55 protein-coding genes and 3 tRNA genes (1 of these 58 only partly in view) are annotated in these 55,187 nt (G+C 74.3%); 30 read left to right on the forward strand and 28 right to left on the reverse strand.

Annotated features, from left to right (window positions below):
• The 6 genes in view from ACFVS0_RS00235 to ACFVS0_RS00260 are tightly spaced (at most 44 nt apart) and all read right to left on the reverse strand, a layout consistent with a single transcriptional unit that may run on beyond the window.
• Positions 1-19, reverse strand: the beginning of a protein-coding gene (locus ACFVS0_RS00235; protein WP_430550065.1) for a FecCD family ABC transporter permease. The gene continues 1,028 nt to the left of window position 1, outside the view; 19 of the gene's 1,047 nt are visible here — the first part of the coding sequence; the start codon lies at positions 17-19; its stop codon lies beyond the left edge, outside the window.
• Positions 16-594 carry a DedA family protein gene (locus ACFVS0_RS00240; protein ID WP_430563617.1) on the reverse strand — a complete coding sequence of 193 codons (579 nt, stop codon included), beginning with the start codon at positions 592-594 and terminating at the stop codon, positions 16-18. The genes ACFVS0_RS00235 and ACFVS0_RS00240 overlap by 4 nt, the downstream gene beginning before the upstream one ends.
• 33 nt (positions 595-627) lie before the next feature.
• Positions 628-1,020: a Fur family transcriptional regulator gene (locus tag ACFVS0_RS00245; protein ID WP_430550378.1), complete on the reverse strand. Its 393-nt coding sequence runs from the start codon at positions 1,018-1,020 to the stop codon at positions 628-630.
• Between the two features lie 44 nt (positions 1,021-1,064).
• A complete protein-coding gene (locus ACFVS0_RS00250) occupies positions 1,065-1,988 on the reverse strand; it encodes a metal ABC transporter permease (RefSeq protein ID WP_430587123.1) in 924 nt (307 codons plus the stop codon).
• A gap of 14 nt (positions 1,989-2,002) precedes the next feature.
• On the reverse strand, positions 2,003-2,878 hold the full coding sequence (locus ACFVS0_RS00255; RefSeq protein ID WP_430563618.1) for a metal ABC transporter ATP-binding protein: 876 nt from the start codon (positions 2,876-2,878) through the stop codon (positions 2,003-2,005).
• Positions 2,875-3,864: a metal ABC transporter solute-binding protein, Zn/Mn family gene (locus ACFVS0_RS00260; RefSeq protein WP_430563619.1), complete on the reverse strand. Its 990-nt coding sequence runs from the start codon at positions 3,862-3,864 to the stop codon at positions 2,875-2,877. Before ACFVS0_RS00260 ends, ACFVS0_RS00255 begins: the two co-directional genes overlap by 4 nt.
• Positions 3,865-4,012: 148 nt before the next feature.
• On the opposite strand from ACFVS0_RS00260, the gene ACFVS0_RS00265 reads away from it, so the two are divergent.
• The 3 genes from ACFVS0_RS00265 (at position 4,013) to ACFVS0_RS00275 (ending at position 6,885) form a co-directional block, all read left to right on the forward strand.
• Positions 4,013-4,966 carry an alpha/beta hydrolase gene (locus tag ACFVS0_RS00265; protein WP_430550061.1) on the forward strand — a complete coding sequence of 318 codons (954 nt, stop codon included), beginning with the start codon at positions 4,013-4,015 and terminating at the stop codon, positions 4,964-4,966.
• 22 nt (positions 4,967-4,988) lie between these two features.
• On the forward strand, positions 4,989-5,339 hold the full coding sequence (locus ACFVS0_RS00270) for a YciI family protein (protein WP_430563620.1): 351 nt from the start codon (positions 4,989-4,991) through the stop codon (positions 5,337-5,339).
• Between the two features lie 154 nt (positions 5,340-5,493).
• Positions 5,494-6,885, forward strand: a complete 1,392-nt coding sequence (locus ACFVS0_RS00275; protein ID WP_430550059.1) for a glycine--tRNA ligase — start codon at positions 5,494-5,496, stop codon at positions 6,883-6,885.
• A gap of 85 nt (positions 6,886-6,970) precedes the next feature.
• Here the strand turns inward: ACFVS0_RS00275 and ACFVS0_RS00280 are convergent, their stop codons facing one another.
• Together ACFVS0_RS00280 and ACFVS0_RS00285 are read right to left on the reverse strand one after the other, a co-directional pair.
• On the reverse strand, positions 6,971-7,120 hold the full coding sequence (locus tag ACFVS0_RS00280; protein WP_429764160.1) for a hypothetical protein: 150 nt from the start codon (positions 7,118-7,120) through the stop codon (positions 6,971-6,973).
• A 105-nt stretch (positions 7,121-7,225) separates the two neighbouring features.
• A complete protein-coding gene (locus tag ACFVS0_RS00285) occupies positions 7,226-8,176 on the reverse strand; it encodes a LysR substrate-binding domain-containing protein (protein WP_430563621.1) in 951 nt (316 codons plus the stop codon).
• Positions 8,177-8,293: 117 nt separating this feature from the next.
• Here ACFVS0_RS00285 and ACFVS0_RS00290 point away from each other — a divergent pair, with 117 nt between their 5' ends.
• The 8 genes from ACFVS0_RS00290 to dusB all read left to right on the forward strand — a co-directional run bounded on the left by ACFVS0_RS00290 (position 8,294) and on the right by dusB (position 17,512).
• Positions 8,294-9,484: an NAD(P)/FAD-dependent oxidoreductase gene (locus tag ACFVS0_RS00290; protein WP_430586839.1), complete on the forward strand. Its 1,191-nt coding sequence runs from the start codon at positions 8,294-8,296 to the stop codon at positions 9,482-9,484.
• Between the two features lie 17 nt (positions 9,485-9,501).
• Positions 9,502-10,869, forward strand: coding sequence for a 2-oxoadipate dioxygenase/decarboxylase family protein (locus ACFVS0_RS00295; protein ID WP_430586840.1), 1,368 nt, complete (start codon positions 9,502-9,504; stop codon positions 10,867-10,869).
• The gene (locus ACFVS0_RS00300) at positions 10,866-12,422 is read left to right on the forward strand and encodes an aldehyde dehydrogenase family protein (RefSeq protein ID WP_430550055.1); all 1,557 of its coding nucleotides are present in this window, start codon (positions 10,866-10,868) and stop codon (positions 12,420-12,422) included. Before ACFVS0_RS00295 ends, ACFVS0_RS00300 begins: the two co-directional genes overlap by 4 nt.
• A 94-nt stretch (positions 12,423-12,516) precedes the next feature.
• Complete coding sequence (locus tag ACFVS0_RS00305) at positions 12,517-13,494, forward strand: ABC transporter ATP-binding protein (RefSeq protein WP_430586841.1); 978 nt, start codon at positions 12,517-12,519, stop codon at positions 13,492-13,494.
• Positions 13,491-14,300, forward strand: a complete 810-nt coding sequence (locus ACFVS0_RS00310; RefSeq protein WP_430586842.1) for an ABC transporter permease — start codon at positions 13,491-13,493, stop codon at positions 14,298-14,300. The genes ACFVS0_RS00305 and ACFVS0_RS00310 overlap by 4 nt, the downstream gene beginning before the upstream one ends.
• A gap of 56 nt (positions 14,301-14,356) precedes the next feature.
• A complete protein-coding gene (locus ACFVS0_RS00315) occupies positions 14,357-15,595 on the forward strand; it encodes a sensor histidine kinase (protein WP_430586843.1) in 1,239 nt (412 codons plus the stop codon).
• Positions 15,592-16,197: a response regulator transcription factor gene (locus tag ACFVS0_RS00320; protein ID WP_430550051.1), complete on the forward strand. Its 606-nt coding sequence runs from the start codon at positions 15,592-15,594 to the stop codon at positions 16,195-16,197. The genes ACFVS0_RS00315 and ACFVS0_RS00320 overlap by 4 nt, the downstream gene beginning before the upstream one ends.
• Positions 16,198-16,273: 76 nt before the next feature.
• A complete protein-coding gene (dusB, locus tag ACFVS0_RS00325) occupies positions 16,274-17,512 on the forward strand; it encodes a tRNA dihydrouridine synthase DusB (protein ID WP_430550050.1) in 1,239 nt (412 codons plus the stop codon).
• Positions 17,513-17,633: 121 nt separating this feature from the next.
• On the opposite strand, the gene ACFVS0_RS00330 is transcribed toward dusB, so the two are convergent.
• Together ACFVS0_RS00330 and ACFVS0_RS00335 are read right to left on the reverse strand one after the other, a co-directional pair.
• Positions 17,634-19,448: a glycoside hydrolase family 13 protein gene (locus ACFVS0_RS00330; protein ID WP_430586844.1), complete on the reverse strand. Its 1,815-nt coding sequence runs from the start codon at positions 19,446-19,448 to the stop codon at positions 17,634-17,636.
• A 119-nt stretch (positions 19,449-19,567) separates the two neighbouring features.
• On the reverse strand, positions 19,568-20,590 hold the full coding sequence (locus ACFVS0_RS00335) for a LacI family DNA-binding transcriptional regulator (protein ID WP_430586845.1): 1,023 nt from the start codon (positions 20,588-20,590) through the stop codon (positions 19,568-19,570).
• Positions 20,591-20,812: 222 nt separating this feature from the next.
• Between ACFVS0_RS00335 and ACFVS0_RS00340 the strand changes: the two genes are divergently transcribed.
• The 7 genes from ACFVS0_RS00340 to ACFVS0_RS00370 all read left to right on the forward strand — a co-directional run bounded on the left by ACFVS0_RS00340 (position 20,813) and on the right by ACFVS0_RS00370 (position 29,428).
• Positions 20,813-22,048, forward strand: coding sequence for an extracellular solute-binding protein (locus ACFVS0_RS00340; RefSeq protein ID WP_430564872.1), 1,236 nt, complete (start codon positions 20,813-20,815; stop codon positions 22,046-22,048).
• Positions 22,048-23,625 carry an ABC transporter permease subunit gene (locus ACFVS0_RS00345; RefSeq protein WP_430586846.1) on the forward strand — a complete coding sequence of 526 codons (1,578 nt, stop codon included), beginning with the start codon at positions 22,048-22,050 and terminating at the stop codon, positions 23,623-23,625. Before ACFVS0_RS00340 ends, ACFVS0_RS00345 begins: the two co-directional genes overlap by 1 nt.
• The gene (locus tag ACFVS0_RS00350; protein WP_430550045.1) at positions 23,625-24,554 is read left to right on the forward strand and encodes a sugar ABC transporter permease; all 930 of its coding nucleotides are present in this window, start codon (positions 23,625-23,627) and stop codon (positions 24,552-24,554) included. Before ACFVS0_RS00345 ends, ACFVS0_RS00350 begins: the two co-directional genes overlap by 1 nt.
• A gap of 104 nt (positions 24,555-24,658) precedes the next feature.
• Positions 24,659-25,297, forward strand: coding sequence for a hypothetical protein (locus tag ACFVS0_RS00355; RefSeq protein ID WP_430586847.1), 639 nt, complete (start codon positions 24,659-24,661; stop codon positions 25,295-25,297).
• A gap of 52 nt (positions 25,298-25,349) precedes the next feature.
• Complete coding sequence (locus ACFVS0_RS00360) at positions 25,350-27,275, forward strand: glycoside hydrolase family 13 protein (RefSeq protein ID WP_430586848.1); 1,926 nt, start codon at positions 25,350-25,352, stop codon at positions 27,273-27,275.
• A gap of 25 nt (positions 27,276-27,300) precedes the next feature.
• Positions 27,301-28,059, forward strand: coding sequence for a metallophosphoesterase family protein (locus ACFVS0_RS00365; protein ID WP_430585632.1), 759 nt, complete (start codon positions 27,301-27,303; stop codon positions 28,057-28,059).
• Between the two features lie 76 nt (positions 28,060-28,135).
• Complete coding sequence (locus ACFVS0_RS00370) at positions 28,136-29,428, forward strand: deoxyguanosinetriphosphate triphosphohydrolase (protein WP_430585643.1); 1,293 nt, start codon at positions 28,136-28,138, stop codon at positions 29,426-29,428.
• An 18-nt stretch (positions 29,429-29,446) separates the two neighbouring features.
• Here the strand turns inward: ACFVS0_RS00370 and ACFVS0_RS00375 are convergent, their stop codons facing one another.
• Positions 29,447-29,905, reverse strand: a complete 459-nt coding sequence (locus tag ACFVS0_RS00375) for a VOC family protein (RefSeq protein ID WP_430586849.1) — start codon at positions 29,903-29,905, stop codon at positions 29,447-29,449.
• Between the two features lie 92 nt (positions 29,906-29,997).
• Between ACFVS0_RS00375 and ACFVS0_RS00380 the strand changes: the two genes are divergently transcribed.
• Positions 29,998-30,966, forward strand: coding sequence for a helix-turn-helix domain-containing protein (locus ACFVS0_RS00380; RefSeq protein ID WP_430586850.1), 969 nt, complete (start codon positions 29,998-30,000; stop codon positions 30,964-30,966).
• A gap of 10 nt (positions 30,967-30,976) precedes the next feature.
• Positions 30,977-32,920 carry a DNA primase gene (dnaG, locus tag ACFVS0_RS00385; protein WP_430586851.1) on the forward strand — a complete coding sequence of 648 codons (1,944 nt, stop codon included), beginning with the start codon at positions 30,977-30,979 and terminating at the stop codon, positions 32,918-32,920.
• 16 nt (positions 32,921-32,936) lie between these two features.
• Here the strand turns inward: dnaG and ACFVS0_RS00390 are convergent, their stop codons facing one another.
• The 3 genes from ACFVS0_RS00390 to ACFVS0_RS00400 all read right to left on the reverse strand — a co-directional run bounded on the left by ACFVS0_RS00390 (position 32,937) and on the right by ACFVS0_RS00400 (position 35,112).
• Positions 32,937-33,473, reverse strand: a complete 537-nt coding sequence (locus tag ACFVS0_RS00390) for a GNAT family N-acetyltransferase (protein ID WP_430550038.1) — start codon at positions 33,471-33,473, stop codon at positions 32,937-32,939.
• Between the two features lie 47 nt (positions 33,474-33,520).
• Positions 33,521-34,288, reverse strand: a complete 768-nt coding sequence (locus tag ACFVS0_RS00395; RefSeq protein WP_430586852.1) for an alpha/beta hydrolase — start codon at positions 34,286-34,288, stop codon at positions 33,521-33,523.
• 188 nt (positions 34,289-34,476) lie between these two features.
• Positions 34,477-35,112 (reverse strand): TetR/AcrR family transcriptional regulator, encoded by a 636-nt coding sequence (locus tag ACFVS0_RS00400; RefSeq protein ID WP_430550036.1) that lies wholly within the window; start codon positions 35,110-35,112, stop codon positions 34,477-34,479.
• Positions 35,113-35,181: 69 nt separating this feature from the next.
• Between ACFVS0_RS00400 and ACFVS0_RS00405 the strand changes: the two genes are divergently transcribed.
• Positions 35,182-36,366 (forward strand): FAD-dependent monooxygenase, encoded by a 1,185-nt coding sequence (locus tag ACFVS0_RS00405; RefSeq protein ID WP_430586853.1) that lies wholly within the window; start codon positions 35,182-35,184, stop codon positions 36,364-36,366.
• A gap of 4 nt (positions 36,367-36,370) precedes the next feature.
• Here the strand turns inward: ACFVS0_RS00405 and ACFVS0_RS00410 are convergent, their stop codons facing one another.
• Positions 36,371-37,753: an MDR family MFS transporter gene (locus tag ACFVS0_RS00410; RefSeq protein ID WP_430586854.1), complete on the reverse strand. Its 1,383-nt coding sequence runs from the start codon at positions 37,751-37,753 to the stop codon at positions 36,371-36,373.
• A gap of 188 nt (positions 37,754-37,941) precedes the next feature.
• Here ACFVS0_RS00410 and ACFVS0_RS00415 point away from each other — a divergent pair, with 188 nt between their 5' ends.
• Entirely contained in the window at positions 37,942-38,898 is a 957-nt protein-coding gene (locus tag ACFVS0_RS00415; RefSeq protein WP_430586855.1) for a nucleoside hydrolase, read from the forward strand.
• 55 nt (positions 38,899-38,953) lie between these two features.
• Here the strand turns inward: ACFVS0_RS00415 and ACFVS0_RS00420 are convergent.
• The 6 genes from ACFVS0_RS00420 to ACFVS0_RS00445 form a co-directional block, all read right to left on the reverse strand.
• Positions 38,954-39,026 (reverse strand) — tRNA-Asn (locus ACFVS0_RS00420).
• Positions 39,027-39,078: 52 nt separating this feature from the next.
• On the reverse strand, positions 39,079-39,591 hold the full coding sequence (locus ACFVS0_RS00425; protein WP_430550032.1) for a hypothetical protein: 513 nt from the start codon (positions 39,589-39,591) through the stop codon (positions 39,079-39,081).
• A gap of 61 nt (positions 39,592-39,652) precedes the next feature.
• Positions 39,653-40,066, reverse strand: a complete 414-nt coding sequence (locus ACFVS0_RS00430) for a PLD nuclease N-terminal domain-containing protein (RefSeq protein ID WP_430550031.1) — start codon at positions 40,064-40,066, stop codon at positions 39,653-39,655.
• 51 nt (positions 40,067-40,117) lie between these two features.
• The gene (locus ACFVS0_RS00435) at positions 40,118-40,579 is read right to left on the reverse strand and encodes an ATP-binding protein (RefSeq protein WP_430550030.1); all 462 of its coding nucleotides are present in this window, start codon (positions 40,577-40,579) and stop codon (positions 40,118-40,120) included.
• Between the two features lie 63 nt (positions 40,580-40,642).
• A complete protein-coding gene (locus ACFVS0_RS00440) occupies positions 40,643-40,975 on the reverse strand; it encodes an STAS domain-containing protein (protein ID WP_430564858.1) in 333 nt (110 codons plus the stop codon).
• 108 nt (positions 40,976-41,083) lie between these two features.
• Positions 41,084-41,157: transfer RNA gene (locus tag ACFVS0_RS00445), tRNA-Ile, on the reverse strand.
• 67 nt (positions 41,158-41,224) lie between these two features.
• Here ACFVS0_RS00445 and ACFVS0_RS00450 point away from each other — a divergent pair.
• Positions 41,225-41,602: a DUF488 domain-containing protein gene (locus tag ACFVS0_RS00450; RefSeq protein ID WP_430564857.1), complete on the forward strand. Its 378-nt coding sequence runs from the start codon at positions 41,225-41,227 to the stop codon at positions 41,600-41,602.
• Here the strand turns inward: ACFVS0_RS00450 and ACFVS0_RS00455 are convergent.
• Complete coding sequence (locus ACFVS0_RS00455) at positions 41,566-42,747, reverse strand: acyltransferase family protein (RefSeq protein ID WP_430550027.1); 1,182 nt, start codon at positions 42,745-42,747, stop codon at positions 41,566-41,568. The two genes, ACFVS0_RS00450 and ACFVS0_RS00455, sit on opposite strands and share 37 nt — an antisense overlap.
• 81 nt (positions 42,748-42,828) lie before the next feature.
• Between ACFVS0_RS00455 and def the strand changes: the two genes are divergently transcribed.
• Together def and ACFVS0_RS00465 are read left to right on the forward strand one after the other, a co-directional pair.
• Positions 42,829-43,314 (forward strand): peptide deformylase, encoded by a 486-nt coding sequence (gene def, locus ACFVS0_RS00460; protein WP_430564856.1) that lies wholly within the window; start codon positions 42,829-42,831, stop codon positions 43,312-43,314.
• 171 nt (positions 43,315-43,485) lie between these two features.
• Positions 43,486-43,986, forward strand: coding sequence for a DUF3145 domain-containing protein (locus tag ACFVS0_RS00465; RefSeq protein WP_429732474.1), 501 nt, complete (start codon positions 43,486-43,488; stop codon positions 43,984-43,986).
• Between the two features lie 103 nt (positions 43,987-44,089).
• Here the strand turns inward: ACFVS0_RS00465 and ACFVS0_RS00470 are convergent, their stop codons facing one another.
• The 5 genes from ACFVS0_RS00470 to ACFVS0_RS00490 form a co-directional block, all read right to left on the reverse strand.
• The gene (locus ACFVS0_RS00470) at positions 44,090-45,343 is read right to left on the reverse strand and encodes a beta-ketoacyl-[acyl-carrier-protein] synthase family protein (RefSeq protein ID WP_430550025.1); all 1,254 of its coding nucleotides are present in this window, start codon (positions 45,341-45,343) and stop codon (positions 44,090-44,092) included.
• Between the two features lie 103 nt (positions 45,344-45,446).
• Complete coding sequence (locus ACFVS0_RS00475) at positions 45,447-45,698, reverse strand: acyl carrier protein (RefSeq protein WP_079574895.1); 252 nt, start codon at positions 45,696-45,698, stop codon at positions 45,447-45,449.
• Positions 45,699-45,849: 151 nt separating this feature from the next.
• Positions 45,850-46,875 carry a beta-ketoacyl-ACP synthase III gene (locus ACFVS0_RS00480; protein WP_430586856.1) on the reverse strand — a complete coding sequence of 342 codons (1,026 nt, stop codon included), beginning with the start codon at positions 46,873-46,875 and terminating at the stop codon, positions 45,850-45,852.
• On the reverse strand, positions 46,872-47,852 hold the full coding sequence (locus ACFVS0_RS00485; RefSeq protein ID WP_430565096.1) for an ACP S-malonyltransferase: 981 nt from the start codon (positions 47,850-47,852) through the stop codon (positions 46,872-46,874). The genes ACFVS0_RS00480 and ACFVS0_RS00485 overlap by 4 nt, the downstream gene beginning before the upstream one ends.
• A gap of 125 nt (positions 47,853-47,977) precedes the next feature.
• On the reverse strand, positions 47,978-49,210 hold the full coding sequence (locus tag ACFVS0_RS00490) for a PucR family transcriptional regulator (protein WP_430550022.1): 1,233 nt from the start codon (positions 49,208-49,210) through the stop codon (positions 47,978-47,980).
• A 99-nt stretch (positions 49,211-49,309) separates the two neighbouring features.
• On the opposite strand from ACFVS0_RS00490, the gene ACFVS0_RS00495 reads away from it, so the two are divergent.
• On the forward strand, positions 49,310-49,984 hold the full coding sequence (locus ACFVS0_RS00495; protein ID WP_430550021.1) for a hypothetical protein: 675 nt from the start codon (positions 49,310-49,312) through the stop codon (positions 49,982-49,984).
• A 95-nt stretch (positions 49,985-50,079) separates the two neighbouring features.
• Here the strand turns inward: ACFVS0_RS00495 and aceE are convergent, their stop codons facing one another.
• Positions 50,080-52,827, reverse strand: coding sequence for a pyruvate dehydrogenase (acetyl-transferring), homodimeric type (gene aceE / locus ACFVS0_RS00500; protein ID WP_430585737.1), 2,748 nt, complete (start codon positions 52,825-52,827; stop codon positions 50,080-50,082).
• Between the two features lie 381 nt (positions 52,828-53,208).
• On the opposite strand from aceE, the gene ACFVS0_RS00505 reads away from it, so the two are divergent.
• The 4 genes from ACFVS0_RS00505 (at position 53,209) to ACFVS0_RS00520 (ending at position 55,186) form a co-directional block, all read left to right on the forward strand.
• The gene (locus ACFVS0_RS00505; protein ID WP_429764203.1) at positions 53,209-53,619 is read left to right on the forward strand and encodes a DUF3052 domain-containing protein; all 411 of its coding nucleotides are present in this window, start codon (positions 53,209-53,211) and stop codon (positions 53,617-53,619) included.
• Positions 53,620-53,634: 15 nt separating this feature from the next.
• Entirely contained in the window at positions 53,635-54,111 is a 477-nt protein-coding gene (locus tag ACFVS0_RS00510) for a peroxiredoxin (protein WP_430563630.1), read from the forward strand.
• Positions 54,112-54,179: 68 nt separating this feature from the next.
• Positions 54,180-54,256: transfer RNA gene (locus tag ACFVS0_RS00515), tRNA-Val, on the forward strand.
• Between the two features lie 546 nt (positions 54,257-54,802).
• Positions 54,803-55,186 (forward strand): Chromate resistance protein ChrB, encoded by a 384-nt coding sequence (locus tag ACFVS0_RS00520; protein ID WP_430587124.1) that lies wholly within the window; start codon positions 54,803-54,805, stop codon positions 55,184-55,186.
• Position 55,187 lies beyond the last annotated feature (1 nt).

The following is a 55,187-nucleotide window of genomic DNA, read 5'->3' on the forward strand; positions in this document are numbered from 1 at the left end:
CGGCGGTGGTCGTGCTCACGACGCGTCCTCGGCCGCGGGGGCGGCCGTCGGGTCGGCGGGGCGTCCGGCGGGGTGTTCCGCGGGCGTCCGACGGGTCAGCCGGTAGGCCACCCAGGAGACCAGGGCCACCGCCCCGAGGCCGACCGCGACGAGGGTGACGGGATGGCGCAGGCCGACGGCGATCGCCGCGTTGACGGCGGCGGTGCCGACCGTCGTCCAGATGCCGGCCCACACGGCGCAGCCGGCGAGCAGCGCCGCGAGGTAGCGGCCGAAGGGCATCCGCAGGTAGCCCGCGGCGAGGTTGACGAGGGTCTGCACCCCGACGGTGAAGAACGACAGGGTCACCGCGGGCGGGCCCCAGCGGTTCACGCGCTCGATCACGGCCGCCGCGCCCGGGCGGGCCAGCGTGTCGGCGACCCGGCCGCGGGACGTGCCGCGGGCCACGCCGCGCCCCGCCCAGTAGGTGGCCTGCGCGCGCACCAGCACGATCCCGAACGCGGCCGCGTAGACGACCCAGAACGGCACACCGGCGATCGTGAAGACGCCGGTGGGTTCCTCGGCGGCCGCGGCGAGCGCGGGCGTGGTCAGGTGCACGGGAACATTGTGCCCGACTGAGGTATGCCTGCCCTAATTCGACCGGTCGTCCGCCGACCGGCACGCGGCGCAGGTGCCCCACAGCTCCACGGTGTGCTCGATGTCGGCGAAGCCGTGCGCGGCACCGACCGACGCGGACCACTGCTCGACCGTCGGGCCGTCGATCTCGACCGTGCTCCCGCAGGTCCGGCACACCAGGTGGTGATGGTGCTCTCGCCGGGCGCAGCGGCGGTAGAGGCTCTCGCCGTCCTCGCTGCGCAGCACGTCGACGTCGCCGCCGTCGGCCAGCGCCTGGAGCGTCCGGTACACGGTGGCGAGGCCGACCGCGTCCCCGCGGGAGCGCAGCAGCTCGTGCAGCTGCTGGGCGCTGCGGAACTCGTCGGTGTCGCCGAGGGCGTCCGCCACGGCCGCCCGTTGCCGCGTCATTCGCGGCGGTGCGGCGGTCCGGGCGGTGCGGGACGTGGTGTCGTTCACGGCGTGCACTCCTCCTGAGGTGCGCCCCGGCCGGCGCCGGCCGGGGAGACGGCGACGTCGTCGGGGATGTCGGGATGCGGGTCGCGGGGCGCGCGCCGGCGGGCGAGCAGCGGGTGCAGCGCGGCGACCACGGCGTAGACGGCGATCGCGAGGACCACGATGAGCGCGCCGGGCGAGACGTTGTGCCAGTAGGTGATGGACAGTCCCGTGACGCACACGGTGACGCCCACGACCGACGCGACGAGCATCGTGCGCCGGAACGACCGGGTGACGAGCTGGCCGATCGCCACCGGCACGATCATGAGCGCCGAGACGAGGAGCAGCCCGACGACACGCATCGCGACCGTCACCGTCAGCGCGGCGAGCACCGCCACGGCCATGTTCAGCGCCCAGACGGGCAGCCCCGAGGAGACGGCGAACTCCTCGTCGTGGCTCACGGAGAACAGCGCGGCGCGCAGCCCCAGGCCGATGAGCAGGATGAGGCCGCACAGGGCCACGGTGACCCAGACGTCGGAGAGCGTCACCGAGGAGATGGAGCCGAACAGGTAGGCCATGAGGCTGCCGGACGAGCCGCCGGCCAGCCCGATGAGCAGCACGCCGCCCGCGATGCCGCCGTAGAACAGGATGGCGAGCGCCAGGTCGCCCGACGTGCGGCCGCGGCGGCGCACGACCTCGATGAGGACCGAGCCGGCGACGGCGGCGACCACCGCGCCGGGGACGGCGAGGACGTCGTCGGGCACGAGGCCCATCGCCGCGCCCACGAGCCAGCCGAGCGCGACGCCGGTGAGCGCGACGTGCCCGATGCCGTCGCCCAGCAGGGCGAGGCGCTTCTGCACCAGGTACGTGCCGACGACGGGCGCGCTCAGGCCGACCAGCAGGGCGGCGACGAGCGCTCGCTGCATGAACGGGTCGGTGACCATCTCCCACAGGCCGCTCACGGTGCCACCTCGTCCTCGGTGTCGTCGGGTCGCTCGAACGGGCCCTCGGCGAGGCGCACGTCCTCGGGGCGCTGCACGGTGCGGGCGTGCGCGTGCGGGTGCACGTGCTCGTGGGCGTCGCCGCCGTGGCCCGGCTGCGGGGCGGGCGGGGCGCCGTCGTGCACCACGCGCCCGTGCCGCAGCACGACGCAGCGCTGCACCAGGGGCGCGAGCTCGCCGAGCTCGTGCAGCACGACCAGCACGGTCATGCCCTCGGCCACGAGCCGCGTCATGGTGGCGGCGAAGGCCTCCTGGCTGGGCCGGTCGACGCCGGCGACGGGCTCGTCCAGCACGAGCAGCTCGGGCCTGCGGACCAGGGCGCGGGCGATGAGCACGCGCTGCTGCTGGCCGCCGGAGAGCTGGTGCGTGGCGTAGCGGGCGCGGTCGGCGAGGCCGACCAGGTCGAGCGCCTCGCGCACGCGGGCGCGCCAGCCGCGCGGCAGCCGCAGGCGCCGGCCGTGCAGCAGGCCCGAGGCCACGACCTCGGCCGCCGTGGACGGGACGCCGGCGGCGGCGCTGACGCGCTGCGGGACGTAGCCGACGCGGGACCAGGGGACGGCGTTGCCGAGCGCGTGCCCGAACAGGTGCACGCTGCCCTCGGCAGCCGGCAGCACGCCGACGAGCGTGCGCACCAGGGTGGACTTGCCGGAGCCGTTGGCGCCCAGCAGCGCGACGACCTCGCCGCGGCGGACCGTGAGGTCCACCCCGCGCAGCACGGGGCTGGCGCCGAGGCGGACGTGCACGTCACGGGCCTCGATCGCCGGGACGGCGTCGTCCCGCGGCGGCGGGGGAGTCTCGGCCCCGCTCGGGGAGTCGGTGGCGAGCGTGGTCATGAGCACTGGAGCCCTTCGGTGAGCGCGGCCAGGTTGTCCTGCATGACCGAGACGTAGTCGTCCCCTGCCGCGGCCGCGTCCTTCGACAGGCCCTCGAGCGGGTCGAGGACGGCCGTCGTGACGCCGATGTCGTTCGCGAGGGTCTCGGCCACCTTCGGGCTGGTGAGCGTCTCGGTGAAGATGGTGCTGACGTCGTTCTCCTCGACGATCGCACCCACCTCGCGCAGCCGCGCGGGGGACGGCTCGGCCTCCGGGTCGAGGCCGACGATGCCCACCTGCTCCAGGTCGTAGCGCTCGGCGAGGTAGCCGAACGCCTCGTGCGACGTGACGAGCGTGCGCGACTCGCACTCCTCCAGGCCGGCGGAGAACTCGCCGTCCAGGTCCGTCAGCGCCTTCTCCAGGGTGCGGGCGTTCTCGGCGTACGTGGCCGCGTGCTCCGGGTCCGCCTCCCCGAGGGACGCGGCGACGGCATGGCCGACGTCGATCACGCGCGTCGGGTCGAGCCAGAAGTGCGGGTCCTTCGCGCCCTCGGCGTGGTCGTGGCCGTCGTCGGCGCCCTCGTCGGCGTGCTCGCCCGTGTCCTCGAGCGCGTCCGCCGTCGCGTCCTCGCCCGTCGGCGTGCCGGGGTGCTGCTCGAGCGTCACGACGTCGCTCGTGTCCACCACGTGCTCGGGCGACTGCGTCGCGACGGCCTCGTCGACGGCGGACTGGAAGCCGGAGGAGTACACGACGAGGTCCGCCGTGCCGATCTCGCGCACCTGCGCGGGGGAGAGCTCGAGGTCGTGCGGCTCCGCTGCCGGCGGCGTGAGGTTGGAGACCGTGACGAGGTCGCCGCCCACCTGCTCGGCGACGTACTGGAGCGGGTAGAAGGACGCGAGCACCTCGAGCGTGCCGTCGGCGGAGCCGTCGTCGGTGGAGCAGCCCGCGAGCACGGCGGGCAGGGCGAGGACGGGCAGGGCGGCGAGGGCCGCGCGTCGGCGAAGCATGAGAACGATTCTCAGATAATTGAGAACGGTTGTCAACACGGCCGTGCGCCCGCCGGCCCGGAGCCGATCTCACCCTCTCCGGCGCGTCACCGGCCACCGGGCGGGACGTCCCATCATCGGAGGGTGCGGCGCGGGAAGGAGGGCCGCCATGGCGCTGCAGTGGCGGGTGCGCCTGCTCGGGGCGGCGATCAACCGGGCGGTGGTCCCGTACGCCCGGATGTCGGACGCCACGCGGCACAGGCTGAACTCCCGGTCCGGACCCCGCTGGGTCGGCGAGGTCCTCAGCGGCCGCCCCGACCCCGCGGCGGGCGTGGGAGAGCTCGTCGTCCCGGGGCCGGCCGGCGGGATCCCCGCGCTGACCTACCGGCCCGCGGGGGTCGAGGGAAGCCTCCCACTGCTCGTCGTGCTGCACGGCGGCGGGTTCGTCTTCGGGCACCGGTCCATGACGGCCTGGCTGTCCAGCCACCTCGCGACGCGCGTCGGCGCCGTCGTCGTCGCGCCCGGGTACCGCCTGGCCCCGGAGTTCCCCGTCCCGGCGCCGGGCGAGGACTGCTACGCCGTCGCGGCCTGGGCGGCGGCGCACGCCGCCGAGCTCGGCGGGGACGGGGGCCGGCTCGCCGTCGTGGGGGAGAGCGCCGGGGCGACCCTCGCCGCGGTGGTGACGCTGCTGGCGCGCGAGCGCGGCGGCCCGCACCTCCGCGCCCAGGCCCTGGCGCAGGGCGCCTTCGACCTGCGCCCGGGGGCGCCGATGATGATCCCGCAAGCGGCCTGGCCCTTCGGGCGCACCGCCGACGCGCCGGACGCGGTCGCCGCCTACCTGGGCTCGGCGGGCGACCCGGGCGACCCGCTCGTGTCGCCGCAGCTCGCCGAGCACGCGGGGCTGCCCCCGGCGTTCGTGCTCACCGCCGACCATGACTACCTGCGCGAGGACGGGGAGCGCTACGGCGCGGCGCTGCGCGCGGCGGGCGTGCGCGTGGAGCACCTGCACCTCGTCGACAGCCCGCACGGCGTCTTCTCGTTCCCGGGCTGGTGCGCCGCCGCCGTGCCGGCGCTCGACCGCCTGGCGGCGTTCCTGCGGCGCGAGCTCGCGGTGCTCCCGTAGCCCCGGTCGCGAGGAGGACCCGATGCGGTTCGACGAGCTGGTGCTGGTCCGGCTGCTGCGCCCCGAGGGCTGGGCGCCGCTGCCCGAGGACGACGCGGTGGCGGTCCAGGACGCGCACCTGGCGGCCGTCGCCGACCTGCACGAGCGCGGCCTGCTGCTCGCGGCCGGCCCGGCGGAGGGGGCCGGCGAGCAGGTCCGGGGATTCGCCGTCATGACGTGCGGTCTCGAGGAGGCCCAGGAGCTGTGGGCCCAGGACCCCGCGGTGCTCGCGGGCCGGTTCGTGGCCGAGTGCACGGCGTGGCTCATGCCGGCCGGGATGGTCGTCCCCGGACCGGGCGCCCCGCCGCGCTCGGTGGCCGAGGCCGAGGGGTGACGGGCCGGGTCGGGCCCGCCCGGGCCGGTGGACGGGCCCCGGTAGGCTGGGGGCACCGCAGCCGGTCGACGTCGGGCCCCGACGTGCCGACCGGGCGGCGTTCCCCGCACCGGCCCCACGAGCCACGTGGCGGCCCGACATCCAGGAGTGATCCGTGGCAGCACCGTCCCCGTCCGCCAAGCTCGACGCCGTCGTCTCCCTCGCCAAGCGGCGAGGTTTCGTGTTCCAGTCCGGCGAGATCTACGGCGGTACGCGCTCCGCGTGGGACTACGGGCCCCTCGGCGTGGAGCTGAAGGAGAACATCAAGCAGCAGTGGTGGCGCGCGATGACGCGTCGCGACGACGTCGTGGGTCTCGACTCCGCCGTCATCCTGCCCACGCCCGTGTGGCACGCGTCCGGCCACCTCGGCGCGTTCAACGACCCGCTGACCGAGTGCCTCTCGTGCCACAAGCGGTTCCGCGAGGACCACATGATCGAGGAGTTCGAGGAGAAGAAGGGCCGCGCCCCCGAGGGCGGCCTCGCCGAGATCGCCTGCCCCAACTGCGGCACCCGCGGGCAGTGGACCGAGCCCCGCGACTTCAACATGATGCTCAAGACGTACCTCGGCCCCGTCGAGGACGAGTCCGGCGTGCACTACCTGCGCCCCGAGACGGCGCAGGGCATCTTCGTGAACTTCTCCAACGTGGCCGCCGCGTCGCGCAAGAAGCCGCCGTTCGGCATCGCGCAGATCGGCAAGTCGTTCCGCAACGAGATCACGCCGGGCAACTTCATCTTCCGCACGCGGGAGTTCGAGCAGATGGAGATGGAGTTCTTCGTCGCGCCGGGCACGGACGCCGAGTGGCACCAGTACTGGATCGACACCCGGATGTCCTGGTACACGGACCTCGGCATCGACCCCGAGAACCTGCGCCTGTACGAGCACCCGGCCGAGAAGCTCTCGCACTACTCCACCCGCACGGTGGACATCGAGTACCGCTTCGGCTTCACCGGCAGCGAGTGGGGCGAGCTCGAGGGCATCGCGAACCGCACCGACTTCGACCTCAAGACCCACTCGGAGCACTCCGGCAAGGACCTGTCGTACTTCGACCAGACGACGAACGAGCGCTGGCTGCCGTACGTCATCGAGCCGGCGGCGGGCCTGACCCGCTCGCTCATGGCGTTCCTCGTCGAGGCGTACGCCGAGGACGAGGCGCCCAACACCAAGGGCGGCGTCGACAAGCGCACGGTGCTGCGCCTCGACCCGCGCCTCGCGCCGGTCAAGGCCGCCGTCCTCCCGCTGTCGCGCAACGAGGCCCTGTCGCCCAAGGCGCGCGACCTCGCCGCGGAGCTGCGTCGGAGCTGGAACGTCGACTTCGACGACGCCGGCGCCATCGGTCGGCGCTACCGCCGTCAGGACGAGATCGGCACGCCGTTCTGCGTCACGGTCGACTTCGACACCCTGGACGACGACGCCGTGACCATCCGCCACCGCGACACCATGGCGCAGGAGCGCGTGGCGCTCCCCAAGGTCACCGCCTACCTCGCGGAGCACCTCGCCGCCTTCTGACCGGAGCCCGCCTTCAAGGCGGAAGGGGCTCGGATCCGCCGCAGCGGACCCGAGCCCCTTCGTGCGTCCCCCTGACGCTGCTCGCTCAGGTGCGGCTTCGCCGGACCAGTCCGAGCACGAGGCTCGCGACCAGGACGATGACGCCGAGCCAGATCAGGAACTGGCCGATGCTCGTCGCGACCCCGAGGATCACGAGGACGACGCCGACCAGAACGAGGATGAGCCATGCGGGCATGGGGACCTCCAGTCTCTTCGCGCCGCCCGTGCGGCGACGCGATCGCGACGATGTTGGCACGCATTCCCGATACACGCGCGTTGTCGGCTTCGCCCGTGATGCCCCTCACAACCCGGTCGTGAACCGCCCTGTCCCGTGCACCACGGCCTCGATGGTGCGGGCCACCTCCTCGACCGCGGGACGGCGGGGCGCCGTCGACGGCTCGAGCAGCACGATCTCGCGCTCCACGAGGTCGAACAGGGTGGTGGTGCGCAGGTCGTGCGCGGGGCGCAGCGTGAGCATGATCGGCGTGGCCAGCGTCACGCCGAGCCCCTGCGCCACCAGGGCGAGCGTCGTGGAGGTGTCGTTCACCTCGTGCGCGGCGCGGGGCTCGAAGCCCGCGGCACGGCAGGCGCCCCGCACCGCCGCGCCGTAGTGCGTCGGCAACGGGGGCAGGATCCAGGGCATCTCGGCGAGGTCGGCGAGGTGGAGGCGTGCGGGCAGGTCCGAGGTGGGCGTGGAGACCAGCTCGAACCGCTCGGTCCGCAGGGGGCGCAGGGCCGTGCCGGGGAGCCGGGGGATGGGTGCGCCCGGATAGTCGAGGCCGAGCCCGAGGTCGACGTCGCCGCGTCGGACCGCGCCCGCCACGTCGTCGACCGTGAGCTCGATCCCGACCAGGGTGATGCGCGGGTGCGACGCCGCCAGGCGCGCGACGAGCTGGGGCAGCAGGCTGGCAGCGACCGTCGCGAAGGCGCCGACGCGCACCGTGCCCGACGCGTCGCCGCTCGCCGCGCGGGCCGAGTCGAGCGCGTCGCGCTGGGCCGCGAGGAGCGGCTCGGCCCGTTCCGCGAGCGCGAGACCGGCCTCGGTGAGCGCGACCCCCCGTCCGTGCGGCCGGACCACCTCCGTGCCCACCGCCCGGGCGAGCGCCGCGAGCTGGTGCGAGACGGCGCCCGTCGTGTAGCCCAGGGCCGCGGCGGCGGCGGTCATCGTGCGGTGGTCGGCGAGCGCGCGCAGGGCGCGCAGCCCCGACCAGGGCAGGTCGCGTCCCGGCGGTTCGGCCGCACCGGTGTCCATCTCGCCAGGCTACAACCGTGCAGAGTCCCTGCACGGTTACGGCGACGAACCTTCGATGGTGCTGGACGCTCGTCCCGGTCCACGATGGGCGCACGAGCAGGTCGACGAGGAGGTCGGGTGGAGCGGTCCCAGGCGGTGCCGTCGCGGGCGGACGTGGTCGTCGTCGGCGGCGGGGTGATGGGGGCGTCCGTGGCCTTCCACCTCGCGGAGGCGGGGGCGGCCGTGGTGCTGCTCGAGGCCGGCGAGCTCGGCCGCGGGAGCTCCGGCAAGCCGATCGGGGGCGTGCGCGCGCAGTTCTCAGACCCGGCGAACGTCGCGCTCGGCCACCGCAGCCTCGAGCTGTTCGAGGACTTCCGGTCCCGCCCTGGTGCCGACGTCGGGCTGCGCCAGACCGGCTACCTCTTCGCGCTGCCCACCGACGACGACGTCGCCCTGTTCGGACGGTCCGTCGCGATGCAGCGCGACCTCGGCGTCGACAGCCGCCTGCTCACCGTCGCCGAGGCCCGCCGCCTCAACCCGTACCTGTCCGCGACGGCCTACGCGGGCGCGGCCTATGCACCCCGGGACGGCTGGGCGCACCCGGCGGCGGTCGTGGCGGGGTACGCGGACGGCGCGCGCCGGCACGGGGCGAGCGTCGTCACAGGCGCGCCGGTGACCGCCGTCGACCCCGAGGCGGACGGCCGGCTCACCGTGGTGACGCCGCGCGGGGCCGTCACCGCGCCCGCCGTCGTCGTGTGCGCCGGGGCCTGGTCCCGCGACGTCGGCGCGATCGCCGACGTCGACCTGCCCGTGGACCCGGTGCGGCGCCAGATCGTGTTCACGGGACCGCTCGACCCCGCGCCGCCGACCCTGCCGTTCACCATCGACTTCGGCACCACGTTCTACCTGCACAACGCGGACGCCCGCGGCACCCTGCTGCTGGGCGCCTCGGAACCGGACACCCCGGTCGGCTTCGACACCGCCTACGACCCGGGGTGGGAGCCGTGGCTGCGCGAGCTGGTCGCGCGGGCCACCCCGGCGCTCGCCGACGCCCCGCTGACGGGGGGCTGGGCCGGGCTCTACGAGCTCACGCCGGACCACGACGCGTTGATCGGCGAGGCGCCGGCCGGCCCCGGCGGGGCGCGCGTGCTGTACGCCTGCGGTTTCTCCGGGCACGGCTTCCTGCAGGCGCCCGCCGTGGGGGAGGCCGTGGCCGACCTGTACCTCGGGCGGGCGGGGACGCCCGCGGCACGCGGTGTCGACGTGTCCGCGTTCGACGCCGGGCGGTTCGGGGCGCGACGGTCGCGCACCGAGGCGAACATCATCTGAGAGAGGACGCACGCACCGTGACGACCGACTTCTTCGCACCGTGGCAGCTCCGGGCCGCGTTCGCGCGCTCGCTGTCCGACATGTACGGGCGGGAGGTGCCCGCCTACACGACGCTGCTCGAGGTGTCCCACGACGTCAACGCCGACGTCGTGCGCGCCCGTGGCGCCGACGCGGAGCGGCTGGGCTCCATCGACCGGGTCACGGCCGAGCGGCACGGGGCGATCCGCGTGGGCACGCCGGCGGAGCTGCAGCAGGTCGCCCGGGTCTTCGGCGCGATGGGGATGCACCCCGTGGGCTTCTACGACCTGCGCGACGCGTCGTCGTCCTCCGTGCCCGTCATCTCGACCGCCTTCCGCCCGATCGACCGCGCCGAGCTGGCGCGCAACCCGTTCCGCGTCTTCACGTCCATGCTCGTGCCGTCCGACCGGCGGTTCTTCAGCGCCGACCTGCAGGAGCGCCTCGAGGCGTTCCTGACGAGGCGGACGCTGTTCGGGCCCGAGCTGCTGGCGCTCGCGGACCGCGCGGAGGCGGACGGCGGCCTGGGCGCCGGCGACGCCGCGGAGTTCCTGCGCCGCGCGACCGCCGCGTTCGAGCTGGGGCGCGAGCCCGTCGACCAGGCCTGGTACCGGGAGCTGGAGGCCGTCTCGGCGGTGGCGGCCGACATCGGCGGCGTGCCGTCCACGCACATCAACCACCTCACCCCGCGCGTGCTCGACATCGACGACCTGTACGCCCGCATGGAGGCGCGCGGCATCACGATGATCGACGCCATCCAGGGCCCGCCGCTGTGGGAGGGGCCGGACGTGCTGCTGCGGCAGACGTCGTTCCGCGCGCTCGCGGAGCCGCGCACGTTCCGCACGCCGGACGGCGAGGTCGTGCAGGACTCCCTGCGCGTGCGGTTCGGCGAGGTCGAGGCGCGCGGGATCGCGCTGACCCGCGAGGGGCGCGCGCGGTACGACGCCGCCGTCGTCGAGGGCGCGACGCCCGAGGTGTGGCGCCGCACCTTCCCCGACAGCGAGGCCGGGCTGGTCGAGCAGGGCCTCGGCTGGTTCACCTACGAGGTGTCCGACGACGGCGCCGGGCCCGCCGGGGTGCGTCGCGAGCCGATCGTCTACGAGGACTTCCTGCCCCGCTCCGCCGCCGGCATCTTCCAGTCGAACCTCACGGAGGAGGGCTCCAAGGACGCCAGCCAGGCGGGCGAGGAGCGCGACGCCGACTGGATGGCCGGCGCCGTCGGGCGCGAGCTGTTCGACCCCTTCGACCTCTACGCGGCGCAGGTGGCGGCCTCGCTCACCTCCGCCGCGCAGCGCCTCGGCGTCGCGCCGGAGACCCTGGCCGCGACGCCCGCCGTCCCCACCACCACGAGCACGGGAGCCGACGCATGACCACCATCGACACCACCACCCCCGCCACGGGCACCCTGGGCGCCGAGCTGCGCGACGCCGCGCTGGCGGCCCTGGCCCGGATCGGGGCCGACGTCCCCGCCGCCCCCGCGGAGGGCGGGCTGGCCGTCGTCTCGCCGCTGGCGGGCCAGGCCCTGCTCACGCTCCCCGAGGCGGGCGCGGCCGACGTCGACGCCGCCGTCACAGCCGCGACGGAGGCCTTCCGCACCTGGCGCTCGGTGCCCGGGCCGGTGCGCGGCGGCGTCGTGCGCCGCCTCGGCGAGCTGCTCACCGAGCACAAGGCCGACCTGGCCGAGCTGGTGACCATCGAGGCGGGCAAGATCACCTCCGAGGCGCTCGGCGAGGTGCAGGAGATGATCGACGTCTGCGACTACGCGGTCGGCCTGTCGCGGTCGCTCGGCGGCCGCACGATGCCGTCGGAGCGCCCCGGGCACCGGCTCATGGAGCAGTGGCACCCCCTCGGCGTCGTCGGCGTGGTGAGCGCGTTCAACTTCCCCGTCGCGGTGTGGTCCTGGAACACCGCCGTCGCGCTGGTCTGCGGCGACACCGTCGTGTGGAAGCCGAGCGAGAAGACGCCCCTGAGCGCGCTCGCGTCGAACGCGCTGCTGCGGCGGGCGCTCGCGGAGGCGGGGTTCCCCGAGGCCGTGAGCCAGGTCGTGCTCGGCGCCCGCGAGGCGGGGGAGGCGCTCGTCGCGGACCGCCGGGTCGCGCTGCTGTCGGCCACGGGCTCGGAGCGCATGGGCCAGCAGGTGGCGCCCGTCGTCGCCGGCCGCGGCGGTCGGTACCTGCTGGAGCTCGGCGGCAACAACGCGGCCGTCGTCGCGCCGTCCGCCGACCTCGACCTCGCCGTGCGCGGCATCGTCTTCGCCGCCGCGGGCACGGCGGGCCAGCGGTGCACCAGCCTGCGCCGCCTCGTCGTGCACTCGTCCGTGGTGGACGATCTCGTCGGGCGCCTCGAGACCGTCTACGCCGGGCTCCCGGTCGGCGACCCGCGCGCCGACGGCACGCTCGTCGGGCCCCTCACCGACGCCGGGGCGCGCGAGCGGATGCTCGCCGCGCTCGACGAGGCGCGCGCCGACGGCGGCACGGTCGTCGTGGGCGGCGAGGCGGTGGACGTCGACGGCGCGCCCGGCGCCGCCTACGTCTCGCCCGCCCTGGTGCGGATGCCGGGGCAGACGGACGTGGTGCGCCGGGAGACGTTCGCGCCGATCCTCTACGTGCTCACCTACGACACGCTCGACGAGGCCATCGCGCTGCACAACGACGTCCCGCAGGGGCTGAGCAGCGCCATCTTCACGCTCGACGTGCGGGAGGCCGAGACGTTCCTGTCGGAGGTGGGCTCCGACTGCGGCATCGTCAACGTCAACATCGGCACGTCCGGGGCGGAGATCGGCGGCGCGTTCGGCGGCGAGAAGTCCACCGGCGGCGGCCGCGAGTCCGGCTCCGACTCGTGGAAGCAGTACATGCGCCGCGTCACCAACACCGTGAACTACTCGACCGAGCTGCCCCTCGCGCAGGGCGTGAACTTCGGCTGACGGCTCCCGTGGCGGCGTGGCCATGACAGATGTCATGGCCACGTCGTGACAGGCGACCCTGCAGGTCAGCGCGCAGGGCGACGACGATCGAGGCATGACCTCGACGAGCACCACCACATCGTCCGCACCGCCTGCGCTGAGCCTGCGCGGGCTGCGCAAGGAGTTCGCGTCGCCGTCCGGACCCGTCCGCGCGGTCGACGGCATCGACCTGGAGGTCGCCCCCGGCGAGGTGGTGGCCTTCCTCGGCCCCAACGGCGCCGGCAAGACCAGCACGATCGACATGGTGCTCGGCCTGAGCGCCCCCAGCGCCGGCACCGTGCAGGTGTTCGGCGCCGACCCCGCGGACGCGATCGCCGCCGGCCGCGTGGCCGCCGTCATGCAGACGGGCGGCCTGCTGCGCGACATCACGGTGGCCGAGACGGTCGCGCTCACCGCGGCGCTCTTCGGCCGCACCGGCTCCCCGGCGCCCTACCTGGAGCGGGCCGGCATCGCCGACCTCGCCGACCGCCTGGTGGGCACGTGCTCCGGGGGGCAGCAGCAGCGCCTGCGCTTCGCGATGGCGCTGGTCAGCGAGCCGGACCTGCTCCTCCTCGACGAGCCCACCACCGGCATGGACGTCGAGGGCCGCCGCGAGTTCTGGGCCGCGATCCGCGCCGACGCCGCCGCCGGGCGCACCGTCGTCTTCGCCACGCACTACCTGGAGGAGGCCGACACGTACGCCGACCGCGTCGTGCTGGTCAGCCGCGGACGGGTCGTCGCCGACGGTTCGACCGCCGAGGTGAGGAGCCTCGCGTCCGGCCGCACGGTGAGCGCCCGCATCGACGACGACGGCGAGCGCGCCGCCGTCGCCGCCCGGCTGCGCGACCTGCCCGTCGTCGACGCCATCGACCACCGCGGGACGCGGCTCGTCGTGCGCACCCCCGACTCCGACGTCGTCGCCCGCCTCCTGCTCACGCAGACCGCGGCGCGCGACCTCGAGGTCGCCTCCGAGAACCTCGAGGACGCGTTCGTCGCCCTCACCACCACCGCGGCCCCCGGCGCCGCGCCGAGCACGGACGGAGCCACCCGATGAGCGCCACGACCGTCACCCCCGGCACGACGACGCCGCCCCCGGCCGCCCGCACGGCCCGGCCCGCCGTCCGGCCCCTCACGGCCGCGCGCGCCTACCTCGCCGTCGAGCTGCGCCGCGCGCTGCGCAACCGGCGCACCCTGATCTTCTCGATGGTGATGCCGCCGGCCCTCTTCCTCATCTTCGGCCTGCAGGGCGACGACGTGAGCCAGAGCACGGGCCACGGGAACGTCGCCGGGTGGATCGCCGTCTCGATGGCGCTGTACGGGGCGATGGTCACCGCCACCGCGGGCGGCGCCGGCGTGTCCGTGGAGCGTGCCCAGGGGTGGACGCGGCAGCTGCGCCTCACGCCGTTGCGCCCCGCCGTCTACGTGGGGGTGAAGCTCGCCGGAGCCATGGTCCTCGGCGCGGGCTCCGTCGTGGTCACCCTCGCGGTGGCGGCGGTCGCCGGGGCCCGGATGTCGGCGGGGGCCTGGGTGCTGTGCGCCCTGCTGGCCTGGGCGGGCTCCCTCGTCTTCGCCGCGTTCGGCCTGTTCATGGGCTACCTGCTGCCGGCGGAGAACGTCATGCAGATCCTCGGGCCCGTGCTGGCGCTGCTGTCCTTCGCCGGCGGGCTGTTCATGCCGCTCGGCGACGGCTGGTGGGCCACGGTGGCGCAGCTCTTCCCGACGTACGGCCTGGCCGAGCTCGTGCACGCCCCGCTCGGCGGCGACCTCGGCGTCGCCGCGGTCGTGAACGTGCTGGCCTGGGCCGCCGTCTTCGCGGCGGGCGCCGCCTGGCGATTCCGCAAGGACACGGCGCGGGTGTGAGCGGCTGTGCCGACCCTCCGGCCCGCATCCTGCGCGGGCGTGGCACGGTGGGGGGCGTGACCTCGACGTCCCCCGCCGCGCCGTCCGCCGAGCCCGCGGGCGGCGCCGCGTTCGACCCCGCCCAGGGCGGCGCTCCCGGCGGGCCGCCCTGGGCGCGGCGGCGCATCGGGCTGCTCGTCTCGGTCGTCTGGGTCGTCTTCCTCGCGGAGCCGTTCAGGGCGGCGCTCGACGCCGACACCGTCGCGCTGCGTGTCGCGGGCGTGCTCGGCGTGCTCGGCGTGGGCGCCATCTTCGCCGGGACGGTGCTGACCCTGCAGCGCCGGGGTCGCGTGCCGCGCCGGGCCGCCGTCGTGCTGATCGTGGTCCAGGCCGTGTGCGTCGCCCTGTCGTGCCTCGCCGCGCAGGAGCACGGCCTGGTGGGTCTCGTCTTCGTGTGCGTCACGGCGATCTACTCCCTCGGCGGCCGTGCCGCGCTGTGGGTCGTCGTGACGAGCATCGTCGTGATGCTCGTGCTGCCCCGCGTGCTGCCGGGCTGGGCGACGGAGGACGGCAACGCGCTGGCGGTCGTCCTGGCCAGCGCCGCCGTCTACGGGTTCATGCAGGTGATCGACCGCAACCGGCGCCTGATCGCCGCACGGCAGGAGCTCGCCGACCTCGCCGTCGCCCGCGAGCGGGAGCGGATCGCCCGCGACATGCACGACGTGCTCGGCCACTCGCTCACCGTCATCTCCGTCAAGGCGGAGCTCGCCGCGAAGCTGCTGCGTGCCGGCGCGCCCGACCGGCCCGACGCCGCGCCCGAGGCCCGTGCCGCGCACGAGGTCGCGGACATCCAGGACCTGGCGCGCGGCGCGCTCGCCGACGTGCGCGGCATGGTCGCCGGGTCACGACGCGTGACCCTCGCCGGCGAGCTGGCCGCCACCCGGTCCGCGCTCGACGCGGCCGGCGTCGCGGCGGACCTCCCCGGCGCCGTCGACGTCGTCCCCGCCGACCGGCGTGAGCTGTTCGCGTGGGTGCTGCGGGAGGGCACCACCAACGTGCTGCGGCACGCAGGCGCGTCGCGCGTGGTCGTGACCGTCACCGCCGACTCGCTCGTGGTGGAGGACGACGGCCGCGGCCGGCCGGCGACACGGGAGGGGACACGGGACGAGGGCGGCGGCCACGGGCTGACCGGTCTGGCCGCGCGCGCCCGGCAGGCCGGCGCGGTGCTGGAGACGGGCCCGGGCCCGCTCGGCGGCTTCCGTCTCGCCGTGACGGTACGCGACGGCGCCCCGGCGGGTGCCAGGATCGACCCGTGATCCGACTGCTGCTCGCCGACGACCAGGCCCTCGTCCGCGGCGCGCTCGCCGCCCTCCTCGACCTCGAGCCCGACCTCGAGGTCGTGGCCCAGGTGGGGCGTGGCGACGAGGTGCTCGACGCGGCCCGTGAGCACGCCGTCGACGTCGCCCTGCTCGACGTCGAGATGCCCGGCCTCGACGGCATCGCGGCCGCCGCCGTGCTGCGCCGCGAGCTGCCGTCGTGCCGCTCGCTCGTCGTGACCACGTTCGGCCGTCCCGGCTACCTCCGCCGCGCGCTCGACGCCGGGGCGAGCGGGTTCGTCGTCAAGGACACGCCCGCCGAGCAGCTCGCCGACGCCGTCCGCCGCGTCCACGCCGGGCTGCGCGCCGTCGACCCGGACCTCGCCGTCGCGTCCCTGGCCGTCGGGGCGAGCCCCCTCACCGAGCGCGAGCGGCACGTGCTGGCGCTCGCGGCCGACGGCGGCACGGTCGCGCAGGTGGCGGCGGAGGCGTTCCTCTCCGAGGGCACCGTGCGCAACTACCTGTCGGCGGCCATCGGCAAGACGGGCGCCCGGACGCGTGCCGAGGCCGTGCGGATCGCGCAGGACAACGGCTGGCTCTGAGCCGCCGCCGCGACCGGGACGGGCGGCGTGACGAACCTGACCACGCCGGCACGGCGGGGTTTGCGACAATGGGAACGTGACTTCCACCCTCGATCCCGTCAGCACGCCTGCGTCCGGAGAGCTCGGCGCGGCCGTGCCCGCCGCCGAGCGCGTCCTGCCGCCGCTGCAGATCGGGCCGATCACCGTGGACACCCCGGTGGTGCTGGCGCCGATGGCCGGCGTCACCAACCGGGCCTTCCGCACGCTGTGCCGGGAGGCCGGCGCGTCGCAGGGCTACGACCCCGGGCTGTACGTGGCGGAGATGGTGACCAGCCGCGCGCTGGTGGAGCGCAACGTCGAGTCGCTGCGGATCGTCACGTTCGGCGACGACGAGACGCCCCGCTCCGCCCAGGTGTACGGCGTGGACCCCGCCACGGTCGGTGCCGCGGTGAAGATCATCGCGGGCGAGGACCGGGCCGACCACGTCGACCTCAACTTCGGCTGCCCCGTGCCCAAGGTGACGCGCAAGGGCGGCGGCTCCGCGCTCCCGTGGAAGCGGCAGCTCTTCACCGACATCGTGCGGGCGGCCGTCGAGGCGGCCGAGCCGCACGGCGTCCCCGTCACCGTGAAGATGCGCAAGGGCATCGACGACGACCACCTCACCTACCTCGAGGCCGGCCGCATCGCCGAGTCGCTCGGCGTCGCCGCGGTGGCGCTGCACGCGCGCACCGCCGCCGAGTACTACTCGGGCACCGCCGACTGGACCGCGATCGCGCGGCTCAAGGAGGAGGTGCGCAGCGTCCCCGTGCTCGGCAACGGCGACATCTGGTCCGCCGAGGACGCGCTGCGGATGGTGCGCGAGACGGGGGCGGACGGCGTCGTCGTCGGGCGCGGGTGCCAGGGCCGCCCGTGGCTCTTCGCCGACCTCGCTGCCGCGTTCCACGGCACGACGACGCGCGTGCGACCCGGCCTGCGCGAGGTCGCCGACGCGATCTTCCGCCACGGCGAGCTGATGATCGCCTACTTCGACGGCGACGAGGGCAAGGGCATGCGCGACCTGCGCAAGCACATGGCCTGGTACCTCAAGGGCTACGTCGTCGGGGGAGAGGCGCGGCACGAGCTCGCGATGGTCTCCACGCTGGCGGAGCTGCGCGAGCGGCTCGACGCCCTCGACCTGGAGCAGGGCTACCCGGGCGAGGACGCCGAGGGGCCGCGAGGCCGCGCCGGCTCACCGAAGCAGCCGCACCTGCCTTACGGCTGGCTCGACTCCCGCGACCTCGACGCGGAGTTCGAGGCGAAGCTGCGCGAGGCCGAGCTCAGCGTCAGCGGCGGCTGACCGCTCCGGTCGCGAGGTAGCACGAGAACTGCCGAGGTGGTTCGAGTTCTCGCGAGGTAGTGCACTACCTCGCGGAGTCACGAACTACCTCGGCAGTTCTCGTGCTACCTCGGCGGGGCCGTCAGGCGCGGAGCCAGACCGTGGTGTCGGCGGGGACGCGCGTCTGCGGGTCCGCGGAACGATCGGTCATGACCGGCCCGGAGGCGAGCAGCACCTCCGCGCCGCGGGGCAGCAGCACCGGCTCGGTGCCCAGGTTCGCCACCACGACGACGTCCTGGTTGCGCAGCGCGACGACGTGCGGCGAGTCGGACCAGGCGTCCAGCCACGCGAGGGCGCCCTGGCCCAGGCTCTCGGCCTTGCGCAGCGCGAGGGCGCCACGGTAGGTCTCGAAGGTCGAGCCCGGGACGCCGTACTGCGCGTCGGCGGCGTAGCGCGCGAACGACGCGGGCTGCGGCAGCCACGGCTCGCCGGCCGGTCCGAATCCGAACCCGGGGGCGTCGGCCGCCCAGGGCAGCGGCACGCGGCAGCCGTCGCGGCCGGCCTCGGCGCCGCCGGTGCGGAAGTGACCCGGGTCCTGGCGGACCTCGTTCGGCAGGGAGGTGTGCTCGGGCAGCCCGAGCTCCTCGCCCTGGAAGAGGTAGGCCGACCCGGGAAGGCCGAGCATGAGCAGGCTGGCGGCGCGGGCGCGGCGCAGGCCGAGCTCCTCGTCGGGCTGGGGGTCGGTCGCGAAGACGCCGTTGACCTTGAGCGACGGGTCGGCGGAACCGAGGCGCGACGGGTGGCGCACGACGTCGTGGTTGGACAGCACCCAGGTGGTGGGCGCGCCGACCTCGTCGTTCGCGCGGTACGACGCCTCGACGACGGTGCGCAGCGCGGCGGCGTCCCAGCCGGTGGTGAGGAAGGAGAAGTTGAACGCCTGGTGCATCTCGTCGGGGCGCACGTAGCGGGCGAGGCGGCTCAGCGGCTCCACCCACGCCTCGGCGACGAGGCAGCGGTCGCCGTCGTACTCGGCGAGCACCCGGTGCCAGGCGCGGTAGATCTCGTGCACGCCGTCCTGGTCGAACATGGGGCCCTGGTTGCCGGCGCCCGTGGAGCCGTCCTCGGGGGCGCCGGGGTCGGTGACGGGGGCGTCGTCGGCATCGTCCGCGCTGCCGGCGACCATCTCGACGTGCCCGTCCCAGTCGGGCAGGCCGTCGGCCTTGATCATGCCGTGCGCGACGTCGACGCGGAACCCGTCGACACCCCGGTCGAGCCAGAACCGCAGCACGTCCTCGAACTCGGAGCGCACCTGCGGGTTGGTCCAGTCGAGGTCGGGCTGCGTCGAGTCGAACAGGTGCAGGTACCACTGTCCGGCGGTGCCGTCCGCCTCGGTGACGCGCGTCCAGGCGGGGCCGCCGAAGATCGACTGCCAGTTGTTGGGCTCCTGCGAGCCGTCGGCGCCGCGGCCGTCGCGGAACATGTACCGCGCCCGCTCGGGGGAACCGGGGGCGGCGGCGAGCGCCTGCTGGAACCAGGCGTGCTGGTCGGAGGTGTGGTTCGGCACGAGGTCGACGATGACGCGGATCCCGCGGGCGTGGGCGCCGGCGAGCAGGTCGTCGAAGTCGGCGAGGGTGCCGAACAGCGGGTCGACGTCGCGGTAGTCGGCGACGTCGTAGCCCGCGTCGTTCTGCGGGGAGCGGTAGAACGGGGACAGCCAGACGGCGTCGACGCCGAGCGTCTCGAGGTGGTCCAGCCGGGCGGTCACACCGGGGATGTCGCCGATGCCGTCGCCGTTCGCGTCGGCGAACGAGCGCGGGTAGACCTGGTAGATCACGGCGTCGCGCCACCACTGCCGCGCGACGCCGCTCCCGGCGTGCACGACGGCGCCGGTGCGGAGCAGGTCGTCGGCCGCGCCGTCGACCGTGGCCGCGACGGGGATGGGCTGGGTGGAGGTCATCGCTGGCTTCCTCACCTGATCGGGGTCCGGGGGTCGGCACGGTCGGTCGATCCGTGTCAGACCGTCGAGTGTAAGCGTTGCTGCAAGGGTTGCAGCACCACTCCCCGAAATGACCCCTGTCAGCCCCTCGGCGCGGCCCCCGTCGAGCCGCGCACGACCAGCTCCGGCGCGAACAGCAGCTCCGTGCGCGTCGCCTGCTCGCCCTGGATCTCCGTGAGGAGGGCGCTCACGGTGGCCCGGGCCATGGCCTCGACCGGCTGCCGCACGGTCGTCAGGGGAGGTTCGGTGAACGCGATGAGCGGGGCGTCGTCGTACCCGACGACCGACACGTCGTCGGGCACGGACAGCCCCTTCGAGCGGGCGGCGCGGACCGCGCCGAGGGCCATGAGGTCCGACGCGCAGACGATCGCGGTGTGGCCCGCGTCGACGAGCTCGGCGGCCGCGGCCCGCCCGCCCTCGAGCGTGTACAGGCTGGAGCGCACGTGCTCCCGGGCCGTCGCCTCGTCGTCGGCCAGCCCGTGACGCACGAGCGCGGCGAGGAAGGCGGCGAGCTTGCGGCGCGACGGGACGTAGCGCTCGGGGCCGATCGCGAGGCCGATGCGGCGGTGCCCGAGGGTGACCAGGTGCTGCACCGCGACGTCCACGCTGGCGGCGTCGTCGGGAGACACGAACGGGGCGTCGATCCCCGGGGCGTAGCCGTTGACCAGCACGATCGGTACGCCCCGGCTGCGCAGCATCGAGTACCGGGTGTGGTCCGCGCGGGTGTCCGCGTGCAGGCCGGAGACGAAGACGATGCCGTCGACCGAGTGGTCCACCAGCGTGCTGACGTACTCGTCCTCGGTGGTGCCGCCCGGCGCCTGCGTGCACAGCAACGGGGTGTAGCCGCGCTGGGCGAGGATCGACTCGATCGCCTGCGCGAACGCGGGGAAGACCGGGTTGGTCAGCTCGGGGACGATGAGGCCGACCAGTCCCGCGGAGCGGCCGCGCAGCACGGACGGGCGCTCGTACCCGAGGACGTCGAGCGCCGCGAGCACGGCCTGCCGGGTGGAGCTGGCCACGCCGGGCTTGCCGTTGAGCACGCGGGAGACGGTGGCCGTCGACACGCCTGCCTGCTCCGCCAGGTCGCTCAGTCGGGTTCGCACCCGAGGAATCGTAGGGGACACGGGACCTCCTCGTCCTGGGGTGGGACGCCGGCGGTCGGCCGCCGGTCGCCTGCGCGATGCCTCCTCGTTGCCGCGCGTTGCTGAAAAGTTATCGCAAGATCTTGCATACCGCTGCAACGGTCCGTACGTTGTGGGCATCAAGGGCCCCGCGACGAGAGCGCCGCGTGGGCCGTCCACCGATGACAGCTGGGAGTAACCACGATGCGAAGGAGCATCCTTCTCGCCTCGGCCCTGGCCACCACCCTGGCCCTGACGGCGTGCGGCAGCGGCGAGCCGAGCGGCGACTCGAGCGCCGACGCGGACGCGAGCGCCAAGCCCTCGGCCTCGGGCTCGCTGACGGTCTGGGTCGACGAGACCCGCGAGGCCGCGGTGACGACGGCCGCCGAGGCGTACGAGGCGGAGTCCGGCGTCGACGTCGAGATCGTCCAGAAGAACTTCGAGGACATCCGCGCCGACTTCCTCGCCCAGGTCCCCACGGGCGAGGGCCCCGACATCACCGTCGGCGCCCACGACTGGCTCGGCGAGTTCACCGCCAACGGTGTGGTGGCGCCGATCGAGCTCGGCGACAAGGCGGGCGACTTCATCCCGGTCTCGGTGCAGGCGTTCACCCAGGACGGCCAGGTCTACGGCCTGCCGTACGCCATCGAGAACATCGCGCTCATCCGCAACACGGAGCTCGCGCCCGAGGCCCCGACGACCTACGACGACATGGTCGCCGCGGGGAAGAAGGCCGACACCAAGTTCCCGTTCCTCATCCAGTCGGACGGCGACAAGGGCGACCCGTACACGTATTACCCGTTCCAGACGTCGTTCGGCGCGCCGGTCTTCGAGCAGAACGACGACGGCTCGTACCGTCCGGAGCTCGCCCTCGGCGGCGAGAACGGCGAGGCGTTCGCCACGTGGCTCGGTGAGCAGGGCGAGGAGGGCAACCTCAGCATCGACATCTCCTACGACATCGCGGTCGAGGCGTTCGCCAAGGGCCAGTCGCCGTTCGTGATCGGCGGCCCGTGGATGCTGGAGCAGTTCAAGGACCTCGACCTCGCCGTCGACCCGATCCCGGCGCCGGGCGACCAGCCCGCGCAGCCGTTCGTGGGCGTCCAGGGCTTCTACGTGAGCGCGCAGAGCAAGAACGCCCTGCTCGCGAACGACTTCCTCGTCAACTACATGTCGACGCCCGAGGCGCAGACGGCGCTGTTCGAGGCCGGCGGCCGCCCGCCGGCGCTGGTCGAGGCCGCGGACGCCGCGTCCGAGGACCCGCTGGTCGCGGGCTTCCGCGAGGTCGGCGCCTCCGCCGTGCCGATGCCGTCCATCCCGGAGATGGGTTCGGTCTGGTCCTTCTGGGGCGTCACCGAGGCGAGCATCATCTCGGGCAAGGCCGACGACCCGGTCAAGGCCTGGAACAAGATGGTCTCCGACATCGAGGGTGCGCTCGGCTGATGTCGCGTGCCCGCTACAAGGGCGCCGAGGCCGGCTCCGGGACCTTCTCCGGAGCCGGCTTCGCCGTCAAGCTCGTGCTCATCGCGCTCGTGGACGCGCTCGGCGTCTTCGGCGTGCTCGCCGCGTGGCGTGCCGGGTCGTGGGGGATCCTCGCGGCCATGGTGGCGCTGCTCGTCGCCGCGAACTGGGTGTACTTCACCAAGCGCGCCCTGCCGCTGAAGTACATCCTGCCGGGGCTGGCGTTCCTGCTCGTGTACCAGGTGTACGTCGTCGGCTACACCGGCTACGTGGCCTTCACCAACTACGGCGACGGCCACAACTCCACCCAGGAGCAGGCGGTCGACGCCCTGCTGGCGCAGAACGAGCGCCGCGTCGAGGGGTCGCCGGCGCTGCCGCTGACGGTCGTGGAGAACGGGGACGGCGAGCTCGGTTTCGCCGTCGTCGAGGACGGTGCCGCGGAGGTCGGCAGCGCCGAGGAGCCGCTCGCGGCCACCCCCGACGCGACGCTCGACGGCGGGGCCGTGACCGCGGTGCCGGGCTGGACGGTGCTGGACCGAGCCACCGTGCTCCAGCGGCAGGACGAGGTCACCACGCTGCGGGTGCCCGTGTCCGACGACGCCGCCGACGGCTCGGTGCGCACGCAGGACGCCCGGACGGGCTACGTCTTCCAGCCGGTGCTGGAGTACGACGAGGCCGCCGACACGATGACCGACACGTCGACCGGCGTGGTGTACACGCCGAACGACGAGGGGCAGTTCGAGTCCGCCGACGGCGAGACGCTGCCCGTCGGCTGGCGCGTGACGGTGGGCTTCGAGAACTTCGCGACGGCGTTCGGCGACGAGCGGTACGCGGGACCCTTCGTCAAGATCCTGCTGTGGACGTTCGCGTTCGCGGTGCTGTCCGTGGTGACGACGTTCGCGCTGGGCATGTTCCTGGCGATGGTCTTCAACGACCCGCGGCTGAAGGGGCGCAAGGTCTACCGGACCCTGATGATCCTGCCGTACGCGATGCCGGGGTTCCTCGCGGCCCTGCTGTGGTCCGGCATGCTCAACAAGAGCTTCGGCGTCATCAACCAGGTGCTGCTGGGCGGGGCGGCGATCCCGTGGCTCACCGACCCCTGGCTCGCCAAGCTGTCCGTGCTCGGGGTGAACCTGTGGCTCGGCTTCCCGTACATGTTCCTCATCTGCACGGGTGCGCTGCAGTCGCTGCCGGGCGACGTGTACGAGGCCGCGCGGATCGACGGCGCCGGCAAGTGGCGCACGTGGCGCTCGATCACGATGCCGCTGCTGCTCGTGGCCACCGCGCCGCTGCTCATCTCGAGCTTCGCCTTCAACTTCAACAACTTCACCCTGATCAAGATGCTGACGGGCGGCGGGCCACGGTTCGACGACGCGTCGGTGCCGCTGGGGCACACGGACATCCTCATCTCGATGGTCTACAACGTGTCCGGGCTCGACGGGTCGGCGCCGCGCGACTACGGCCTCGCGAGCGCGCTGTCCATCGTGATCTTCGTGGTGGTCGGGGTCATCTCCGCCATCGCGTTCCGCCAGACCCGCAAGCTCGAGGAGCTGAGCTGATGACGACGTCGACCGACCGCGCGAGCTCGCGCCGACGGCCCGCGGCGACGGGCGCGGGGGAGCAGGTGCTGCGGCACCGGATGAAGCCGGCCCGCTGGGCCCGGGAGCTGGGCTGGCGGCACGTCGTCGGCGTGCTGGCGGTGCTGTACGCCGTCTTCCCGATCGTCTACGTCGTGTCGGCCTCGCTGTCGCCCTCCGGCACCCTCACCGGGTCGAACCAGTTGTTCGCGCAGGTGAGCGGCGTGAACTACGCCGAGCTGGGCGACACGAAGTTCTGGACGTGGATGGGCAACACGCTCGTCATCGGCGTCGCGACGGCCGTGGGCACCGTGCTCATGGGGGCCGCGGCGGCGTACGCCTTCTCGCGGTTCCGGTTCGCCGGCCGCCGCCTGGGCCTGACGTCGCTGCTGATCATCCAGATGTTCCCGCAGATGCTCGCGTTCGTGGCGATCTTCCTGCTGCTCATCTCCCTCGGGGAGGTCGTCCCGGCGCTGGGCCTGAACTCCAAGCTCGCGCTGATCTGCGTCTACCTCGGCGGCGCCCTGGGCGTGAACACGTTCCTCATGTACGGGTTCTTCAACACCGTGCCGCGGGAGCTCGACGAGGCGGCCAAGATCGACGGCGCCTCGCATGCCCAGGTGTACTGGACGATCATCCTGCGCCTGGTGACGCCCATCCTCGCCGTGGTGGCGCTTTTGAGCTTCATCAGCACGTTCGGCGAGTTCATCATCGCCCGCGTGGTGCTCCAGTCGGAGTCGAACTGGACGCTGGCCGTGGGGCTGTACGGCTGGGTGTCGTCGCTGCTCGAGGCCAACTGGGGCCTCTTCGCGGCGGGCGCCGTGCTGTCGGCGATCCCCGTGCTCGCGCTGTTCCTCTTCCTGCAGAAGTACATCGTGGGGGGCCTGACGGCGGGCTCCGTCAAGGGCTGAGGCGTCCACCGGCCGACGGCCGCCACGAGGTTCGCGCGGATCGACCTGCGATCCACCCGCGATCCTTGTGGCGGCCGCCACAGCGCGGTCCTAGCCTGGGCGTCATGACCGACGACTCGCGCTCCTACTCCCCGGACCTCGCGCGTCTCACCGACGCCGCCGACGACTCGTTCTCCGTGCGCCGCGCGTACGGCGAGCCCTACCAGCACGAAGGTCAGCTCGTCATCCCCGTCGCCAAGGTGTGGGGCGGGATCGGCACCGGTTCCGGCGGGGGCGCCGGCAACGGCTCGGGGCACGGTGCGGGCACGGGCTCCGGCAGCGGGTCCGGACGGGGGACCGGATCGAGCTCCGGCGAGGGCTCGTCGCCGGGCTGGCGCCGCTCGTTCAGCGTCGGCTCGGGCGGTGCCGACGCGGCCGCGCCCACGGACGACGCGGCCGCGACGTCCGCGGGCGAGGACCCCCGCGGCGGTGGTTCCGCGCACGGCGAGGGCTCGGGCGAGGCCCAGGGCGACGCCAAGGGCGAGCTGCAGGGCGAGGCCCACGGCGAGGGGCACGGCGAGGGCGGTGGCGGCGGCGGGGGCTACGGCCTGCGCGTGAAGCCGCTGGGCGTCTTCGTGGTCTCCGCCGAGGGCACCCGCTACCACCCCGTGCTGGACCTCAACAAGGTGATCCTCGGCGGTCAGCTCGTCGGGATCGCGATCGCGCTCGCCGCCGGGTGGGCGATCGGGCGCCGCCGCCGCTGAACCGTCCTCGCGCCGGTCGGCGGCCCGCCCGCCGAACCGACGAGAGGACGACATGACCACCACCACGACCGCGTCGACCACCGGGCCCGCCGCCCGGCCAGCCCGCACGCTGCTCGACGCCCCGCACCACGACGGCTCCGCCCTGTTCGCCCCTGTCACGACGCCGGCGCTGGGCGACGAGGTCACCGTGCGCGTGCGCGTGCCGAAGGGCGCGGCCGTGCGCGACGTCCGCGTCCGGACCGTGCGCGACGGCGAGCCCCGCCTGCTGCCCGCCCGCCGCGACGGCGGCGACGAGCACGAGGACTGGTACGCGGCCGACCTCGTCGTGCACCACCCGGTGACGTCGTACCGGTTCTTCCTCGACGTGCCCGGCGGCTACCGCTGGCTCGACGGCCGCGGCGTGCATGACCGCGAGGTGCCCGACGCCGCGAGCTTCCGGCTCAGCACCCACGCCCCGGCGCCGGCGTGGCTGCGCGACGGGCTCGCCTACCAGGTGTTCCCCGACCGGTTCGCGCGCTCCGCCGCGGCGGACGGCCGGCCGACGCCGGAGTGGGCCGTCCCCGCCGCGTGGGACGACGAGCCCGCCGGCTCCGGCCCGCTGGCCGGCACGCAGCTCTTCGGCGGTGACCTCGACGGCGTCGTCGGGCATCTCGACCACCTCCAGGCGCTCGGCGTGCGCACGCTGTACCTGACACCCGTCTTCCCGGGCCGGTCGAACCACCGGTACGACGCGGCCACCTTCGACCAGGTCGACCCGCTGCTCGGCGGCGACGCGGCGTACGCGCGGCTCGCCCGCGCCGTGCACGCGCGCGGGATGCGTCTCATGGGCGACGTGACGACCAACCACACCGGCGAGGGGCACGAGTGGTTCGCCCGCGCGCTCGCGGACCCGGCGTCGCCCGAGCGCGACCTGTACCTGTGGGACGACGGCGGGCCGGACGTCGTGCGGCCCGACCGGTCCGGGGGCGGCGGCGACCCGTACGTCGGCTGGCTCGGGCACGGCTCGCTGCCGAAGCTCGACTGGGCGGCCGACGAGACGTGGCGGCGCATGGTCACGGGGGACGACGCCGTGATCGCGCGGTACCTGCGCGAACCCTTCGCCCTCGACGGCTGGCGGGTGGACGTGGCCAACATGACCGGGCGGCGGGGGAGCGCGGACCGCACGCACGCCGTCGCGCGGGCGCTGCGCGCGCGCATCCTCGCGGAGCGGCCCGACGGCGCGCTGGTCGCGGAGCACTTCCACGACGCCGCCGGGGACCTGGCCGGCGACGGCTGGCACGCGAACATGAACTACGCGGGCTTCACCCGCCCCGCCTGGTCGTGGCTGGTCCCCGCCGGGTCCGACGTGCCGTTCCTCGACCTGCCCGTGCCGGTGCCCCGCCGCCCGGCCGCCGCGATGGTGGAGACGATGCGCGAGGTCGCGGCCCTGGTGCCCTGGGGCGTGACGGCCACGCAGTGGAACATGCTGGGCTCGCACGACACCCCGCGGCTGCGGTCGATCGTCGGCTCACGGGAGCTGGTCGAGGTGGCGGCGACGCTGCTGTTCACCTACCCGGGGGCGCCCGTCGTGTTCGCGGGCGACGAGGTCGGCGCCACCGGCACCAACGGTGAGCACGCCCGCGCGACGATGGCGTGGGACCAGGCCGCGCAGGGCGGCCCGCGGTGGGACACGGCCACGCTGGACGTCTACCAGCGCTTGTCCGCGCTGCGCTCGGCGTCGGCGGCCCTGCGCGACGGCGGCCTGCGCTGGGCGGTGGTGCACGACGACGCCGTGGCCTACCTGCGTGAGACGCCGGACGAGCGCGTGCTCGTGGTGCTGGCCCGCGCGCCCTGGCCCGGCGTGCGCCTGCCGGGCCACCTGCTCGCGCCGGGCGCGGAGCCGGAGGTGCTGTACGGCGGCGTCGCCGTCCGCGCGACCGCGGACGGCCTCGACGTCGCCGGCGACGGGCCGGGCGTCGCCGTCGTCCGGCTCGCCTGACCGCTGGTCTGGCAGCATCGCCCTCGTGCCCCGTGATCTGGACCGCATCGCCGTCCTCTCCGACGTCCACGGCAACCTCGGCGCGCTCGAGGCGGTGCTCGCCGACGTCGCCGCGCGGGGGGTCACGCGCGTGATCAACCTCGGCGACGACGCGGGCAAGGGGCCGCGGGGGAGCGCCGTCGTCGATCGCCTGCGCGAGGTGTGCGAGGCGGACGTCCGCGGCAACTGGGACGACTTCCTGCCGCGGCTCGACGGCGACGCGCCGCCGGAGATGGTGTGGTGGCGCGACGAGCTGCGCCCCGACCAGCTCGTGTGGCTCGGCGCCAAGCCGCTGAGCCACGACCTGCTGCTGTCGGGCCGGCGGGTGCGGCTGTTCCACGCGTCGGCCAGGAGCGTGCACACGCGCGTGCACTTCCACCACACGCCGGAGGAGTTCGCGGGGATGTTCGCCGCGACGGACCTCACCGGGCCGGGGCCCGAGCCCACGGTCGTGGGGTACGGCGACGTGCACGACGCCTACCTCGAGACCTACCGCGGCCGTGCGCTGTTCAACACCGGAAGCGTGGGCAACCCCCTGGACGACCCGACCCCGGTGTACGCGATCCTCGAGGGCGTGGCGGGCTCCCCGGAGCCGGGGCCGTTCGGCCTCCAGCACGTGCGCGTGCCCTACGACGTCGAGGCCGAGCTCGCCGTGGCGCGCGAACTCGGCATGCCCCGGTACGCGGAGTGGGAGCAGGAGCTGCGGACGGCGGTCTACCGCGGCCGGGCGGTCACGTCGTCCTGAGGTCGGGCGCGTCGGCGGCGATCGCTAGGCTGCCAGCGTGCAGACGTTCGAGCAGGGCGCGTTCGACGCCGAGGTGATGGGCCCCGCGGCGCACCCCGGTGTGCCGGAGGAGTGGCTCGGGTCGTACACCGACGCGGACACCGAGCGCTGGTACCCGGAGCCGCCCAAGTCGAAGCACCGCACGGCGTTCGAGCGCGACCGCGCCCGCGTGGTGCACTCCTCGGGCCTGCGCCGTCTCGGTGCGAAGACGCAGGTGCTGGGGCCTGGCAGCGACGACTTCGTGCGCACGCGGCTGACGCACTCCCTCGAGGTGGCCCAGGTGGGCCGGGAGATGGGGCGCGCGCTCGGCTGCGACCCGGACCTCGTGGACACGGCGTGCCTCACGCACGACCTCGGCCACCCGCCGTTCGGGCACAACGGGGAGCGCGCCCTCGCGGAGGTGGCGGAGGGCATCGGCGGCTTCGAGGGCAACGCCCAGACGCTGCGGCTGCTCACGCGGCTGGAGCCCAAGATCTTCGCCGGCGACGGCTCGCCCCGCGGCCTCAACCTCACCCGCGCGAGCCTCGACGCCAGCGTGAAGTACCCCTGGGCGTTCGGCGCCGGCCCGGCGCGCCCCGACGGCGCGCCCACGCCGAAGTTCGGCGTCTACCCCGACGACCGGCCGGTCTTCGAGTGGCTGCGCCGCGGCGCGCCGCGCGGGCGGGCGCGGTGCATGGAGGCGCAGGTCATGGACCTCGCCGACGACATCAGCTACTCCGTGCACGACGTCGAGGACGCGGTCGTGGGCGGCCGGCTCGACCTGCGGGTGCTGGACGACGCGGGCGAGCGGGCGCGCGTCGCCGCGCACGTGCGCGCCTGGTACGGGAGCTGGCACGAGCCGGACGCCATCGACGCGGCGCTGTGCCGGCTGCGCGACACCGGGTACCTGGTGACCGACTTCGACGGCTCGCGGCGGGCGCTCGCCCGCCTCAAGGACGCGACCAGCCAGCTCATCGGCCGGTTCAGCGGGGCGGCGCAGGACGCGACGCGCGAGGTGTTCGGCGACGGCCCTCTCACCCGCTACGTGGCCCGGCTCGTGGTGCCGCAGGAGACGGCCGACGAGATCCTCGCCCTCAAGGGCGTCGCGGTCGCGTACGTGATGGCGCCGCGCGAGTCCGAGCCGGTGTACGGCGCCCAGCGCGAGATCATCGCGGAGCTCGTCGACGTCCTGACGGAGCGCGCCCCGGACGCCCTGGAGGCGCCGTTCGCCGCCGACTGGCGGAGCGCGGCCGACGACGCCGCGCGGCTGCGCGTCGTCGTCGACCAGGTGGCGTCGCTCACCGACGTCTCGGCCCTGCAGTGGCACGACCGGCTGGTCCGCCGGGCCTGACGCGCTGCCCGACGAGCCTCAGCCCTGCTGCTGGGCCATCCAGGCGTCGCTGGCACGCTGCACGTCGGCGGCGGTGACGTCGTCGGCCACCTGGGCGAAGAACCACCGGTGCCCGGCCGGGCAGCGCACGGCGGCCTGCCGGAACCCCGGGAACCAGTCGCCGGGCTCCTGCGTGCTCGTCGCGCCCGCGGCGACCGCGCGGGCGTGCGCCGCGTCGGCGTCGTCCACGTTCAGCGTGAACGAGCCGGTGGTCCCGCCGTCGGCCTCGGGCGCCACCGCGCCGTCGGACGGGAACGCGGCGGCCACGGTGAAGGTCGACGACCCGGCGGCGGTGGAGATCCGCAGGTCGGAATGGATGATCGCGTCCCCGGCGGTGATGGTGTCGATCACCTCGGCGCCGAAGCCGGCGACGTAGAAGTCGATCGCGGCGCGCGGGTCGGCGACCGTGAGGTTCGGGTGCAGCGGTGACAGGTCCATGGTTCTCCCTCCAGCGTGCGTCCGGGCGGTCCCGGCGTGCGTTCCCCATGCTGGTGTCGGTGGGTGGGGGCAGTCTTGGAGGAATGCGACAGGTGTTCGAACCGGATGCGCTCGGGGCCGGTCCGCGGGGACCGACGGCGTCCACCCGAGGGCTGGTCGATCCCGCCGCGGCGCGCGGCGGGTTCGCGCTCGTGCGCCTGGACCCGGCGCCCGACCTGGCCGACCTCGTGGAGCGCCACTGGGTGGTCCGCTGGGACCTGCCGCCCGGGGCGGAGTTCACCCAGGTGGTGATCCCGCACCCGAACGCCAACGTGGTGGCCGAGGCCGAAGGGTTCGCCGTGCACGGGATCCCGGGCGGTCTGTTCTCGCGGACCCTGCGGGGGTCGGGCGCCGTGCTGGGCACCAAGCTGCGCCCCGGTGCGCTGCGGGTGCTGGTCGGCGGCGCCGGCGCGCTGCGACCCGGGCTCGTGGTGCCGGCCGGGGTCGCGCTCCCCGGCCCGCGGGGTCCGTCCGCCGCCGACGTCGAGGACGCCGGCCGCCGGGCGGTGGCCGCCGCCCGCGCGGGGGACGACACGGCAGCGGTCGCGGCCGTCACCCCGGTGCTGCGGGCCGTGGCGGCCGAGAGGCGCACGCCCCGGGCCGCCGTCGCCCTCGACCGGGTCGCCCGCGTGCTCGGCGCGGTGGTCGCGGGGGAGCTGGGCCCGGACGCCGGGGTCGCGGACCTCGCCGACCTGGTGGGCACGACGCCGCGCTCCCTGCAGCGACTGTTCGCCGACTGGGTCGGCGTCAGCCCCAAGTGGGTGCTGCAGCGCCACCGGGTGCACCTGGCCGCCGACCTGCTGGCGGCGGACCCTGGGCGCCCCCTCGCCGACCTCGCCGCCGCGGTCGGCTACTACGACCAGGCGCACCTGAGCGCGGACTTCGCGCGCGCCCTCGGGACGCCGCCGGCCACCTACGGTCGCCGGTGCGCCGCGTCGCGGGCGGCTCTCGACCGCGCCCTGTCGCCCGCCGCCGACGGTCCGGCGGGGACGGCCGACCTGGTCGCCGCCGGGCGCGCATAGACTCGGGGCCGTGGCGGGACTGATCAAGCGCGAGGACGTCGAGGCGGTACGGGAACGCGCACGGATCGAGGAGATCGTCTCCGCCCACGTCACCCTCAAGCCCGCCGGTGTCGGCTCCCTCAAGGGGCTGTGCCCCTTCCACGACGAGCGCACGCCGTCGTTCCACGTGCGGCCGGGCGTCGGGCGCTGGCACTGCTTCGGCTGCGGCGAGGGCGGCGACGTCATCTCGTTCGTCCAGAAGATCGACGGGATGGGGTTCACGGACGCGGTCGAGTTCCTCGCCGACCGGGCGGGCGTGCAGCTGCGCTACGAGGACTCCCGCACCGGCGCGGCCGCCGACCGCGGCCCGCGCGAGGAGCCGGGCAGGCGGCAGCGCCTGATCGAGGCGCACAAGGTGGCCGCCGAGTTCTACTCCGAGCAGCTCTTCGGGCCGGGGGCGCAGGCCGGGCGGGCGTTCCTCGCCGAGCGCAGCTTCGACCGGGCCGACGCCGAGCACTTCGGCGTGGGCTACGCCCCGACGGGCTGGGACGCGCTGCTTCGCCACCTGCAGGGGCGGGGCTTCACGCAGGCGGAGCTCGTCGCGTCGGGGCTGGTCAGCCAGGGGCAGCGCGGCATCTACGACCGGTTCCGCGGACGCCTCGTGTGGCCGATCCGTGACGTCACGGGCGCGGTGATCGGCTTCGGCGCGCGTCGGCTGTACGACGAGGACCAGGGGCCCAAGTACCTCAACACCCCCGAGACGTCGCTCTACAAGAAGTCCCAGGTCCTGTACGGGATCGACCTGGCCAAGAAGTCCATCGCGCAGGGCAAGCGCGTGGTGATCGTCGAGGGCTACACCGACGTCATGGCCGCCCACCTGTCCGGGGTGGACTCGGCGGTGGCGACCTGCGGCACCGCGTTCGGCGGCGACCACGCCAAGGTGGTGCGCCGCCTGCTCGGCGACACCACGGCGGGCGGCGGACTGCAGCTCGCGTCGGGGGCCTCCCTGGGCGGCGAGGTGATCTTCACGTTCGACGGCGACGCCGCCGGGCAGAAGGCCGCCGTGCGCGCGTTCGGAGAGGACCAGCGCTTCCACGCCCAGACCTTCGTCGCCGTCGAGCCCGGCGGGATGGACCCCTGCGAGCTGCGCATGTCCCGCGGCCCCGAGGGGGTGCGGGCGCTGGTCGACGGGCGGCAGCCGCTGTTCGAGTTCGTCATCCGCACCACCCTCGACACGTTCGACCTCGACACCGTCGAGGGGCGCGTCGGAGCCCTGCGCGCGGCCGCGCCGCTGGTCGCGGGGATCCGTGACCGGTCGATGCAGCTCGGGTACTCCCGCTCGCTCGCGCGCTGGATCGGCATCGACACGGAGGACGTCCGCCGCGAGGTCGCGCGGGCCGCGTCGTCGCCGTCGCGCGGCGCCCGTCAGGACCAGCGCCGGGACGCGCGCCCGGAACCCGAGGCCGCCCCGGCGACGCCCGTGCTCGCCGCGCCCGACCCGCGCGACCCCGTGGCCCGGCTGGAGCGCCAGGCCCTGATCGTCGTCCTGCAGTACCCGCAGCACGTGCCGGCGTCGTTCGACGAGCTCGGCGACGACGCGTTCGGCGTCCCCGCCTGGCGTGCGGTGCACGACGCCGTGCGCGCCGCGGGCGGCGTCGCGGCCGGCCGCGAGGTGGGCGGGGGCCGGTGGGTGGAGACCGTGACCGAGCAGGCGCCCGAGACGGTGGTGCCGCTGGTCACGGAGCTCGCGGTCGCGCCCGTGCCGGAGGACCGCGAGTCGGTCATCGGGGCGTACGTGGCCGACGTCGTGCGTGCCCTCGTGGACCTCGGCCTCACGCGCCGGATCGCGGACGCGAAGAGCCGCCTGCAGCGCCTCGACCAGGAGAAGGACCCGGAGGCCTACCAGCAGGCGTTCACCGACCTGCTCGCCATCGAGCAGCAGCGCCGCACGCTGCGGGAGCGCGGCGAGTCCTGACGTCCTGCCTGGACGGTCACAGACTCCGCGTCAGGAACAACGTGTCGCCGTGGACGTCGTCCGGCTCCACGCGGCCGGACGCCACGAAGCCCACCTTGGCCAGCACCCGCAGGGACGCGACGTTCCAGTCGCGGACGGTCGACCACAGGCGTCGATGACCCGACTCCCGCGCCCAGCCGACGACGGCCTCCGCCGCCTCCGTCGCGTACCCGGCGCCCCAGGTTCGCCGGAGCAGCTCGTAGGCCACCTCCGGCTCGTGGGGCCCGACGGCTCCGTCGATCAACCCGCAGTACCCGATCACGTCGCCCTCGCCCCGGCGTTCCACGGCCAGCAGGCCGAGCCCGGGCGCGCGGGAGCCGTCGCGGATCCACGCCTCCATCTCGTCGAGCGTGGGGCGGTCCGCCTCGTCGAGGCGGCGGTGCGGCGGGACGCGGGGGTCGCGCTCGGCCCACAGCTCGCGCTGGACGGCGGCCTCCGGGACGCGCCAGGGTCGCAGCCGCAGCCGTGCGGTCTCGAGCGCGAGCTCCGGCCCCCGTGCCGACAGGACTCCCATCCGCCGACCCTAGCGGCCGGCGGACGGGAGCCGGGTGTCGCGTCGGGTCACCTCAGGTGCCGGGCGAAGAAGCGTGCCGCGTCGTCGCCGGCGAACGCCGGGACGCCGGTGTGGCCGCCCAGGTTGGCCTGCAGCGTCTTCTCCGCCGAGCCGAGGGCGTCGAACAGGTCCAGGGCCGCCTGGCGGTCGTTGCCCTCGTCGTCCCACTGCAGCAGCACGTGCACGGGGATCGTGACACGTCGGGCCTCCTCGAACGTGGCCCGGGGGACGTAGCTCCCGGCGAAGAGCCCTGCGGCCACGAGGCGCGGCTCGACCACCGCCAGGCGGACGCCCAGGGCGATCAGCCCGCCCGAGTACCCCACGGGCCCGTCGACCTCGGGCAGGTCGAGGAGGGCGTCCAGGGCGGACTGCCACTCCGGGGCCGCCTGGTCGACCAGCGGGAGCACCAGGCGGTCGATGAGGTCGTCGGTGACCGGCTCGCCGGCCGTCAGCGCCCTCCGCAGGTCCGCGCGGGCCTGGTCGGCGCCCGGGAGCGGCGGCCGGTCGCCGTTGCCGGGGCCCTCCAGGGCGACGGTCGCGATGCCGTCGGCGGCGGCGTGCAGCGCGCGTCCCGCGAGCCGCGGGTACATCCGGTCCAGGGCGAGCCCGCCGGGCTGGCCGAGCAGGATCAGGGGAGCGGGGTCCGCCGGCGTGGCGGACGCCGGCGTCCACAGCACGCCGGGGACGGCGTCGAGGGTGAAGCGGCGCTCGAGGACGCCGTCGTCGAGCTGCTGCTCGGCGGTGAAGGTCAGGGACGAGCTGGGTGTGGCGTTCATGGTCGTGCCTCTCGGGAGTGCTGGCGAACGGCGCTCCCGGGCGACCTATCGCCCGACCATGACTCCGCGGAGGAGCACCTGTGTCGATCCGTTCACGGGTACCACCTCCTTGCTCTGTCTCGCACGGCCTCCGCGAAGCTATCAGCGGGCGCGGCGCGAGCTCAACGAGTTTTCGGTCACGGGCACGGTCATGCCTGACCTGAAGGTGCGAGGCTGCCGTGCACCATGGCGCGGGCGAGGCGGCGGGTGGTGGCGGCGTCGACCGGGACGGCGCCGGTGACCAGCGTCAGCAGCGCCCCGCCGTAGAGCAGGACCAGCGTGGGCACGGCCGCCGGGTCGACATCGAGGCCGGTGTCCGCGTGCATCGCCGCGGTGAGGTCGGACGACTGGGTCGCCAGCCCGGCGAGGGCCTCGGCGAGCGCCGGCCGGCGACGGGCCTCGAGCTGGAGCTCGGCGATCGCGAGGTAGCGGTCGCGGTGCCGGGTCGCGGCGTCGAGCAGCGAGGCGGCGAGGAGGTCGGTCATCCGCTCGAGCGTCTCGGCGCGGCCGTCCTCGCCGGCGAGCCGGCCGCCACCGAGCGGCTCGGCCGTCACGGACGCCTCCGTCGCGGCCCGGGCGTCGGCGAGGTGCAGCTCCACGATTCGCTGGGCCGTGGCGACCAGCAGCTCCTCGCGGCCGCGGAAGTAGTTCGCGGCGGTGCCGGCGGGAAGGCCGGCGGCGCGCTCGACCGACCGGTGGCTGAGGCCGTGGACGCCCGCGCCGACGAGCAGCCCGACGGCGGCGTCGGTCAGCGCGCGGCGTCGTTCGGGGTTGCTCCGGGGCACGGGCGCCAGTATGGCAAGATCTATACCACCACGCACGTAGTGGTATAGATGCGGAAGATCGAGGACGGTATGACAGGGACGGCGATCGTGGTCGGCGGCGGGATCGGTGGGCTCGCCTCCGCCGTCGCGCTGGCGGAGGCGGGCTGGGGCGCGACGGTGCTCGAACGGGCGCACCGGCTGGGCGAAGTGGGTGCGGGGGTGGCGCTCACCCCCAACGCCGTGGCCGCCCTCGGCGGGCTGGGTCTGGACGGCGACGCCGTCGCGGCGATGGGCCCCCGTACTTGGGCCGCGGGCACGTGGGACGCGCACGGGCGGTCGATCCTGCGCCTGCCCGACGACCCGGCCGCGGACGCCGACACCGCGCTGCGCGGCGTGCACCGCGCGTGGCTGCACGGCGCCCTGCTGGAGCGGGCTCGCGCGCTCGGTGTCGACGTCGTGACGGACGCCCGCGTCACGTCCGTCGATGCCGGCGGCCCCGCCGCGCCGGCCCGCGTGCAGCACGCCGACCGCGCGGGGTCGGAGGTCGAGCGCGAGGCCGACCTCGTCGTGGGGGCCGACGGCGTACGCAGCGCGGTCCGTGCGGCGCTGTTCCCCGACCATCTCCCCGCGTACTCGGGGTTCTCGAGCTGGCGGGCCGTCGTCCCCGGGCTGTCCGCCGAGCCGAGCCTGCGGCAGTACTGGGGTGCGCGCGCGGAGTTCGGCTCGATGCCCGTCAGCGACGGCGCCACCTACTGGTACGGGTACGTGGCGATGCCGGAGGGCACGCGCCTCGACGACGAGCACGCGGCCGCCGTCGAGCGGTTCGCGGGCTGGGCGCCGGAGGTGCAGCACGTGATCGCAGCGACACCGCCGGGCGCGGTGATCCGCCACGACGTGCACCATCTGCCAGGCGGGCTGCCGCGCTACGTGCGCGGGCGCGTGGTCATGGTCGGCGACGCCGCGCACGCGACCCTGCCCACGATGGGCCAGGGAGCGGCCACCGCCCTGGAGGACGGCGTCTGCGTGGGGCGCATCGTGGCTGCAGGCGTGGCGTCCGGGCAGTCGCTCGGCGCTGCGCTCGCCGCGTACGACGCCGCCCGCCGCCCGCGCTGCCGGGCGCTCGCGCGGGCCTCGGTCGTGAGCGGCAGGTTCGGGTCGCACCTGGGGCCGCGCTGGCAGGGGGTGCGCAACGCCCTGATGCGCCGCACCCCGGCGTCGGCGGTCACCCGCGGCACCCGCGCCGTCATGGGCTGGACGCCGCCTGCCCTGCCGTGAGCGGTCAGGCGGCGGCCTCGGCGCGGGCGCGGCGCTCGCGGGCCTCCTGCAGGTCGGCGGGCATGAGCGCGGCGAGCACGACCAGCACCGCGGCCACGGCCACCAGGAGCACGAAGACGAGGTGGATCGCGGACATCAGGCCCGGGCCCACCGGCGTGCCGTCGGGGCCGAGGGTCGTGCGCGCGTTGACGATCGCGCCGCAGACGGCCACGCCCACCGCGGACCCGAGGGAGCGCGCGAACATGTTGGTGCCCGTCACGGCGCCCCGCTCGGTGAACGACGCCTGCGACTGCGCGGCGATGAGCGTCGGCACGGCCGTCAGGCCCATGCCCGCGCCGATGACGAAGCAGGCGCCCGCGACGGCGAGCACCGACGTCCCGGAGGCGAGCAGCAGCGTGAGCGACGTGCCGACCACGACGAGCGACGTGCCGATCACCGCGGTGTACCGGAAGCCGATCCGCAGGTAGAGGCGGCCGGCGTTGGACGCCGACAGCGGCCAGCCCACGGTCATCGCGGCCAGCGCGAAGCCGGCGACGAGCGGGCCGGTGCCCAGCACCGCCTGGGCGTAGATCGGTACGTAGGTGGACAGGGCGAGCACGACCACGCCCACGAGCAGCGAGACCGTGGTGGACACGCCCACCACCCGGCGGCGCAGGATGGCGAGGTCCACGATCGGGTGCCGGGTGCGGCGCGCCTGCACGGCGAACGCGGCGAGCAGCAGCACCGCGACGGCGAAGATCACGACCGACGGCAGCGAGCCCCAGCCCCAGCGCGTGCCGCCCTCGAGCAGGCCGAGCAGCAGCATCGTGCTGCCGCCCGCGAGGAGCGCGGCGCCGAGGTAGTCGATCGGCTCCCGCTCGCCGGTGCGTGGCGCCTCGTGGTAGCGGCGCGCCAGCATCCAGGCGGCGAGCGCGCACAGCGGGATGTTCACCCAGAAGATCCAGCGCCAGCTCGTGAACTGGGAGAACACGCCGCCGAGCGTCGGGCCGACGACGGCGGAGATCGCCCACACGGACGCGAGGTAGCCCTGCGTCTTCGCCCGCTCCTCCAGGGTGTAGATGTCGGCGGCGATCGTCATCGACACCGGCATCACGGCGCCCGCGCCGAGCCCCTGCACCACGCGCCCGGCGATCAGCACGTCCATCGTCGGCGCCGCGCCGGCGAGCACCGACCCGGCGAAGAACAGCGCCACGCCGGCGAGCATCAGCCGCTTGCGGCCGAGCACGTCGGCCAGCCGCCCGAACACCGGCGTGCTCACTGCCTGGGCGAGCAGGTAGGTGGAGAACAGCCAGGGCAGCTGGTCGAAGCCGCCCAGCTCGCGCGCGATGGTCGCCGACGCGGTGGCGATGATCGTCGCGTCGAGCGCGACGAGCGCCGTCGAGAGCATCAGGGACAGCAGGATGGGGCCGCGCTCGGAGCGCAGGCCGACAGAGGCATGACCGGTCGTGGGCACGTGAGGCACAAGCCGGGCGCCTGCGGCATGTATTCCCGAGGCGGCCGTCGACCTGGTCCGCCAGGGCTTCCGCAGGTCATGGGCCACACTGGGACCTCTCCCACGACCTGGAAGGACGCACCGTGACCACGCCCGCACCGCTGTACCTCGACTGCGACACGGGAGTCGACGACTCTCTCGCCCTCGCCTATCTCCTCGCGTCGCCCGAGATCCGGCTGGTCGGCGTCGGGACCGTCAGCGGCAACGTCGACGCCCGGCGTGCCGCCACCAACACGCTGGACCTCCTGGCGCTGGGGGGCCGTGACGACGTGCCCGTCGCCGTCGGCGCGCACGACCCGCTGCGGGGCGTCTACGGGGGAGGGGCGCCGGGCGTCCACGGCCGCAACGGCGTGGGCGACGTCGTCCTCCCGTCCTCCGGCGGAGCGCCCGAGGCGGTGTCCGCGGCGGAGCTGCTCCTGCGCCTGTCGGACGAGCACGCCGGGCGCCTGCGCGTCGTCGCCGTCGGCCCGCTGACCAACCTCGCCCTCGCGCTGCGGGCCGACCCGACGCTCCCGGAGCGGGTCCTCGACGTGACGGTCATGGGCGGAGCGGCCCTGCACCCGGGCAACGTGTCGCCGGTCGGCGAGGCGAACATCGCGTGCGACCCCGAGGCGGCCGCCGAGGTGCTCGCCGCCGACTGGGACGTCACCCTGGTGCCGCTCGACGTCACGATGGCCCACCTGCTCGAGGAGACCGACCGCAAGGCGCTGCTCGAGGCGGGCACCGCGCTGGCCCCGTGGCTGGGCGAGGTGCTGGACCTGTACTTCGGCTTCCACGCGCCCACGTTCGGCCGCCGCTGCTCGGCGCTGCACGACCCGCTGGCCGCGGCAGTCGCGGTGGGCGGCGTGACCCCGACCGTGGCGCCGCGCGTGCCCGTGGTCGTCGACGCCACCGACGGCCCGGGCCGCGGCCAGACGGTGTGCGACCTGCGCGGCCGGTACGCCGGGTACCCCGACGTGCCCGGCGCGCGCACCCGCGTCGTCCTCGCCACCGACGCGCCGCTCGCCCCGCACCTGATGGAGCGCCTGCTCACCCTCTGACCGGGCACGACGAAGGCCCCTGTCCTGCGTCGCAGGTCAGGGGCCTTTCTCGCTGCTCCCGCGGTTGGACTTGAACCAACGACCGTCCGATTAACAGTCGGATGCTCTGCCAGCTGAGCTACGCGGGATCGCTCGGTCGTCCGGCACGTGGCCTTCGAACCGGGAAGAACATTACCAGGCTCACACGGGTAGTCCGGACGCTCCCCGGACCCTGGACTCCGTGGCGTCCACCACTCGGGCGACCCTCGGGTCGTCGAGGTCGACTCCCTGCCCGGCGACCGCCTGCGAGAAGAGTCGGCCGTCCGCGGTCCGCCGGACGGCGACCTTCACGTCGCCGCCGGGCACCGCGACCGTCTCGGCCAGCACCACGGACCACTGGACCCGCTCGCGCAGGGCCTGGGGGAACGAGGTGCGCTCGGCGTCCACGAGCCGCAGCACGGTGTCCGGGGCGGCGTCCACCCACTCGATCGCCAGCTCGGACCGCTCGGGGTCGAACACCCCGCGGTCGACGTCGCACCACGGGCGCCGTGCCACGGGGTCGCCCGTGCCCGGGCCGACGACGACCAGGTCGGCCGTCGTCGCCACGGCCCAGCGGTCGTCGGCGAGCTGCGCGGACGCGAGGACACGCTCCCCGGGGGCCAGGGGGAGGGCTCGGCGGAGGTCGTCGGGGAGGGCGGAGCGGCGGAACCACATGGCGCCACCGTAGCGACCCCGCCAAGGACGTGCGGACCTGCTCGTCCGGGAGCCCAGCGGGTCAGCTCGCGGCGCTCTGCTCGTCGTCGCTCACCGGCCGGGCCGGCTCCTGCGCGGCCTGCTCGCGCTCGCGCTTGAGGCGTGCCTGCTCCACGAGCCACCGCATCTCGGGGTCGTCGTCGGGGTCGGCCGAGGCGGTCTCGTCGACCTCCCAGGTGCGCCGCCGCCCCGGGTACTGCGCGGGCGGCACCGGCCCGGCGGGGTATCCGGTCCGCGGTGCGGGGCGACGGTCGGCCCGGGCACGCCGGCTCACGACGATCCACGCGACCGACCCGGCGAACGGGAGCAGCAGGATGATGAGGATCCAGAAACCCTTCTGGATGCCGCCGCCGTCCTCCTCGTCGGACTGGACGACGTCCACGAGGGCGTACACGACGAGCGCGAGGTAGGCCAGCATCGGCAGCACACGGAGCATGGCCCGGGAGAATAGCGGTTCGCGTGCTCCCCGTCACCGCCTCTTCGCAGGTCAGCCCCGCTGGTCGCGGGGGAAGGTCGCCCACACGTGCTTCGCGGGGCCGGACGTGTACCACCCCACGTGGGCCGAGAGCCGTTCCGCGATGAGGAGGCCGAGCCCGCCGTGACCCGGGGGCCGGCCGCCGTCGACCCTCGGCACCCCGGCGGCGTCGTGGTCGACGACGTCGAGGAGCCAGGTGTGCTCGTCACGCAGCAGGCGGACGACGGTCGGCGGAAGGCCGTGCAGGAGGGCGTTCGTCGCCAGCTCGGAGGCGATCAGGACGATCTTCTCGGCGGTGTCGTGCATCGCGGTGGCTCCGTCGCCCGAGGACCCGACGATGCGGGCCAGGGCGGAGCGCAGCCTGCTGAGCTCGACGGAGTCGGCGAGCACCCATTCCGCGACGGGGGCGTACCCGGTCGGCGGCGGTGCCATCGGCACGCCGGACACGACGGACGGGTTGACGGTGTCGTCCAAGGACTCTCCTCCAGGAACCAGCGCGAGTTCGGGCGGCCGCCGGAGGACCGGCGGCGGGGTGGGTCAGGCGTCGTCGTCCCCGGAGTCCGGCGAGCCCTCGGTCTCGGCGAACCGGACGGTGTGCTCGAGCCCGGTGAGGGTGATGACGTCGCGGACGGCGGCCGGCGCGCCGACGAGCAGCGGCCCTTCCTCGGCGGTGCCCCCGAGGAGCAGCAGACGCAGGCCGGAGGAGTCGAGAAAGGTGACCCGGCGGAGGTCGATCGTCTTGGGGTGTCCGTCCAGGGACGCCCTGAGCATGTCGCCGACGTCCTGTGCGACGGCGACGTCGACCTCTCCCCAGACGATCCAGGTGCCGTCGTCGTCGTCGACGGTCGCACCGCCCGAACTGATACTCACGCATCCACCTCTGTCGATCTGTCATCGGCGTCGTCGTCTCGCGGTCGATCTCGCCCGTGCAGGGCCGATCCGGCCCCGCCGCCGCGGATGCGGTCCCGAGCGCGCGGGTGCCCCGTGCCGGACTTGAACCGGCGACCGATCGATTATGAGTCGACTGCTCTGACCAGCTGAGCTAACGGGGCGCGCGGCGAGCATACCGGCGCCGGGTCGCGGGGTGCGGCGCCGGGCCCGCCGCGGTGTCATGGGGGAGTGACCATCACCGTCAAGCGCGTGTACGACGACCCCGCCCCGGACGACGGCGCGCGGGTACTCGTGGACCGGCTCTGGCCGCGCGGGATCTCCAAGGATCACGCCCACCTCGACCGCTGGAGCAAGGAGGTCGCGCCCTCGACGGACCTGCGGACCTGGTTCCACCACGACCCCGGAAGGTTCGAGGAGTTCGAGCGCCGCTATCGCGCAGAGCTCGCGGACAACCCGGAGGTTCCGGAGCTCGCGGCGCTGGGGGCCGGGGACCGGCGCCTGACGCTGCTCTACTCGGCGCGCGACACGGAGCGCAACCAGGCGCTGGTGCTGCGCGACGTGCTCGAGGCCTACCTGGAGGACGCGGCGTCCGGCTCGGGGGCCTGAGCCCTGCGTGCCCCCCGCGCGCGGTGCCCGAGCGCGTGGCCGGCCCGCTCGAGGTCGCGTGCGACGGCGCGGCGCAGCCGGGGCCCGAGAGGCCGCTCGACGAACCGGTGCACGAGGTAGGCGACGCCGAGCATGACGACGGTGACGATCGCGAACGTGACCCCGGCGGGCAGGTGGGGGCTGGTCTTGGCGATCATCCACTGCCCCCAGGACGAGTGCAGCAGGTACAGCGGGTAGGTCAAGGCGCCCACGACGGTGAGCCACCGCCACGACAGCCGGTCGAGGCGCGTGAGGGCGACGGCGGCGACGAGCGCGAAGCAGACGACGATCGCGACCCAGTACGTCTGCGGCCCGACCGTGACGTCGGTGCTGGTGGCGATCCGCAGGGACTGGCTGCGGCCGGACATCACGCCGGCGAGGGCGACGTTGAGGCCCAGGACGGACCACAGCACCAGCGAACGGCGTTCCTTGGTGAGCAGGAACAGCGCCATGCCGCCGGCGAACAGGGGCGCGTCGGTGCCGACCAGCACGGTGGACCACAGCGTGCTGCCGGACTGGACGGCGACGGCGGCGGCGACGGGCCACACCGCCGCGAACGCGACGAGGCGGTTGCGCGTCATCCCGAACGCGAGGAGCACCCCGACCAGCACGTAGAACCGCAGCTCGGCCCACAGGGTCCAGTAGACGGACTCGATGTCCTGGACGCCGAACGCCCGCTGGACCATCGTGAGGTTGGCGGCCGTCTCCGGGATCCCCACGTCCTTGTGCCCGGGGGCGACGACGACGAGCAGCAGCACGACGGCGGCCACGGAGAGCCAGTACGCGGGGAAGAGGCGCCCGACGCGGGACGCGGCGAAGGACCGCACGTCCCGGCCCCAGGCCGACATGAGGATGACGAAGCCGCTGACCACGAAGAACAGCTGGACCCCGAACGACCCGAACACGGCCAGCGGCTGGAGGTTCGGGAACGAGTCCTCGGTGCGGGCACCCCAGGCGGAGTGGTTCACGGCCACGTAGTGGTAGGCGAGCACCGCCATCGCGGCCAGGAAGCGCAGCCCGTCGAGCGCGGCCAGGCGTGGACGGCCCGTCGCGGGTGCGGCGGCGCGGCCCGGGTCGAGGGCGGGCGTCGTGGTTGACTCGGTCATCGGTCGTAGCATCGCTCGGCACGTTATCAAACCGTGATAATCGGCGCTGCCACCCGCCCACGACGTGGGAGAATGCGGGCCATGGCGATGCGAGAGATCCGGGTGCTGCCCGACCCCGTGCTGCGCACACCCTGCGACGAGATCACCACCGTGGACGACCGGGTCCGGTCCCTCGTGGAGGACCTCGTCGAGACCGTCGATGCCGACGGCCGGGCGGGCCTCGCGGCCAACCAGATCGGCGTGAGCCTGCGGGCGTTCTCCTGGAACGTCGACGACGAGATCGGCTACGTGCTCAACCCACGGATCGTGGACCTCTCGGAGGAGACCCAGGACGGCGACGAGGGCTGCCTGTCCGTGCCGGGGCTCTGGTATCCCACCACCCGCGCGTGGTACGCCCGCGTGGTGGGCACGGACCTCGACGGCAACGAGCTCGTCGTCGAGGGCACCGGCCTCATGGCGCGCTGCCTCCAGCACGAGTGCGACCACCTGGACGGCAAGCTCTACCTGGACCGTCTCGAGCGCACCGTGCGCAAGAAGGCCATGCGGGAGCTGCGCGAACGCCTCTGAGTTCCTCAAGGGGTGCTCAAGAGGACGCATGAAGTCTGCGTTTCCTCTCGCACCCCGGCCCGCCATCGGGCAGGATGTGTCAAGACGACACACCGTCGGAGCTCGCCGACCAGCAGGCCGACCGGTTCGAGGACGTAGGGGAAGACGGACCTCGGAACCAGGGAGGACAACATGGCTGGTGCGATTACCCGCGGTGTGCTGTTCGTGCACTCGGCACCCCGTGCGCTCTGCCCTCACCTCGAGTGGGCGGCGGGCAACGTGCTCGGGGGACGCGTGTCGCTGGACTGGACTGCCCAGCCGGCGGGGCGCGGTCTCTACCGTGCCGAGTACTCGTGGCAGGGCGCCCAGGGAACGGGTGCCCGGTTGGCCTCTGCCCTGCGGGGCTGGGACCACCTGCGCTACGAGGTGACGGAGGAGGCGAGCCACGGTGCCGACGGCGCACGGTGGTCGCACACCCCCGACCTCGGCATCTTCCACGCCATGACGGACGTGCACGGCAACGTCGTCGTCCCGGAGGACCGTGTCCGGGCCGCGATGGAGTCGGCGCACGACGGCCGCGGCGTGCGCGAAGCGCTCGATCTCGCCCTCGGCACCGCCTGGGACGACGAGCTCGAGCCGTTCCGCTACGCCGGCGCCGGCGCCCCGGTGCGCTGGCTGCACCGCGTGGGCTGAGCCCGGCGGGGGGAACCCTGCGCCGCACGACGGACGCGAACGACGACGCCCCGCCACCTCCTGCGAGGTGGCGGGGCGTCGTCGTGCCTGGACCAGGCTGCGGTCAGGCGCTCGTCACCGTGAGGGCGACGTTGTGCCCGCCGAAACCGAACGAGTTGTTGAGCGCGACGATGTCGCCGTCGGGCAGCTTCTCCGGGGTGGCCCGCACCAGCGGCACCTGGAGCTCGGGGTCCGGGTTCGCCACGTTGATCGTGGGCGGGGCGAGGCGCTCGTGCACCGCCTTGACGGTGAAGAGCGTCTCGAGCGCGCCGGCGCCGCCCAGCAGGTGGCCGGTCATGGACTTGGTGGCCGAGAGCCGCACGTGGTCGGCCTCGCCGCCCATGAGGGTGCGGATCGACGCGGTCTCGGTGAGGTCGCCGACCTTGGTGGAGGTGGCGTGCGCGTTGACGTGCACGACGTCACGTGACGTCACGCCGGCGTCCTCGAGCGACCGGCGCATCGCGGAGACCTGTCCGGTGCCCTCGGGGTCGGGAGAGGTGATGTGGAAGGCGTCGGCGGAGAGGCCGACGCCGGCGATCTTCGCGTAGACGCGGGCACCGCGGGCGGCGGCGTGCTCCGCGCTCTCCAGCACCACGATCGCGGCGCCCTCGCCGATGACGAAGCCGTCGCGGTCGACGTCGTACGGTCGCGAGGCGCCCTGCGGGTCGTCGTTGCGCAGCGAGAGCGTGCGCGACGCGGCGAAGGCCGCGATGGGCATCGGGTGGATCGTCGCCTCGGTGCCGCCGCACACGACGACGTCGGCCCGGCCGGCGCGGATCATGTCCACGCCGTAGCCGATCGCCTCGGCGCCCGACGCGCAGGCGGACACGAGCGCGTGGGCCCCGGCCTTGGCGCCGAACTCGAGCGACACGTAGGCCGCGGGGGAGTTCGGCATGAGCATCGGGACGGTCATGGGAAGCATCCGGCGGGCGCCGCGCTCCTTGAGCGTGTCCCAGCCGTCGAGCGTGGTCCAGATGCCGCCGATGCCGGAGGAGACCACGGCGCCCAGCCGCTCGCCGTCGACCTCGGGGGCGCCGGCGTCCTGCCAGGCCTCGCGGGCGGCGACCATCGCGTACTGCGTGGACGGGTCCATGCGCTTGGTCTCGGGCCGCGAGAGGACCTGGTCGGGCGTGACCTTGATGGTGGCGGCGAACGTGACGGGGATCCCGTACTTCTCCGACCAGTCGTTGTCCAGGGTGCGCGCGCCCGACTCACCCGCGAGGGCGGCAGCCCAGGTGCTGGGAGCGTCGCCACCGAGCGGGGTGGTGGCGCCGAGGCCGGTGACGACGACGTCGCGCGAGGCGGGTGCGGCAGTCATGGGTGGGTCACTCCTGAGGTGAGAGCGGGTACGAGTCGTTCAGGTTGCCGGGCGGGCCGGGGTCACCGGCCCGCCCGCGCGGCGGGGCGAGCGCCCCGCGGCGTCACGCGGCCTGCGCACCCTCGATGTACGAGACGGCGTCGCCGACCGTGGTGAGGTTCTTGACCTCGTCGTCGGGGATGCGGACGCCGAACTTGTCCTCGGCGTGGGTCACGATCGTCATCATCGACAGCGAGTCGATGTCGAGGTCGTCCGTGAACGACTTCTCCGACACGACCGCGTCCGTGGGCAGACCGGTCTCCTCGGCGACGATCTCGGCGAGGCCCTCGAGGATCTCCTGGGAGGTGTAAGCCATGGGGTGCGTCTCTCCTTGAAACGGGGTACCGGCCGTCCGGCACCGTGGGGTGTTGCGGTGCGATTGTCCCGCACCACGGGGGTCGGTCACGACCCCGGGCGACCGATCGCGCGACCTGTCGCGCGACCGAGTGCCAGGGTCGCACCAGAGGTTAGGGCAGCACCACGACCTGGGCCGCGTAGACGAGGCCGGCGCCGAAGCCGATCTGCAGGGCCAGGTCGCCGGAGCGGGCCTGCCCCTCGGAGATCAGCCGCTCCGTGGCGAGCGGGATCGACGCGGCGGACGTGTTGCCGGTGTCGGCGATGTCACGTGCCACGACGACGCTCTCGGGCAGCCGCAGCTGCTTGACGAGCTGGTCGATGATGCGCATGTTCGCCTGGTGAGGCACGAAGACCTGGACGTCCTCGGGCTCGACGCCCGCCTCCGCCATCGCCTTCGCCGCGATCGGGGCCATCTGGAAGCTGGCCCACTTGAAGACGGTCGGGCCGTCCTGGCGCAGCGTCGGCCAGCCGGCCGTCGGCTCCGCGCGCAGGTCCGACCAGCCGCGTGTCTGCGAGATGGCCTGCGACTTCGCGCCGTCCGACCCCCACACCGTCGGGCCGATGCCCGGGGCGTCCGAAGGGCCGACGACGGCCGCGCCCGCGCCGTCGCCCAGCAGGAACGAGATGGAGCGGTCCGTCGGGTCGACGAAGTCGGACATCTTCTCCGCGCCGATCACCAGCACGTGCCGGGCAGCGCCGGAGCGGACGAGGGCGTCCGCCTGGCCGATCCCGTAGGCGTAGCCCGCGCAGGCGGCCGAGACGTCGTACGCCGCGGCCGGGGTGGCGCCGAGGCGCTCCGCGAGGACGGCCGCGCCCGCCGGCGTCTGGTGGAAGTACGTCACCGTGGACAGGATCACCACGTCCACGTCCGCGCCGGTGAGGCCGGCGGCGTCGAGCGCCCTGCGGGCCGCCGCCTCGGCCAGGTCGAGCACGTCGACGTCCGCGGCGGCGTACCGGCGCGTGACGATGCCCGTGCGCTGGCGGATCCACTCGTCGGAGGAGTCGATCGGGCCGGCGACGTCGTCGTTCGTCACGACGCGCTCGCCGCGCTCGCCCGCGATCGCGAGGATCCGCGAGAAGCGGACGGGCTCGGCCTGACGGAGCGTGCGGCGCGGCCCGGGGAGCGACTGGCTCACGCGGCGGTCCCGGCGCCCGCGGCGACCGAGTGGCGGGAGATGAGGTCGCGCGCGGCCTCGACGTCGTCGGGGGACTTCACGGCGACCGACTCGACGCCCTTGAGCGCGCGCTTGGCCAGGCCGGTGAGGACCCCGCCCGGGGCGAGCTCGAGGATGCCGGTGACGCCGCGCTCGGCGAGCGTCGCCTGGCACAGGTCCCAGCGCACCGGCGCGGTGACCTGCGCGACGAGGCGCGCGAGGACGTCCGTGGCGGTGCCGTGACCGTGGGCGCCGGTCCCGAGCGTGTCGTAGGACGCGCCGTCGGCGTTCGACAGCAGCGGCAGCCGCGGGTCGGTGGCGAGCCAGCCGGTCGCGACCTGCTCGAACGCGACCCTGGCCGACTCCATGAACGGCGTGTGGAACGCGCCCGCGACCTGCAGCGGGATCACGCGGGCGCGGGTCGGCGGGTCGGCGGCCAGCGCGGCGAGGCGCTCCAGGTCGCCGGCGGCGACGACCTGGCCGCCGCCGTTGACGTTCGCGGGGAACAGACCGGCGGCCTCGATCGAGGCCAGGACCTCGTCGGGGTCGCCGCCGACGACGGCGCTCATGCCGGACGGCGCGGCCGCGGCGGCCTCCGCCATCGCGCGGGCCCGGTGCGAGACCAGGCCGACGGCGCCCGCGTCGTCGAGCGCGCCCGCGACGGCCGCGGCGCTGAGCTCGCCGACCGAGTGGCCGGCCGTGACGTCCACGACCTCGGTCGTGGGGCGCCCGTCGAGGACGGCGCGCAGGGCGAGGAGCGACGACGAGACGATCAGCGGCTGGGCCACGGCGGTGTCGCGGATCGTGTCCGCGTCCGACGTCGTCCCGTGCTGGGCGAGGTCGGTCCCGGCCGCGGCCGAGAAGGTGTCGAGCAGGTCGGCGGTGCCGGGCAGCTCCAGCCAGGGGCTGAGCATCCCGGGGGTCTGAGAGCCCTGTCCAGGGCAGACGACGGCGAGCACGTGCCCACGGTGTCACCCCGCGGCGGGGGTGCGTCGTCGCGACGCGCACGAACCTGGTGGAAAGCGATTGTGGGAAACCTCCAAGGGCGCGCGCGTCGCACGGGCCGAGACCGTGCCCGGCGCGCTCAGCCGGCGCCCGGGTCCCCCTCCAGCTGCCCGAGGGCCAGGGCGATCTGGAGGACGAACGACTCGCGGGCGTCGAGCGGGTCCCAGCCGGTGATCTCGGAGACCTTGCGCAGCCGGTAGCGCACGGTGTTCGGGTGCACGTACAGGCGGCGTGCGGCGGCCTCGAGCGACCGGCCCGTGCCCAGGTAGGCGGACAGCGTCTCGAGCACGGAGCCGGACGCCTCCTGCAGGGGGCGGTACGCCTGGGCCACGAGGGTGCGGCGCGCGGTGACGTCGCCGGTCAGCACGCGCTCCGGCAGGATCTCGTCGGCGAGCACCGGGCGCGGCGCCTGCGGCCAGGCGGGCGCGGCGGCCAGCCCGGCGAGGGCGGCGGCCGCGGACGCCGCGGCGTCCGAGACGTCGGGCACGACGCCGCCGATCACGACGGGCCCGGGACCGAAGCGGTCCAGGAGCGACGTGGCGGCGGCGACGAGGTCGCCCTCGCCACCCAGCACGAGCACGAGACGGTCGCCGTGGATGCCGACCAGGGCGTCGCCCGCGGCGCGGCGTGCGAGCCGCCGCAGCTCCGCCGTGCGGACGTCGTCGAGCCGCGTCGTCGCCTCGCCCACCACCACGAGGGCCTGGCCGCGGCCGCTCCAGCCGAGCGCCGAGACGCGCGAGCGGAGCGAGTCGTCGCCGTCGCCGCGCACCAGCGCGTCCACCACCAGCGCCTCGAGGCGGGCGTCCCAGGCGCCACGCACCTCGGCGGCGCGGGCGTAGACCTCGGCGGCGGAGAAGGCGATCTCGCGGGAGTACCGCAGCACCGCCTCGCGCAGCTCGCGCTCGTACCCGGGGGCCGCGATCTCGTCCGAGTGCTGCTCCACGACGTCGACCATGAGGCGGACGAGCTGCAGCGTGTGCTGCAGGGAGATCGAGCGCGTGAGCTCGGGCGGCGCGGCGGCGAACATCTCGCCGACGCCGTGCGGGGTGGGCGTGGGCTCGGCGAACCAGCTCACGAAGGCGTTGATGCCGGACTGCGCTACCAGGGCCACGTACGACCGGTCCTCCGCCGGGAGCTGCCGGTACCAGTGCACGTCCTCCTCGAGGCGGCGCATCGCGGTCGAGGTGAGCAGCCCCATGCCCTCCCGCACGCGCTGCACGTTCTCGCCCCGGGAGACGGGAGTGCCGTCCGCGCTGCCCTCGGGGACGGCGGTCCCGTCGGTCGTGGAGGTCGGGGTGCCGCTGCTCGTCATGGGTCGAGGATACGGGCGTGGTTGTGGGGAGTGCACAAACGTCCGGGCGGTCGGAGCGGGGCCCGGCCGTGGCGGGGGTCATTGGATAGTGTCGGTGCTATGGCCCTCATGCCCCGGCTCCGGCAGTTGTTGCGCCGGCCGTTCTCCGCCTCGACGGTGGCCGCGCGCCGGCCGTCGCCCGCCCAGGAGCACGGGGACACGGTGCCCGAGGACGCCCTGCGGGCCATCCTCACCGACGACCCCAACGACGCGCCCGCCTTCCGGGCGCTCGCGGAGATCGTGCGCCGTCGCGCGGCCGAGTCGCCGAACCCGGAGGACCCGCTCACCGCCCCGGCCGACGAGGCCGCGCAGCAGCGCGCCGCCGACCTGGCCGTGTGGTCGCTCGCGGAGGAGCTCGCCGGTCACCCGCGCGGGTGGCGCCCGCTGCTCGAGCTCGGGCGCCTGTCCGTCGCCGACGACCCGGAGGGCGCGGCCCGGCGCCTCGCCACCGCGGCCGAGCGCGACCCGGGCGGCGAGGCCCTGGCCGAGGGCCTGGCGATCCTGCGCGACGCCGGCATGCCCACCGAGGCGCTGGGTCTCGGCATCGGCCACTGGCGCGCCCGCGAGCACACGCCCGAGGTGGGTCGGCAGCTCGTGCTCGCGGCCCTCGAGGCCGGTCGCGTCGCGGAGGCGCGCCAGCACCTGGAGTCGCTCGCCCAGCACCCCGGCACCGCCGCGCTGCGGGCGGAGCTGGCTCGCGTCGTGGCAGCCCGCGAGCAGACCTCGACGATGTAGCCCCGCCGTCGTCGCCCGACGGTCCGGCACCGCCGGAGACAGCACGAAGGCCCCGAGCCGTGCGGCTCGGGGCCTTCGTGCTGTGCGGCGCTACGTCAGCTGTCGCCGCCGGCGACGCCGGACGTGCCGGCGTTGACGTCGAGCAGGCGGTACTTCTCCACCGCCTTGGCCACGACGTCGGCCGGGACCTCGCCGCGACGCGCGAGCTGCTGCAGCGTCTTCACGACCATCGACGGGCCGTCGATGAGGAAGTAGCGCCGCGCGGCCGCGCGGGTGTCGGAGAAGCCGAAGCCGTCCGCACCGAGCACCGCGTAGTCGCCCGGCACCCAGGCGCGGATCTGGTCCGGCACCAGGTGGTCGTAGTCGCTGGTGGCGACGAACGGACCCTGGGAGCCCGACAGCTTCTGCGTGACGTACGGGGTGCGCGGCTCCGCGGCCGGGTCCACGAGGGCGTCCTTCTCCGCGGCGAGCGCGTCACGACGCAGCTCGTTCCAGCTGGTCACCGACCACACGTCGGCCGACACGCCCCAGTCCTCGGCGAGGAGCTGCTGCGCCTCGAGCGCCCACGGCACGCCCACGCCGGAGGCGAGGAGCTGGGCCTTGGGGCCCTCGACGTCGGACGTCGCGATCCGGTGGATGCCGCGGAGGATGCCGTCGACGTCCACGTCCTCCGGCTCCGCCGGCTGGATCATCGGCTCGTTGTACACCGTGAGGTAGTACATGACGTTCTGGTCGCGGCCGTCGGACCCGTCGCCGTACATGCGCTCGATGCCGTCGCGCATGATGTGGCGGATCTCGTAGCCGTACGCCGGGTCGTACTGGACCATCGCCGTGTTGGTGCCGGCGATGAGCGGCGAGTGGCCGTCGGCGTGCTGCAGGCCCTCACCGGTCAGGGTGGTGCGTCCGGCGGTGGCGCCGATGATGAAGCCGCGGGCGAGCTGGTCGCCGGCCGCCCAGAACTGGTCGCCCGTGCGCTGGAACCCGAACATCGAGTAGAAGATGTAGACCGGCACCATGGCCTCGCCGTGCGTCGCGTACGACGTGCCGACGGACTGGAAGGCGGCGGCGGAGCCGGCCTCGTTGATGCCGGTGTGCATGATCTGGCCGGACTCGGACTCCTTGTAGCTCAGCATGAGCTCGCGGTCCACGGCGAGGTAGTTCTGCCCCTGCGTGTTGAAGATCTTGGCGCTGGGGAAGATCGCGTCCAGACCGAAGGTGCGGGCCTCGTCCGGGATGATCGGCACGACGCGCTTGCCGAACTCCTTGTCCTTGATGAGGTCCTTGAGCAGGCGCACGAAGGCCATCGTGCTGGCGACGTGCTGCGTGCCCGAGCCCTTCTTGAGGATCTCGTAGGCCTTCGGCTCCGGGAGCGTCAGCGGCTTCGGCGTCGAGCGGCGCTCGGGCAGGAAGCCGCCCAGGTGCCGGCGGCGCTCCAGCATGTACTGGATGCCCTCGTCGTCCATCCCCGGGTGGTAGTACGGGGGCAGGTACGGGTCGGCGTCGATCTGCTCGTCCGTCAGCGGGATGTGCAGGTTGTCGCGCAGCGCCTTGAGGTCGGAGTTCTTGACCTTCTTCATCTGGTGCGTGGCGTTGCGGCCCGCGAAGCTCGAACCGAGGGCGTAGCCCTTGACCGTCTGCGCGAGGATCACCGTCGGCTGGCCCGTGTGGGCCCGGGCGGCGGAGTACGCCGCGTAGATCTTGCGGTAGTCGTGACCGCCGCGCTTCATGTTCCAGATGTCGTCGTCGGTCATGTTCTCGACGAGGGCCTTCGTCCGCGGGTCGCGGCCGAAGAAGTGCTCGCGGATGAACGCGCCGGACTCCGCGCGGTACGTCTGGTAGTCGCCGTCGGGCGTGGCGTTCATGAGGTTGACCAGGGCGCGGTCCTTGTCCGCGTTGAGCAGGGCGTCCCACTCGCGGCCCCAGACGACCTTGATGACGTTCCAGCCGGCGCCCTTGAACTGGGCCTCCAGCTCCTGGATGATCTTGCCGTTTCCGCGCACCGGGCCGTCGAGGCGCTGCAGGTTGCAGTTCACGACGAACGTCAGGTTGTCGAGCTGCTGGTGCGCCGCCTGCTGCAGCATGCCGCGCGACTCCGGCTCGTCCATCTCGCCGTCGCCGAGGAACGCCCAGACGTCCTGCTGGCTGGTGTCCTTGATGCCGCGGTTGTGCAGGTACTTGTTGGTCCACGCCTGGTAGATCGCCGACGCCGGGCCGAGGCCCATCGAGACCGTCGGGAACTCCCAGAAGTCCGGCAGCATGCGCGGGTGCGGGTACGAGGGCAGGCCGCCGCCGGCGTGCGACTTCTCCTGGCGGAACCCGTCGAGCGTCTCGGCCGACATGCGGCCCTCGAGGAAGCTGCGGGCGTACTGGCCGGGGGAGGAGTGCCCCTGGAAGTACACCTGGTCGCCGCCGCCCGGGTGGTCCTTGCCGCGGAAGAAGTGGTTCAGGCCCACCTCGTACAGCGTCGCGACGGACGCGTAGGAGGAGATGTGGCCGCCCACGGAGATCTCGGGGCGCTGCGCGCGCGTCACCATGACGGCCGCGTTCCAGCGGATCCACGAGCGGTAGCGCCGCTCCATCGCCTCGTCGCCGGGGAAGTACGGCTCGTCGTGCACGGCGATCGTGTTGACGTAGGGCGTCGCGAGCGTCGCGGGGATGTGCACGTTGCGCTCCCGCGCGCGGCGCAGCAGGTTGAGCATGACGTAGCGCGCCCGCGGGCCGCCCTTGTCGTCGATCAGGCCGTCGAACGACTCGACCCACTCGCCGGTCTCGGCGGGGTCGATGTCCGGGACGGCGCTGAGCAGGCCGTTGATCAACGGTCCGGTCTCGTCGTACGAAGCCACCAGCAACCTCTCTCATCTTCGGACGGTGTGCGGCACATGGTCGCCGCCCCGGTCCGTGTCAGGCATCCCGTCGTGAAGGCACCATGGCGCGTGGTCGCGACGGTGCGGACCACGAACGGGTGGTCATCACTCATTGTGTCCCCAGACGGCCCGGGGGAACACCATCGGGCGGTCAAGGATCCGTGATCTACGTCATGCCGCAGGTCGTCGATGTTGCCGAGGTCACTGTGCAGCCCCGCTTCGAGCAAACCACGGGCGTGTGGGGGTTGCCGGGCGGACGTGCTTCCGGTGGACTACGTTGGCGCACACGACAGACGTGCGCCCCGCGCGCGCGTCCGTACGTGTCGGTGATGGTCAGACGGAGAGGAACGAAGGTCCAAAGTGGGTAAGCAGGCGGAATCCCCGGCAGCTCGATTCGGGTTCACGCCCGGTCAGGTCGTGCAGGAGTTCGGGTGGGGAGACGACGTCGACGACGCGCTGCGGGCCGAGGTCGAGGCCGCGGTCGGGAGCGAGCTCGTCGACGAGGACTACGACGACGTCACCGACGGCGTCATCGCGTGGTGGCGCGACGAGGACGGCGACCTCACGGACATGCTCGTCGACGTCCTGACGGTGCTCGACGACGGCGGCCTCATCTGGCTGCTGACGCCGAAGCCGGGGCGCGACGGCCACGTCGGCCACGACGAGATCCAGGAGGCCGCGACCACCGCCGGCCTGCACGCGACGAGCACCTTCGCGGTCGCGCCCGACTGGTCGGCCACCAAGCTGGCCAACCGCGGTCGTGGGCGCTGACGCGGTGACCGGCCGGTGACGGCCTCGGCCCCCGAGGTACGCCGGCGCGCGGGCGACCCCGCTCCCGACTTCACGCTGCCGGACACCCACGGCACGCCCGTGCACCTCGCCGACCTGCGCGGCGAGCCGGTGCTGCTCGTGTTCTTCCCGTTCGCGTTCTCGGGCATCTGCACCGGTGAGCTGTGCGAGCTGCGCGACAACATCGAGGACTTCGAGGCGGCCGGGGTGCGCGTGCTGGGCGTCTCCACCGACCCGGTCTTCACGCTCAAGGCCTGGCACGAGCAGGAGGGTTTCGGCTTCGACCTGCTCAGCGACTTCTGGCCCCACGGCGCCGTCGCCGACGCCTACGGGGTGTTCGACCCCACCAGCGGCCACGCGCTGCGCGGCACGTTCCTCGTCGACGCCGACGGGATCGTGCGGTGGTCGGTCGTCAACCCGCGCGGCCAGCGGCGCGACCTCCAGGCCTACCGCGAGGCGCTCGCCGAGATCTGACCCTGACGAGGGCCGCGCGGCTGTCCGGCGGGCGCTCCGTCGCCGGGTATTCTTTGCTGCGCTGTCCAGGGCCTGTAGCTCAGCTGGTCAGAGCGCCACGCTTACACCGTGGATGTCGGGGGTTCGAGTCCCTCCGGGCCCACCACCCCCGCATTTCTTGCGCTGACCTGCAGCTCTGCTCCCGCCGTCCGTGGACGCGGATGGAGACCAGAGGTCCCGAACGGCCGTGCATTCCCCCCGCCGCACCCCCGCGGGGGAACGGCGGAGTGCCCCACCTTCCTCGCGGGAGGGGGCGGCAACGGTGGCCGGTAAGCGTTCCTTCGGCGAGCTCGAGGCTCGTCGGAGCAGGACCACCCGCAAGGTCATCAGCTGGCGCGCGCGGTACATCGGCCCGGACGGTGTGCGGCACTCGCGGGTCTTCGGCTCGGCAAGGGCAGCGACGCCGTCGTCGGACGGGTGAAGACCGAGGCGAGCTACCGGACGGTCGCGATGCCGGAGGAGCTGGCCGGCTCCGGGCGTGGGTTCTGGAGACGTCGGAGACCACACCGGGCGGCGGTCACGGTGATTCTCGCCCGAGCGAGCCGGCCGTCCACCCTTGACGGTTGGATGTAACCACGGTTACATCTATCGAGTGAGTGGGGAATGGGTGCTGCTGAGCTACCGGCTGCCGCGAGAGCCGTCCGCGCCGCGGGTGGCGTTGTGGCGCCGGTTGAAGCGGCTCGGGGCGGCGCAGGTCTCGGACGGTCTGGTCGCGTTGCCCGCGGACGCTCGCACCCGTGAGCAGCTGGAGTGGGCGTGCGAGGAGGTCGTCGAACGCGGCGGCTCCGCGAGCGTGTGGCTGGCCCGTCCCTCGACGTCGTCGCACGAGCGCGAGCTTGCCTCGGCGATGGCCGCGGACCGTGCGGCCGAGTGGGTCGAGGTGTCCGATGCCGCCCGGATCGCTCTCGACGCCGCGCCGACCGAGCAGCGCAGCGCCTTGACGCGGCTGCGGGGGGGGGAGGGGGAGGGGGGGGGGAGGGGGGGTTTGTCCCCACCCCAAAGGGGCGACGGGCGTGCGGTGGGGTTTGTAATGTAGG

It is taken from the genome of Isoptericola sp. NPDC058082 (assembly GCF_042885055.1).
Classification (GTDB): Bacteria; Actinomycetota; Actinomycetes; order Actinomycetales; family Cellulomonadaceae; genus Isoptericola.

Coding starts and splice junctions, on each gene's coding strand:
- ACFVS0_RS00245 (WP_430550378.1), bottom strand. CDS start 1,020: ATGACGCGGCAACGGGCGGCCGTGGCGGACGCCCTCGGCGACACCGAC.
- ACFVS0_RS00250 (WP_430587123.1), bottom strand. CDS start 1,988: ATGGTCACCGACCCGTTCATGCAGCGAGCGCTCGTCGCCGCCCTGCTG.
- ACFVS0_RS00255 (WP_430563618.1), bottom strand. CDS start 2,878: ATGACCACGCTCGCCACCGACTCCCCGAGCGGGGCCGAGACTCCCCCG.
- ACFVS0_RS00260 (WP_430563619.1), bottom strand. CDS start 3,864: ATGCTTCGCCGACGCGCGGCCCTCGCCGCCCTGCCCGTCCTCGCCCTG.
- ACFVS0_RS00265 (WP_430550061.1), top strand. CDS start 4,013: ATGGCGCTGCAGTGGCGGGTGCGCCTGCTCGGGGCGGCGATCAACCGG.
- ACFVS0_RS00270 (WP_430563620.1), top strand. CDS start 4,989: ATGCGGTTCGACGAGCTGGTGCTGGTCCGGCTGCTGCGCCCCGAGGGC.
- ACFVS0_RS00280 (WP_429764160.1), bottom strand. CDS start 7,120: ATGCCCGCATGGCTCATCCTCGTTCTGGTCGGCGTCGTCCTCGTGATC.
- ACFVS0_RS00285 (WP_430563621.1), bottom strand. CDS start 8,176: ATGGACACCGGTGCGGCCGAACCGCCGGGACGCGACCTGCCCTGGTCG.
- ACFVS0_RS00300 (WP_430550055.1), top strand. CDS start 10,866: ATGACCACCATCGACACCACCACCCCCGCCACGGGCACCCTGGGCGCC.
- ACFVS0_RS00305 (WP_430586841.1), top strand. CDS start 12,517: ATGACCTCGACGAGCACCACCACATCGTCCGCACCGCCTGCGCTGAGC.
- ACFVS0_RS00310 (WP_430586842.1), top strand. CDS start 13,491: ATGAGCGCCACGACCGTCACCCCCGGCACGACGACGCCGCCCCCGGCC.
- ACFVS0_RS00330 (WP_430586844.1), bottom strand. CDS start 19,448: ATGACCTCCACCCAGCCCATCCCCGTCGCGGCCACGGTCGACGGCGCG.
- ACFVS0_RS00340 (WP_430564872.1), top strand. CDS start 20,813: ATGCGAAGGAGCATCCTTCTCGCCTCGGCCCTGGCCACCACCCTGGCC.
- ACFVS0_RS00345 (WP_430586846.1), top strand. CDS start 22,048: ATGTCGCGTGCCCGCTACAAGGGCGCCGAGGCCGGCTCCGGGACCTTC.
- ACFVS0_RS00350 (WP_430550045.1), top strand. CDS start 23,625: ATGACGACGTCGACCGACCGCGCGAGCTCGCGCCGACGGCCCGCGGCG.
- ACFVS0_RS00355 (WP_430586847.1), top strand. CDS start 24,659: ATGACCGACGACTCGCGCTCCTACTCCCCGGACCTCGCGCGTCTCACC.
- ACFVS0_RS00360 (WP_430586848.1), top strand. CDS start 25,350: ATGACCACCACCACGACCGCGTCGACCACCGGGCCCGCCGCCCGGCCA.
- ACFVS0_RS00370 (WP_430585643.1), top strand. CDS start 28,136: ATGGGCCCCGCGGCGCACCCCGGTGTGCCGGAGGAGTGGCTCGGGTCG.
- ACFVS0_RS00375 (WP_430586849.1), bottom strand. CDS start 29,905: ATGGACCTGTCACCGCTGCACCCGAACCTCACGGTCGCCGACCCGCGC.
- ACFVS0_RS00390 (WP_430550038.1), bottom strand. CDS start 33,473: ATGGGAGTCCTGTCGGCACGGGGGCCGGAGCTCGCGCTCGAGACCGCA.
- ACFVS0_RS00395 (WP_430586852.1), bottom strand. CDS start 34,288: ATGAACGCCACACCCAGCTCGTCCCTGACCTTCACCGCCGAGCAGCAG.
- ACFVS0_RS00405 (WP_430586853.1), top strand. CDS start 35,182: ATGACAGGGACGGCGATCGTGGTCGGCGGCGGGATCGGTGGGCTCGCC.
- ACFVS0_RS00410 (WP_430586854.1), bottom strand. CDS start 37,753: ATGCTCTCGACGGCGCTCGTCGCGCTCGACGCGACGATCATCGCCACC.
- ACFVS0_RS00425 (WP_430550032.1), bottom strand. CDS start 39,591: ATGTGGTTCCGCCGCTCCGCCCTCCCCGACGACCTCCGCCGAGCCCTC.
- ACFVS0_RS00430 (WP_430550031.1), bottom strand. CDS start 40,066: ATGCTCCGTGTGCTGCCGATGCTGGCCTACCTCGCGCTCGTCGTGTAC.
- ACFVS0_RS00455 (WP_430550027.1), bottom strand. CDS start 42,747: ATGACCGAGTCAACCACGACGCCCGCCCTCGACCCGGGCCGCGCCGCC.
- def (WP_430564856.1), top strand. CDS start 42,829: ATGGCGATGCGAGAGATCCGGGTGCTGCCCGACCCCGTGCTGCGCACA.
- ACFVS0_RS00465 (WP_429732474.1), top strand. CDS start 43,486: ATGGCTGGTGCGATTACCCGCGGTGTGCTGTTCGTGCACTCGGCACCC.
- ACFVS0_RS00470 (WP_430550025.1), bottom strand. CDS start 45,343: ATGACTGCCGCACCCGCCTCGCGCGACGTCGTCGTCACCGGCCTCGGC.
- ACFVS0_RS00475 (WP_079574895.1), bottom strand. CDS start 45,698: ATGGCTTACACCTCCCAGGAGATCCTCGAGGGCCTCGCCGAGATCGTC.
- ACFVS0_RS00490 (WP_430550022.1), bottom strand. CDS start 49,210: ATGACGAGCAGCGGCACCCCGACCTCCACGACCGACGGGACCGCCGTC.
- ACFVS0_RS00495 (WP_430550021.1), top strand. CDS start 49,310: ATGGCCCTCATGCCCCGGCTCCGGCAGTTGTTGCGCCGGCCGTTCTCC.